This is a genomic window from Sphingobacterium alkalisoli (assembly GCF_005049105.1).
Lineage (GTDB): Bacteria > Bacteroidota > Bacteroidia > Sphingobacteriales > Sphingobacteriaceae > Sphingobacterium > Sphingobacterium alkalisoli.
Genome location: NZ_SUKA01000004.1, coordinates 1 through 57,671, shown reverse-complemented (window position 1 = coordinate 57,671; position 57,671 = coordinate 1). Strand labels below are relative to the sequence as shown.

Genomic DNA, 57,671 nt, shown 5'->3' with positions numbered 1-57,671 from the left:
ATGCAAGGATATGATCTAAGGTTTCGGATAGGTGAAGTGCGACGTCGTTCATTTCCTGATCTTAAATATATTGTTTTACCAAAGCGACTAAATTCAATACCGAGCTGTTCAAGTTGTCGAAAATGAGGGAGGGTATTACACCTAATAGTAGAGCTAAGGCAAGTGTCGGAAATAAGATAAGCTGTTCCCGCTTATTCAGATCGACCAAAGCCGAAGCCCACTCTTCACCTCCTTTTAATCTGGTTTCACCAAAAAACATGCGTTGCAATGTCCACAAAAAATATGCAGCACTTAATAGTATTCCTAATGAACCGGCAATGGCCATCCAACGTGGTATACCTGTCCCTACAGACTCCGAATTAAAGGTTCCGATGATCACAAATGCTTCTCCGATAAAGGCCGAGAAGCCTGGCAATCCCAAGGAAGCAAAAAATGCGATAGCGACGTATCCGGTATATTTAGGCATCAATGAGGTTAAGCCTCTGAAATTATAGATATAACGGTCGTGTACGCGATCATAGATTACGCCGACTAAGAAAAACAATGCGGCAGATAGAAAGCCGTGGCTTATCATTTGAAACATGGCTCCGGAAATACCTTCCGCTGTTAATGAAGCAATGCCGAGCAGTACAAATCCCATGTGTGACACGGATGAATAGGCAATCAGACGTTTTAGGTCTTTTTGGGCTAGTGCATTTAAGGCCCCGTAAATAATGGAGATAATCCCAATAAGTCCGAGCCACCAATTGGCTTCTACTGCTGCATCGGGGAAGATGCTAAGACATATGCGGATGATGCCGTAGCCACCTACTTTTAACAATATACCGGCAAGGATGATCGATACCGGTGTAGGTGCTTCTACGTGCGCATCAGGCAGCCAGGTGTGTAAAGGCACAATGGGTACTTTAATCGCAAAAGCAAAGAACAAGACAATAAACCCGATCATTCTAGCAGAAATACCGAAGACTTCATTGTAGTTATTGATATACCCAAAGAATGAATTTTCAACGTAATTTGCCGGATTCATCATATGTAGCATATTAAACGTATGCGCGCCGGTAAGTGGATTGGTGACAGAGAAATAGAGCCCTACGATGACAAGCAGCATAAATACAGAACCAAAAAGGGTGTAGATAAAGAACTTGATAGCTGCATATTCCCTGCGCGCTCCACCCCAAATTCCGATTAGGAAGTAGAGAGGAAGTAGCATCACTTCGTAGAATACATAAAACAGGAAAAAATCCAATGCACAGAATATGCCCATTACCGCGACATTAAGAATCATCAAAAGCGAGAAATAGCCCTTAAGACTTTTGGTGATATTCCATGACGCTCCGATTGCCATCAGCATAACAAATGCGCTCAGTGCTAGTAAAGGGAGAGAGAATCCGTCAACACCCAAGAAATAGTCAATCTCCAGTTTTCCCAACGTACCCAGATCCATCCGTATCCAGGAGAGGTGTTCGACAAATTGATAACCCGATACAGTATCTACACCGCTAGCGGCTGCATCAAATTGACTATACATATAGCCTGCAAGCGTAAACTGTGCTATGGTAAAACCAAGCGCAATGTATTTGTAGCTATCCCGAAGTGAACTAGGCAATAACAGAATAATTGTTGTTGCGATTAGTGGTAAAAATATGAGTAGAGAGAGTAATCCCATCTTATCGTATGATCAAATAAATTATTCCTATTAAAACTACAGTAAACGCAAAACCTAAATAATTTTGGAGTCTACCATTTTGTATCCAGCGTAGCAAATGTCCGATATAATATATTGTTCCGGCTACGGTGTTGACCAATCCATCTACAATATGCCGATCGATCCAGCTGCTGATGGCGGATAAAGACCGGACTACTTTTGCCGATAAATTCACCAGTCCGTCTACGATATGCAGGTCAAACCAATAGCTGAGCTGTGTTAATTTTAAGGTACTTTCGATAAAGGTCTTCTGGTAAAACTGATTTATATATCCCTGATTTAATGAGGCCTGCACCCACCTGTTATCTGCATTAAGCGGGTAGCGCCCTTTGGCATACCATCGCCAGCCGACCCAGCAGGCAATTAACGAACCGCAAACAAGGAGGATCGGTACAACAATATGTATTGCATGAACCTCAGGGAAAGGGTATACTACGGCCAGGCCCTTTAAGATCCCCGCATCGGCGTAGGACAAGGGATTCCAAGAGAAAACAAAGAATAGTGCGCATATGCCTAAAAATAACATAGGTATAAGCATGCTGCTAGGCGCTTCGTGCAAACGTGTTGGATCAAGATCTTTAACTCGAAATTCGCCGAAGAACGCTTTAAAGATTAGTCGACTGATGTAAAATGCGGTAAGGATACTGACCACGACCAAAAGAATGGGGACGACGAGATATAGCCCCCCGTGATGCAACGCCCATTCCCATGCGGTAATCACGATAGCATCTTTTGATAGGTATCCGGATGTGAGGGGAAAGCCTGCAAGTGCTAATGACGCGACAGCCATCAATATAAAAGTTTTGGGCATATAGTGCCGCAGTCCGCCCATGTTCCGTAAATCTTGGGCGTCAAAGGCTTGGTTTCCGTGCGCCTTTAGGTGTGCCATTTCGTGTATGACAGCTCCAGCGCTAAGAAATAGTAGACATTTGAAGAATGCGTGTGTGGCGAGGTGAAACATCGCTGCGTCCCAAGCACCAATACCCACGCCAACCATCATATATCCCAGTTGGGAAATGGTGGAAAAGGCTAGGATCTTCTTGATATCATATTGCCCGAGGGCAAAAAAGGCAGATGAAATAGCGGTAATGGTTCCGATGATAGCAATGATGAGCAATACCGTTTCATTGAATAATGGAAATACGCTGGCTAATAAAAAAACACCTGCGGCGACCATCGTGGCGGCATGGATTAAAGAGGATACCGATGTAGGGCCTTCCATTGCATCCGGAAGCCACACATGTAGCGGGAATTGAGCGGATTTTGCCATTGCGCCCAAAAAGAAGGCGATGCCCGCAGCGGTCATCCAACCTGTATTTTTGTCTATTCCTTGTAGAAAAATGCCGTCTTTGCCGAATAAATCGACCAGATCTAAGGTGCCGAAGGAGGAAAAGAGAATCGCAATCCCGATGAGGAAGCCTAAATCACCAATGCGATTCACAAGGAATGCTTTTTTATTTGCCTGAACGGCAGCTTCTCGTGTAAACCAAAATCCAATTAATAAGTACGATGCGAACCCCACCAACTCCCAGAAGATATAAAGCATGAAAAGGTTTTTGGAAACGGAAAGCCCCAACATGGCGAAGCAGAAGAGGCTTAGGTACATCCAATAACGATGAATGCCGGAGTCTCCCTTCATATAAGATCTGGAATAGATATGTACTGGGAGGGCGATGATGCAGACGATAAATTGCATCAGCACAGTGAGGTTATTCAATAAGATCCCTATGGTAAATGTTTTATCTCCTATTGTGAACCAATGGTAAGTCGCTGATGCCGGAGGGCTATTCCACACGGCCGAAAACACAAACCCACCGCTTATGAGCGTACTGGTAAGAATGGCGACCAACGATATGATTCCTGAAATTGATTTCTTTCCGAGTATTGCTTGTATGACAAATGCAACAAAGGGCAAGAGAACCACTAGGATGCTCATTGAAATGGGCGATATCGTTAGCAACTCTTTCATTAATCGCGCAGGTCTGTAATATTATTTGGATCGATCGTTTTGTATTTGCGGTATACGCTAAGAATGATAGCTAGACCCACGGCTACAGAAGCTGCAGCAAGGACGATAGCAAATAATGCAAACACCTGGCCGCCGTAATTTACTTTATCGTATCTGCCGAATGCAACCAAGTTAAGCACGGCTGAATTGATCATAAGCTCTATCCCGACCAATATCATAATGGCATTACGCTTGGCCAGCACAGCATACAATCCGATACAAAATATGCAGACACTGACAACGAGGAAATGAGTTAGGGTAATCATCTGTTTTCCTCCTTTCTTGATAAGTGGGCGGCTCCAATAAGTGCCATGAGTAAGAATATGGATACGACTTCAAAGGGTAAAATATACTGTGTCATAAACTTGATACCCAGTTGATTAATATTGTTGTCAGCGGGCTGTATGGTGCTGCCCTGACGGATGTTTTCGGTTATCCAATAGGGGGTATTCTCCTGCCATTCTAAAATTCCGTATACCATAACGGCTAAAAACCCAACAGCGAGTACAAGCGATTGAGCATTTGGCAGAGATAAGAACTTTGCTGAGGTATGCTGCAGATCGGCTAAGAGTTCTTTGTTGGATAGCATAAAGGCAAATATCATGAGGATTAGCACACCACCCACATAGATCAGGATCTGCGTGATCGCAACAAAGTCGGCTAAAGCAAAAAGAAATAGCCCAGCCATCGCAAATAGGACAATGAAGAATAAAAAGAGGGCACGAGCGGTGTTTTTCAAACTCACGACCAAGAGAGCTGAACCAATAGCTAATGCGGCAAAAGCATAAAATATAACTTCTTCCATTTATTTCTTTTTAGCCGCCTCCTTATCAGCTTGGAATTTGGTCCATTCTTCTTTACGCTGCGCAATTTCCTGATCGCTCATTTCTGCAAATCCATAGATTAGATCCGTTAGTTTTGTCGAGCTGCGGTCGTATTGGTCCGTCATGGTAATACATTCGGTTGGACAAACTACGGTGCAGAGGCCACAATACATACACTTCGCCATATCAATATCGAATTGAGCGGCGTATAATCTTTTTACGCTACCATCGGATGTTTTGCCAATGGCTTCGGGCGATTTGACAGCTTCGATAGCAATGCAATCTACCGGACAGGCTTTCGCACATAGATCACAGACGATGCAATCCTCAATTTCTACGTCTAGCTGATAACGCGCTACTTCGGGAATCGGCATGGATTGCTTTGGAAACTGAACAGTAGTTACACCTTGTTGTTTGTCAAAGTAATGCGTATCCCGTATATCCAAAGAAGTGCGCGCCTTGCGGGCACGAAATAAGTGTCTCACGGTTAAAAGTAAGCCCTTTACCGCCGTTGTAAATCCTTGTATAGTTGTTTTTATCACCACGTTATACCATTACTAAGATTCGCCAAATACCCGAAATTGCCATACATAAAAACGCGATTGGTATCATCACCTTCCAGCACAGATTCATTAATTGGTCTGCACGGAAACGGGGTAATGTCCAACGGATCCACATTTGAACCCCCACGATGAAGAGCGATTTGGTTAATGTCCAAAAAATTCCCCAATACAGTCCTGTCGTCCATTCTGCTAGCTTCAACGCACCGATATTAGGGAGAGGTGTGTTCCATCCACCCAAGAATATCACAACACCCAACATGGCTACTAAGAACATCATGGCATATTCCGCAAGAAATACAAAAGCGAAACGTATACCCCCATATTCGGTATGAAAACCGCCAATTAATTCTGACTCAGCTTCGGGGATGTCAAAGGGAGCTCGGTTGCATTCAGCCAAGGATGCGATGAAAAATATGAGATATACGACGATCAGGTGTGGGGCTTGTAAGATGTTCCAAGCGAAAAAACCACCCACTTTTGTCACATTCCATAGGCCGAAAAAATAGATTTGCTCGGTAGCTAATATGCCTTGATTGAATGCGATATCATTCAGGTTGAGTGTCTGTGTAATCATTACTGCGGCAATAAGTGACAGACCGACCGGAATTTCGTAGGAGACCATTTGTGCAATCGCTCGTATCGCACCCAATAGTGAATATTTGTTATTGGAGCCCCATCCGGCCATCAGAATACCTATTGCATCGATAGACACGACCGCCATAATAAAGAACAGACCGGTAGTCGTATCTGCAGGGATGAAACCCGGTGCCCACGGCATCACACTGAATCCAATAAATACAGCGGAAAAGATGATAACGGGCGCCAAAGCAAATAAGACCTTATCCGCAGCTCCCGGGGTGATAAACTCTTTTTGAAGAAGTTTCAGAATATCGGCAATAGTTTGTAATAAACCGTATTTTCCAGTTTCCATGGGCCCTAAACGGTCTTGTACGAAACCAGCAATTTTACGCTCCGCATAGACTGCAAAAAGAGTGAACAGCGCAATAAAGCTAAATATTGCGAGCGGTATGATAATATGGATTAACAGATCAATCAAGATTCTCTTTAGAATAATTCTTAACTAGGTGCAAACATACGGAAAACAACACAAATGATGGCTATTTTTTTATAAAATATAGTAAGTTAGTAGATTTTTTATTTTGAAAGATAGTGCTAAATTGTAGCAGAAAGATTAAACCATCCGTTAATTAAATTGTATATGTTATATAACGATAAAAAATATGAATCAAAATTTTTTAAATGCGACGATCATTCTTGTATTATTAATCACAAGTTGCGGAACACGTAAGGTGCCGACGTCGGTTGATCAACCTACTGATATGTTGGACAAGAAATGGCAACTCATTGAATTAAATGGAAAGCCCGTTGCCGAAAAAATAAACGGAAAAACACCGTCTCTAGAATTTTTTAGTAAGGATACGAGTTACTCCGCTGTTACCGGCTGTAATGGGATAGGTGGGAAGTTTGTGTTTAAACCAAACGGAAAAATTGAATTTTCTGCTGGAATGTCAACAATGATGTTTTGTGAAGATATGTCTGTCGAGCATGGCTTGAAAGATGTATTTGAAAAAGCAGATAATTTCACAATTAATGGAGATTTTTTAAGCCTCAACAAAGCCAAAATGGCTCCATTGGCAAAATTTAAACTAATTGAAACGCAGAATGCGTCGTTAGATGGCACGTGGGAATTGGATTATATGTCTGGAACCCGTATTGCTTTTGATGGTTTATATCCGAATAAGAAGCCTACGATAACATTTGATACTTCCAATAATAAAGTGTCGGGAAATAGTAGCTGTAATAATTATTCAGGTAACATGACGTTAGATGGGAATGTGATTAAGTTTGGGCCGTTGGCATCTACAAAAATGGCTTGTCCAGGTAACGGTGAAAGTTCATTCTTTCAGACCCTCGATAAGGTAAACACCTACAGTGTACAGGAAAATACGCTGACCTTTATTATGGGAGATATTGCTATCATGCGCTTTCAAAAGAAATCGTGAGTTAATAAAGTTGATAAAAAGATAGACGGAAAATAAAAACACGTCATCGCGAGGAAGAATGACGTGGTGATCTTTACGTAAAAGAGGCGGTAATTTTAAAATTACCGCCTCTTTTTGTAAGAATTTATCTTTTGTCAAAGTCTACATAATCACGCGTCGTTTCGCCAACATACACCTGTCTCGGACGACCAATAGGTTCTTTGTTATCGCGCATTTCTTTCCATTGTGCTATCCAACCGGGAAGACGACCTAAAGCAAATAAAACCGTAAACATATCTGAATTGAAACCTAATGCGCGGTAAATAATACCAGAATAGAAATCAACATTAGGATATAGTTTTCTGTCCACGAAATATTGATCTTTTAATGCCGCCTCTTCTAAGCGTTTTGCGATATCTAAAACCGGATCGTTTACACCTAATTTTTCTAAAATATCATCACATGCTTTTTTGATAATTTTAGCGCGTGGGTCAAAGTTTTTGTATACACGGTGACCGAAGCCCATTAAACGGAAAGGATCGTTTTTATCTTTTGCTTTCGCTAAGTATTTGTCTGCATCACCTCCGTCATTCTTAATGTCTTCAAGCATCTCAATTACGGCTTGATTGGCGCCGCCATGAAGAGGACCCCAAAGGGCATTGATACCAGCCGAGATAGATGCATATAAATTGGCATTTGACGAACCTACGATCCGTACAGTAGAAGTGGAACAGTTTTGCTCATGATCTGCATGTAAAATGAGTAATTTATGCATCGCATCGATTACCACGGGATCGAATGTTTTTTCACTATTTACTTCCCCAAAAATCATATTTAGGAAATTCTCTATGTAGCCCAAATTGTTTTTTGGATAGACAACGGGATGTCCTAGTGATTTCTTCTGAATCCAAGATACGATAGTTGGCATCTTTGCCAATAAATTAATGATGGTCTTGTTTTCTTCTTCTTCGGTTTGGTTAGGGTTTAAAGATTCGGGATAGAATGCAGAAAGTGCACCTACTAAACAAGATAATTGTCCCATTGGATGCGATTTCGAAGGGAATCCGGCAAAGAAATTTTTCATGTCTTCATGAATCATCATTTGCGCTCGAATATCTGCCCTGAACTTTTCTAATACTTCTTTTGTTGGAAGTTCGCCGTAAATTAATAAGTAAGCGACTTCTATAAAGGTAGACTTTTCGGCTAATTGTTCGATAGGATAACCGCGGTATCTTAATATTCCTTTTTCACCATCGAGAAAAGTAATAGCGCTCTTGGTAGCTCCGGTGTTTTTGTATCCGGGATCTAAAGTGATAAATCCGGTTTGGTCTCTTAATTTTGAAATGTCAACTGCTTGCTCGTTTTCTGTTCCCAAAACTACAGGGAGATCAAAAGACGTTCCATTCAGTGTAATAGATGCTGTTTCCGACATAAGTATATATGTGTATTATGAACTTGTTGTAAAATAACTATTCTATCCTAACAATCTGGAAGGTAAGCCAGTCCAGATTTAATCTCGCTAACTTAATTAAAATCCATATAATTACCAATTTTTTTCATGCAATCGATGTCATCGTGACTTTTATATGAAATATTTTGGTGACTCGTGATTCGTGTCTGTTGATTGGTGATTATTGATATTTTTATCGTCATCCAGCTTGGCGTATAGCGAAATAGAGGAGTCGGCAGTTCGTTAGGTGTCAAGCTAGGAGGTTTTGGATGAAAAACAAAAAAATGTTAAATATATTTTTTTTGTTTACGAATTATTCGTAGACTTGTGATTAATTAGTAAATTGATAATGAGAATGGAAAAGTTGACTATACAGGAAGAAGAGGCGATGTTGTCGATCTGGCAATTGAATGGTGGATTTGTAAAAGAAATATTAGATAATTTGAAGGGGGAGAAGCCTCCGTACACCACATTGGCTTCAACGATCAAAAATTTAGAAAAAAAGATGTATGTAAAACCGGTGCGATATGCTAATGCGAAACGCTACGAACCGCTTATATCGGAAGAAGAATATAAAGCAAAATTCATGAACAACTTTGTGGGAGATTATTTTAAAAACTCGTACAAAGACATGGTTTCTTTTTTTGTAAAGGAAGAGAAGCTTAGTGGTAAAGAACTGGAAGAGATCATGGATATGATTAAGAATAATAAATCTTAATTGTTATGGAAAATGTACTAACCTATATCGTGCAGGTCAATATACTGCTTAGTATCATATATCTTGGATATAACTTTTTCCTGAAAGGATTGACTTTTTACCTGTTGAATAGAATTTACTTTACCGCGGGGGCAATATATGCATTGATATATCCCTTTCTGGATATCAAAGGGTGGCTGAGGGAAGAAGTTAGTATGCCTGTGATAGATCTGTGGGGTTATATTCCTTACACTATAGTCGAGGAGAAATCTGTTTCGGCATTCACCCTGGAAAACAGCTTGCTTGGAATAATAGGGGCTGGTGTCATATTGTTGTTTTTTAGGTTTGTTTTCCAGATTGCCAGTTTGTTGCGCATCCATTATTTTTCTAACCCTGCCTTGTGGAAAGATTACCTGTATCGCAATGTGGCGTTTCCGATTGTTCCGTTCTCCTTTTTCAATAAGATATACATACATAAAAAGCAGCACCAAGAGCCGGAGCTGTACGATATTTTCAAGCATGAGGATATACATGTGAAAGGCCTTCACACGTTAGACATTCTACTGTTTGAAATGGTATTGATAGGTAGTTGGTATAATCCCTTCGTATGGCTGATGCGCAAAGCTGTACGTCAAAATTTAGAATTCCTGACTGATCAACAGGTGCTAAATAAGGGTGTGGATCGGCAAACCTATCAATATAGCCTGCTCCATGTAAGCAAGCAAGGTGCCGCTGTTGGCATCAGCAGTCAATTTAATTTTAAAACATTAAAAAAGCGCATTATGATGATGAACAAAAAGCGCTCTTCCAAATTGGAATTGAGCAAGTATGCTTTCCTGCTACCGATCGTGATTTTTATAGCAGGAGCATTTACAGTGGATAAGACGGAAGCGAAAATTGAACAGGTGGTGCAGACGGTTAAAAAAACAGATTTGCAGGAAGTTTTTCAATCGGATTCCGTATTATCTATAAAAATGAATGGTGAAGCTGGAGAAGTTCTTAAAGAGGCCTTTGGATCGGACACTGTTGATATTAAGATTGAAGGAAGAGCGGCGGGCGTAAAGATTTCGGCAGATAGCCTAGTTGAGGGAATACCAGAAAACGCATTAATTATTATTGACGGCGAGGAATCAAGTCAAGCCAATCTAAGGAAGCTAGCTGGAGAGCGTATTGAGTCTATCAGCGTTCTTAAAAGCAAAAGTGCTGAATCGGTTTACGGAGCAAAAGGTAAAGGTGGGGTTATAATGGTAACGACCAAAATACCAAAGATTACAGTATCCGATCAACGTACCAAGGAGTTAAAGACCCGTTCCGAGATTGATCAAGCTAAGACTTACTTGTATCTGTACGATAATAGAGAGATTACGAAGGGAGAATTTTTTGCATTGCCGGAGCGTGAAGTGAATAGCCTTTTGTTTATGAATAAGCAGGCAGCTTCGGGTATGTATAAAGTGAAATATCCCGATATAGCAGATATGGATGGGGTAATAAGGGCCGTGTCGGCGGAACAGTACCGTATAAATAAGGCTAAGAAACCACTGTATGTAATTGACGGTAAAGTCCAGAAACAAGGAAATGTTGATCTAAAAAATATTAATCCCAATGATATTGCATCAGTCAATGTGCTAAAGGATGGCTCGGCGACTTCATTGTATGGAGAAACAGCGAAAGACGGGGTGATTGAGATTACGACGAAAGCGGGTAAGACGAAAAGTCTACAAGGGAAAGTTCAGGGAATTGGTAAAGATTCCGCTAAAAATCCTTTACCAAATAAGGATGGTTCAGTGTCGGTCGTAGGTTTCAAGAACGCAGATTCAGTTGCGGTTTCAGTGAAAGAAAAAAAGCCAACAATTGATGTCAAAATCTCTCCTTCGGATTCTGCTAAAATGACAGTTTCTGTACGAACATGGTCAATGCCAGAACTTAAGAATCCGGTGTACGTGGTGGATGGTGAATTTATGGATGCCAGGCAGTTTAAAAAGATCGATACTAAAGATGTGGAATCTATTTATACCTTATTGGCCTCTCAAGCCGAAGGTTGGTTTAAATCTAAATTTGATGCGGATAAATACGATGGCGCAGTGATTATAAAAACCAAATAAGTTAGGTTTTTTATATAGACCACAAACAATAGCCTGAAAAAGCAGTGGATTGTATATGCAAGCTGCTGCTTTTTTTAGTCTAAAATCTAATATCTCAAATCTAAATACTATTTCGTATTCAAATTCGTCATGGTCAGTTCAATGCCGATATTAATAAAGCTGTGACACATCTTTACGGCGTGTTCGATTAAAGCGGGTAGGTCTTTTTGTTCGTCTTTGTCAAATGGTCCTAATACATAGTCAATCTGACGGCCTTTCGGGTAATTGTCTCCAATACCGAAGCGAAGACGCGGATAGACCTGGCCACCACATAAGGCTTCGATGGATTTCAACCCATTGTGTCCTGCGGCGCTACCTTTCGGTTTTATGCGTAGTGAGCCAAAGGGAATGGCCAAATCGTCTACAATCACCAATACATTTTGGATGGGAATTTTTAATTGCTGCATCCAATAATTTACCGCTTTCCCACTCAGATTCATATAGGTGGTGGGTTTAATCACGTATACATTATGTCCCCGTTGTTTGAATTCCGTATAAAATGCCAGTTTAAGTGTTGACCAAGTTGCGCTAGCTTGGCTAGCTAGTTCGTCTGCTACCATAAATCCGATATTGTGACGCGTATCTGCGTATTCCCTACCGATATTACCTAATCCAACGATTAAAAAATTCATAGGCGTAAAAGTAAAAAATAGATATTAGATATGAGAAATTAGAAAAAAGATAAACTAAAAAAGGCATCGACTACTCGATGCCTTTCGGGGTAGCTGAAAAGCTAACTTATTTTTTACCGCCTTTACCTTGGGCTGCCTTAGCTGCTTCTTGTTCTGCTTGACGTAATGCACGAGACATGATTACAGATACAATTGTATCATCACCATTATTCAATACTTTAGCGTTTTCTACTTTTATTTGATCAACGCGTACAGATTTACCAACTTCCAACGATTCCATAGGAACTTCAATTTCTTGAGGCAAGTTATTTGGTAATGCTTTAACGCGAAGTTTACGCAGTTTTTGAACTAGTTTACCCCCCAATTTAACACCGGGAGAAGTACCTGTTAATTTTACTGGGATGTTGATAGAAACTTCTTTGTCATCCGACAACTCTAAAAAGTCAACGTGATTAACTAAGTCAGTCAATGGGTGGAATTGCGCGTCTTGAACGATAGCTCTTGTTTTAGTGCCGTTGATGTCTAAGTCGATGAAGACAACCTCTGGTGTATAAAGAACTGGTTTCAAATCAGCTGCGGATACTGAAAAGTGAGTTTGCTCTTTCCCACCATAAAGAACTGCCGGTACCTGACCTTGGTAACGTAATTCCTTTGCATCTCTTTTCCCTACGTTCTGTCTTGCAGAACCGCTAATAGCAATTGATTTCATTTTTTGAATTTTATTTGAGGTGCAAAGATAATGATAAAAATTAAATAATCAATGTATTGCCGATAAATCGCTTTTTGTTTTATTCAATTGCCTCGATCAACTTATCGAAGTGTCTGGTTATTGTATACAGAACAATTCCTTTGGTAAATCCATTTGCCCCAAGCGTTGAGACCTGCAACTTACAGTTGTTCTTTAGCGCATTCATCGTATACGTTTGAATCCCTTGCTGTATAGGTAAGGTGATGAGCGAGCCAGCTGCAGCAAATTTTCCGCTCATTACGATCAGCTGTGGGTTAAATAGTTGTATCAGATAGGATATCGCTTTCCCTAAATTCTTTCCTAGATTGTAAATCAAATCTATCGCATATTGATCTCCCAAATGTGCTGCTTCGATAATGTCTTGCGGTAATAGGGTTTCGACATTATAATTCGTGCTCAACAAAGTTGGTGTAAATTGAGCAATATCTTCGCGAGCCCGGCTAACCAGCGCGACTCCGGAGGCTACAGTTTCCAAACAACCGCGCTTGCCACAATAACAAAGTTGTCCGTCTTCTACAAATACCATATGGCCTACTTCTCCAGAAAAACCTTCACTGCCCATATAAACCTCACCATTAATAATAATGCCGAGGCCTATCCCCCAATCCATTTGAATAATCAAGACATTTTGGAGGCCTTGTGCTGCGCCATAGTTAAGTTCGCTTAGTGCAGCAGACTTAACGTCATTTAGAAGGAAGATATGTTTGTTAAACACATGTTCAAGATGTGCTTGTAAATTAAATCCCGTACTAGTATAAAATGTTCGGTTTTCTCCTGTGGATGAATTGATCAGTCCGGGCATTAATATACCTATGCTTGTTATTTTATTCCAACTTATGCATTCTTCTTCAATGTAGCGTTGGATAATGTTGGTGAGATCCTCGATGTCGGCGGAGTTCTTTGATAAAGGATTTGGATAGGATCGAGACGAATACACCGTATTGTGATTATTGTCTAACACAATCAGTCGGATCGTGAAGCGTTCGACTTCTACCGACAGGATATTAAAAACCTCATTGCATAGTTGATATAGATTGGGTTTGCGTCCGCCGATAGACTCACCTTTTTCCTTTTGTTCGATTAATCCCTCTAGGGTAAGCTCCGAAATAATTGCATTTAATGTAGGGAAGCTGAGATTGATCTTGGTCGCAATTTCCCCTATAGTTATGGTACGGTTTTCAAAAATTGTTTTTAAGATACGCAATCGCAACGCATTTGATTTTCGTTCTTTTGATGAATAATTCTTGTGTTTTAAATACAATTGATCAATTGGGCTCATAACAATATTAATAAGTAGATCGCGTACGCTACGATTGAGTAGCGGCAATTGATCTGCCTGTCGAAAGTAATGAATTTTAACTGAACGCGAAAAACTTTATTAAATTTTTTAATAAAGTTTTTTGATTTATGAAAAATTACGGTATTTTAGATGATGTTTAGGAATGGATATCTGAATTTGTTCTTTCCAATAACTGATAACGAATGAATTATGATAATGAATAACTGAGCAAAGCGAACTCATTCATGCCATTAAGAGATAAACAATAATGAATAACTGAGCAAAGCGAACTCATTCATGCCATTAAGAGATAAACAATAATGAATAATAATATACATATGAAAGAAAAAAGTACTTCAAGACGCGATTTTCTTAAGAAGTCGCTAATTGGGGCCGCTGCATTTACTATTGTGCCGCGTTTCGTATTAGGTAAAGGTTATTTGGCGCCGAGCGATCACTTGACCAAGGGGATCATCGGAGTTGGATCAATGGGAAGAGGGCATTTTAATTATGCTGGAACCAAAACTGTTGCGATCTGTGATGTAGACAGTAGACACCTGGCAATAGCTCAAAAGACGCTTGGGGGAGGAGTTAAAGAATCCCGCGATTTTCGCGAATTGATTCAAAATTCGGAAGTTGACATTGTTCATATTGCTACTCCTCCACATTGGCATGGACTAATGGCGGTTGAAGCAGCACGCTCGGGAAAAGATATCTGGTGCGAAAAACCCATGACTAGAACTATAGGTGAGGGTAAAAAAGTAAAAGAAGCCGTAGCACAGCATGGTAATATTTTCAGGTTAAATACGTGGTTCAGATTTGATGCCAATTTTTACGGCATGAATGTTCCAGTTAAAAAAATTAAAAAAGTGGTCGACACCGGGATGTTGGGGTGGCCGTTAAAAGTAACAATCAGTAAGCACACCGGTTTTGATTGGAAATTTTATTGGGTAGGGAAGGAAAATCTTCCTGTTGAACAAGTGCCTAATGAATTGGACTACGAAATGTGGTTGGGTCCCGCGCCTTATAAACCGTATAGCACACATCGTGTGCATACAACGTTTCGGGGGTATTGGGATTATGACGGTGGTGGATTAGGAGATATGGGCCAACATTATTTAGATCCGGTCCAGTATTTTCTGGGAAAGGACAACGAGAGTCCAATCAAAATTGAAGTCGATGCTCCACAACAACATTCTGATGCCGTGGGAACCTGGCGCAAGATCGTATATACGTATGCCGATGGCTGTCAAATTATATTAGATGGTGCGGGCACGGAAGAGGGTAAGGCATATATTGAAGGGCCGGATGGTAAGTTATTTAGAGGCTTTGTGTCGGATATTCCAGACTTGGAACGTAAACTGGCACAATATCCCGATCCTAGCCCACAAATGACGGATTTTGTAGAGGCGGTACGCACCCGGCAGAAATTTGCACTGAACGAAGAAAACGGCTATTATTCTTGTACCCTAGTTAATTTGGGATTAGCTGCCCTACGTTTAAATCGCACGCTAAATTTTGATTCGCAAAAGCAGGAGTTTTTAAATGATGAGGCTGCTAATCGATTGATTCACCAACCTATGCGTGGTCCGTGGACCATTTAATCTAACTATTGACATGAAGAAAACATTTAATATTCTATCCGTTTTATTATTATTTCAAGTAGCGGCTTACGCACAGCAACCTGTAGGCCGGACCTCCGATACAAAGATTGCCGATGTATTAGCACAACAGCCCGCAGAAGAACAAGCTAAATTCATTATGGCGATGAAGGAATTGGAAAATTTTTCCGCCGAAGATATCGCCAACTTGTTGACCGGCCTTAAACCGCAGGGAGGAAACAATGCAGCGATAGAATATGCATCCAATTCCTATGCATTCTATAGCATGCAGCCCGGGTTTGAAAACAAAAGAGCTGTTTATGTAAATGGTCTGCTTTTGGCCTTAGACCGGATAGAAAATAAAGATAACAAAGGGTTTGTGCTCGAGTTATTAAAGCAATGTGCTAAAAACGAGGCGATCCAACAAGTTTCTACGTATTTGACCGATGACTATTTAGTGGGAAAGGCGGCTCGTGTGTTAAATGGAATTCGTACTCCAGAAGCTGCTTCTGCGCTGAATACAGCTTTAAATACGACGAAATCTGAAAAGGCTGCTGTAGCAATAGTGGCAGCACTAGGCGATATTAAAGATGTAAATTCCGAAACCAGGATTCTTGAGCTAATCAGGCAATTTGAATCGCCGAATTTTCAACGTAATGCCCTTACGGCATTGAGTAAAATTGGCGGTGTCGCGAGTTACGATACTTTTCTGAGCAATGCTCGTGCAGTTAACTACGAATTTGATAAAACGAATGTCGCGGGACTAACACTGGATTACGCCCATAATTTGGCGAATAAGGATCAAGTATTAGCAGGGAAGTTAGCGTCGACTCTTTATCAGGAGGCAACGAAAGCTCAAGTTTCGACGATACGGGTAGGTGCACTGGCATTGTTGACAAGCTTTAATCCGAAGAAGCAAAAGAAAGAACTTCTGAAATTAGCATCTTCCGACGATGCTATTGTGCGTAATGTCGCGCTCGACCTATTATCACAAAATGCGTCAGCCTCCGATTTGGTAAAATTGGCCTCCTCGTTGAAGAAACTAAATCCAGAGGCGCAAGAAAGTGTGTTGAATTTCCTGGGTACGAAAAACGCCGATAAAGCTATTCCGGTCATCGAGAAAAATCTTGCTGCGATAAAAGATTCAGAAGTGAAAATTGCAGCATACAATACGTTGTCCATCCTATCAAAAGGTGAAAATGCAGCCTTTTTAATAAAGCAGATTCCTGCCGCTAATGAAGCAGAACGAAAGGCCTTACAGACATTATTGTTGACATCGAAAGGAAATGGCACCATGGATGCCGTAAATAGCGCATTGGTATCAAGTGATATTGCGACGCAATTGGTACTATTGGACGTCTTAAAACAACGCGCTAATCTTAATTCATCGAATGCTGTGCTTGCGCTTACAGAAAGTAAGGATGAAGCTGTCCGTTTAGCAGCCTTCAACGCATTGCCAAATGTTGTGAATGACGCAGACTTTGATGCTATCATTAATTTATTGGATAGGGCTTCGGATAAGGAGACTACGGCGGTTCAACAGGCTGCTATAGTTGCCTTAAGGAATAATGCGGAGGCAGAAGCGAAGATTAAACGTCTATCCGCTAATATCTCTCGTTCGGCAGCACCTTCGGCCGCGAAATATTTCCCTATTTTTGCGGGAGTGGGTGGAAGCGAGGCGTTGAAGTCTGTGAAAAATTACCTTAATGAGGGGAATGTTAACAAATCACATGCGATTTCAGCGCTAGCAAATTGGTCTACACCGGCATCTTTAGATGCGCTTACTGCACTGTTACGTACGGAAAAGCATTCTGAAAATTTTAATATTGCGTTTAGAGGTTTCGTAAAACAGTTAAATGGGAGTACTCTTCTGGCTCCTCAAAAAACATTGTTGCTAAGAGAGGCTTTCGAGTCAGCGCAAACTCCAGAACAAAAGAAAAGCGCATTGTCCGCTCTCCAATCTACAGGAACGTATCAGGCATTAATCTTTGCTGGAAAATATCTTTCAGATCCGGTTTTGAAGGACGTAGCTACGAATGTGGTAATGAATATTGCTATGGATAATGACGATTTTGTAGGGAATGATGTACGCGTCTTATTGACCAAAGCGAAGGATAACTTGTCAGGCAGCGAGAGCTCATATTTGAGAGAGGCTATTGTGCGACATTTAGCGGAGATGCCACAGAAAGAGGGTTATGTTTCCATTTTTAATGGAAAGGATCTTACCGGATGGAAGGGATTGGTCGAAAATCCGATCAAAAGAGCACAGATGTCAGCACAAGAGTTGGCTAGAAAGCAAGCTGACGCGGATATGAAAATGCGGGAGAGCTGGTCAGCTATCGATGGAGATTTGGTTTTCAGCGGTCATGGCGATAATATTGCGACTGTGAAGCAATATGCTGATTTTGAAATGTTGGTGGATTGGAAGTTGGATAAAAATGGGAAAGAACCAGATGCAGGAGTGTACTTGAGAGGTACGCCTCAGGTTCAGATTTGGGATATTTCACGTATAAATGTCGGGGCAGACGTCGGATCGGGCGGTTTATACAATAACAAATCCAATTCAAAGCCAATTAAAGTTGCAGATAACCCCCTTGGTGAATGGAATACATTTAAGATTCGGATGATAGGTGAGCAAGTATCGGTGTGGTTGAATGGTGAGCTAGTCGTTGATAATGTAACGCTGGAGAACTATTGGGACCGCAATCAGTCTATCTTCCCGAAAGAGCAGATTGAGTTGCAGGCACATGGTTCTCGGGTATGGTATAGAGACGTGTTTATTAAGGAAATCCCTCGTAAGGAAGTCTATTCGCTAAATGATCAAGAACGCCAAGAGGGGTTTGAAGTGTTGTTTGACGGTACTAACTTAGATAAGTGGACGTCCTCGGCGGCATACGAAATAACAGAGGAGGGATATATACGCTCCAATCCTGTCGCTAAATTTGGGAAAAATATCTATACTAAAGAGGAATATGCTGATTTTGTGTATCGCTTTGAATTTAAATTGACTCCGGGAGCGAACAATGGTGTAGGAATTCGCACCCCTTTGGAGGGAGATGCAGCGTATCAAGGTATGGAAATTCAGATTTTGGATGATGATGCCGATGTATACAAAAAGTTGGCACCTTATCAATATCACGGTTCGGTGTACGGTGTGATTGCTGCGAAACGTGGTGCACTGAAACCCTTAGGCGAATGGAACGAAGAGGAAATTCGTGTGAAAGGGAGTAAGATTACGATAACCCTAAACGGAGTGGTAATCGTCGATGGAGATTTAAGCGAGGCATCTAAAAACGGTACGCTAGATAACAAGGGTCATCCCGGACTTAAGCGTGCATCAGGCCATATCGGCTTCTTAGGGCACGGCACGGAAGTGTTTTTGAGAAATATCAGGGTGAAACGGATATAAAAATATCGATTTCTAAAATAAAGAGGCGGTCTTATACAGATCGCCTCTTTTACTATGTTAGTCTACCTGGAATAAATCTGAGATTGAACTATGCTCATTTATGTTTTTAATAGCGTGGGCAAATAAATCCGCAGTGGATAGTAATTTGATCTTGCTACATTGATTTGTTTTCTCGGGGTTTAATTGAATAGTATCCGTTACGATCATTTCCGTCAGCACAGAGTTTTCGATCGTTTCGTATGCTTTCCCAGATAATACGGCGTGTGTACATACCGCTCTTACGGAGTTGGCACCGTTTTCCATGATTAAAGCTGCGGCTTTTGATAGGGTACCCGCCGTATCACAGATGTCGTCAATAAGGACAACATCCTGACCTGTCACGTCGCCGATAATAGACATGGATTCGATTTCATTGGCACGTTTACGGCGTTTGTCACAGATGATGACCTCTGCATTAAAGAATTTTGCGAATGTTCGTGCTCGGTATGAGCCACCCATGTCTGGAGATGCAATGGTCAAGTTAGGAAGATTGAGAGACTTGATGTAAGGTACAAAAATAATCGCTCCATCTAAGTGATCAACCGGAATGTCAAAGAAGCCTTGAATTTGAGCCGCATGAAGATCCATGGTCATGATGCGATGTGCTCCTGCTGCCGTGATTAAGTTGGCCATTAATTTGGCACCAATCGCCACACGGGGTTTGTCCTTGCGATCTTGTCGCGCGAAGCCAAAATAAGGAACAACAACCGTAATGTAGTGCGCAGAAGCTCTTTTTGCTGCGTCAATCATTAATAGTAATTCAAAAAGATTGTCCGTAGGCTGATTTGTTGATTGAATCAGGAAAACATCGCTACCACGTACAGATTCGTTGTAGAACGGTTGAATTTCGCCGTCACTGAATTTGGATAGCGTTTTGTCGCCGAGCGGTTTTCCGTAGGATTTTGAAATTTTTTCGGCTAATTCCAAGGTACCCGAACCAGCGAATAGTTTAACCGTGTTGAATTGCAAAGGCATGGTATGTCTATTTTATATATGATATGTTGAAAAAGAAATTGTATTCACCGCCAAATCGTTAAAAGGAATATCAGTTCAGCTTGATCTACCTAACTGTTAGTTCTAAACGTTCGGCAAATTTATAGAAATGAATTGAATTATAAAAAATAAGATTGTGCGTATCCAATATACCTAAAAATAAAAAGGAGAATTACTTGCGTAATCCTCCTTTTTTATGTTGCCCGACCTGGATTCGAACCAAGACAAACAGTACCAAAAACTGTCGTACTACCCTTATACTATCGGGCAAGCAACTGTCAACCCGTATTTGATTGTTTTGACGATGCAAATATACACCCGTTTTTTATTTCTCCAAAACTTTTTTGGTTATTTTTTGGATAGAGGCTGATTCTCAATAAAATATTTTTGTTTGTACCTCTGGGGTCTATATTAAATGGTATAGGAACTTGAACGTTTTGTGTTAAAATATTTTAATATTGTTCTTTTCTTACGATGTAATCCTTATTTTCGAGGCGGTATTATTAAGAATAACCGTATTACATATGAATTACAACAAAATAAACAATCTATTAGGTTGGTTATGTGCCATTATTGCGACTTTAACGTACGTTATTACCGCAGAGCGAACTACCAGTTGGTGGGACTGTGGTGAATTTATAGCCTCGGCTTATAAGATGCAGATCGTGCACCAACCCGGTGCTCCGCTTTTTCTTATGATCGAAAATTTGTTTTCGAATTTTGCAATGGGTGACCGCTCACGGATTGCATTTTGGATGAATATTGGTTCTGCTGTTTCCAGTGGTTTAACCATTCTTTTTTTGTTTTGGTCTATTACCGCAGTGGCGCGGAAAGCTTTCGTAGGAAAGGCTTCTTTAACGGAGAAACTTTCGGATACTGCAATTGTACAAGTCATGGGAGCGGGACTGGTAGGCGCACTAGCCTATGCCTTCTCAGATACCTTTTGGTATTCTGCGGTGGAAGCCGAAGTGTACGCCATGTCATCCTTATGTACTGCGGTCGTATTTTGGGCTATTTTAAAATGGGAAGTACGTGCCGATGAGGCGGGGGCAGATAGGTGGCTGATACTTATCGCTTATGTGATGGGTTTATCTATTGGTGTTCACCTCTTGAATTTGCTCGTTATACCAGCGATCGCGTTAGTGATCTATTTTAGGAGAGCCAGCAATGTAACGACAAGTGGAGCCATAAAGGCGCTTTTAATCGGCGTTGTGGTATTGGCGTTAATCTTGTGGGGGGTAATTCAATATCTGATCAAATTTGCCGCCTTTGCGGATCTTTTCTTCGTAAATACACTTGGCTTAGGATTTGGAACGGGTGTCACATTCTTTGCACTTCTGGTTGTGGGAGGGATGGTATACGGTATATGGTATTCGATTAAGAAGATTAAGCCGATTCTTAATATCGCATTAATTTCGTTAGGATTTATTATTTTAGGATATAGTTCGTTTGCGATGATCCTAATTCGTGCAAAAGCAAACCCTACGTTGAATAATAGTGATCCGGATAATGTTTTTACATTCTTGAGTTACCTTAATCGTGAACAGTATGGTGACGAACCGTTGTTCAAGGGACGTTTTTTCGACGCTAAGCCTATTGATATGGTGGAGTCGGGTAGTGTTTATCGTAAGGATGGGGACAAGTACGTTGTAGCTAAAAAGAAAACGGAATATAAATATGATAAGGAGACTGTTTTTCCGCGTATTTATAGTGAGAAGGGCGGCCATCCCGGTTTTTATCGGGAATACTTGGGACTAGCAGAAAACCAGTCTCCAACCTTTGCTGATAATTTAAAATTCTTCTTTGGTTACCAAATTGGACATATGTATGGACGATATTTTATGTGGAATTTCGTTGGTCGGCAAAATGATGTCCAGGGGCACGGTTCCTTAACCGAAGGGAATTGGATTAGTGGTATTAAACCTATTGATAACATGTTAGTAGGTGGACAAAATGCATTACCTACTTCTGAAAAGGAAAATCCTGCTCGTAATACATACTTCTTTTTACCTTTACTTATTGGTCTATTTGGGGCGTTCTGGCATTTTGGTAAGAATCAGCGTGATGCTGGTGTGGTCGGATTACTATTTTTCTTTACCGGATTGGCGATTGTACTGTATTTAAATCAGACACCACTTCAACCTCGTGAACGGGATTACGCTTATGCAGGATCATTCTATGCCTTTTCGATCTGGATCGGTTTAGGTGTATTGGCTATTGCAGATGCATTAAGCAAGAAGATAAATGCGAAGACAGCAGGATATGTAGCGATAGGAATAGGGGTGTTAGCGGCTCCAGTGTTACTGGCGTCACAGAATTGGGATGATCATGATCGTTCAGAAAAATTCTTGGCGCGGGATATGGCGCGAAATTACCTGGAGTCATGCGCGCCCAATGCAATTTTGTTTAGCTATGGTGACAACGATACTTATCCACTATGGTATGTACAAGAAGTGGAAGGCTTCCGTACAGATGTGCGCGTGGTCAACTTAAGTTTGTTGAGTTCAGACTGGTACATGCGCCAAATGATGGAAAAAGTAAATGATGCTGATGCACTGCCCATTGATATTGATCCCGAAAAAGTGAAAGATGGTGTACGTGATGTAATCTATTATCAAGATATGCAAATTCCCGGATACATTAATGTTAAGGATCTGCTGAATGTAATGTTATCTGATAATCCACAGAATAAAGCGCAATTACAAAGTGGAGAGTATGTGAACTTATTGCCCACAAAGAATATGCAACTTGTGGTGGACAAAAATGCGGTAATAGCCAATAAAGTGGTTCCTCAGGAATGGGAAGAATCTATAGTGGATACCTTACAGTGGAGTTATTCTATGAACTATGTAAGTCGTGCCGAGCTTTCCATCATGGCAATTTTAGCAAATAATAATTGGAAGAGACCAATCTACTTCACAACAACTACACCAGAGGAGAATTACATAGGGCTAAATCGCTTTCTCGTTTCGGAGGGGTTTGCCTTGCGGCTGATGCCAATTAATACAGGCTTAAACCAGGATGATCCCAGTTCAATCGTAAACACAGACGCAGTATACGGGCATATTATGAATAAATACCAATGGGGTAATTTGGCAAATTCTTCTTTCTTGGATCCGGATTCCTATCGCTACATCAGTTTATATGTGAGCTCAATATTTGGTGAAACAGCACAGAGCTTAATAGCGCAGAACAAAAAAGAGGAGGCTCGTAAGGTGGTTTTGAAAGCTTATGAAAGTATGCCTAAGAGAACTTTTCAAATGTCTGAGGCAATGAGTTATACTCCGTTGGTAGATGCCATGTATAAAGTGGGGGAATCGGCTAAAGCGAAAGAAATCGTAGCACGCAATCTGAAATATATTGGTGAAAACTTGAAGTATTACATGAACATATCGGAAACGAAAAATAACTTTGAATACCGCAATATCCGTTTTGGATTGGCGAGTATACAACGTTATCAACAGGTCTTGGAAACAAGTGGGGATAAGGAGATGAAAGCGGAAGTGGAGAAACTTTTCAAGGAATATGCCTATTTGTTCCAACAAGAGCAATAAAGCTAGAAAAGGCAGCTTAGTAGAATAAGCTGCCTTTTTTTATGCCAAAAGATATCCTTTTTGTGATTCTATTTTTCGATAAAAAGTGTATTTTTGCTTTATATTCCAGCCATGAATGGTGCATGATTAAATAGTCATGATGCACGGTTTTTGGCCTCAGAAGTGCTTGCGAGGACTTCCTATTTAAACCATGGGGTAGTAAGTAATATTTAATTGTGCTAAGTTCCATTTGACCATGGAGGAAATTAATATACAGATGAAACAATCTATTTTATTAGACGGTCCCAAGTTTCAGATTACAATCAAGCGACTATGCCAGCAATTGATTGAAAATCACGGTGATTTTAGTAATGCGGCTTTAATTGGTATCCAACCACGAGGTACATATTTAGCGTGGCGCCTAGCTAAAGAATTAAAGGAGATGATCGGGAAGGAGGTTAGTACTGGTATTTTAGACATCACATTCTATAGAGATGACTTCCGAATGAAAGGTAGTTCTCCTTTGTTAGCCAATAGTACACAGATCGATTTTATTGTAGAAGGTAAGGATGTTATTTTTGTAGATGACGTATTATGGACTGGGCGTACGATTCGTTCGGCGATGGATGCAGTGCAAGCGTTCGGCCGTTCTGGGAAAATTGAATTACTTGTATTGGTAGATCGTCGTTTTTCACGACAGATTCCCATTCAACCCGACTATATCGGTATTCAGGTCGACTCCATTGACTCTCAAAAAGTTATTGTCAGCTGGGCAGAGGTGGATCAAGAAGATAGTATAGTGCTTATTACAGAAAAGAAATAGAGCTTTAAACAGATAAATTTTTCTGATACGATGTCAACAACAACAGAACAGTTAAGTACCCGCCACCTATTGGGCATTAAAGACCTAACTGAAAAAGATATTCAGCTTATTTTGGATACAGCTGAAAATTTTAAAGATGTCTTAAATCGTCCCATTAAGAAGGTGCCTTCGTTAAGAGATATTACCATTGCGAATGTTTTTTTCGAGAATTCAACCCGTACACGGCTGTCCTTCGAGTTAGCGGAGAAGAGACTTTCGGCAGATACCATCAATTTTGCAGCTTCATCCTCATCTGTTAGTAAGGGGGAAACACTGATCGATACGGTCAATAATATTTTGGCAATGAAAGTTGATATGATCGTCATGCGTCATCCATATGCTGGAGCCGGGGTGTTTTTAAGCAGACATGTTGATGCGCAGATTGTGAATGCGGGTGATGGTGCACACGAACATCCTACGCAGGCATTGTTAGACTCGTTTTCCATCCGTGAGCGTTATGGAGATGTCGCTGGACGGAAAGTGGCTATTATTGGAGATATTTTGCATTCTAGGGTAGCACTGTCTAATATACTTTGCCTTCAAAAGCAGGGGGCAGAGGTGATGGTGTGTGGACCAACAACATTGATTCCTAAGTATATTACGTCCTTAGGGGTGAAAGTGGAGCATGACTTGATGAAAGCTTTGAACTGGTGTGATGTTGCGAATATGCTTCGTATCCAGTTAGAACGTCAGGATATCGGGTATTTCCCATCACTTCGTGAATACACCATGCTCTATGGGGTCAATAAGGAAATCTTAGATTCTTTGAATAAAGAGATAACTATTATGCATCCGGGGCCTATCAACAGAGGAGTCGAAATAACATCGGATGTTGCCGATAGTAAGCATGCTATTATCTTAGATCAAGTCGAAAATGGAGTAGCCGTACGTATGGCCGTCTTGTACCTCCTGGCAGGTAAGAGAGGTTAGTTTTTCTGAAAAGGATAGCTCCTGGCGGATATGTACCCCCCCCCATGATTGACTTTATATAATCTGTAGAAGTTCAGCGGATCGGAGGTTTTTATCGGAACTCATACAATTTTTGTTAAATCTTCGTTAAATACTGTAGTTGTTAACAGATGTTAGCAACTTTTGAGGAAAACTTGTTTTCGAAGGATTATTTTCGTATTCTGAAGCGAAGTCTTTTGCGGAAACTTACCTCTGTTATAATATTGACAGGTTTAATAGTAAGTTTTTTAAGAATTTATAAAATACATTACACACCACTATGTACAACAAAATTTACGGTTTAGGTGTCGCCTTAAGTTTATTATCAGCTCCTGTTTTTGCGCAGCAAACGGCATGGCAAGATGTTAACAAGGCATATAAATCCGGTCTTGAATTATTTGAAAGAGGAAAGTATAGTTCGGCTGCTAAGCAGTTCGATCAAGTTGATGCATTACGTACTAAATCTACGTTGCAATTGGATGAAACAGAGGAACTGACACTAATCAAAGAGAATGTTCGTTTTTATCAAGCTATATGTGCGCTAGAATTGGGTGAAGCGGATGCTGAGGCGCAATTTCTAAAATATATTAAGGATTTTCCGGCTAGTGCGAATTCTAAGGCGGCTTATTTTCAGATCGGACGGTCCTATTATGCAAAGAAAGATTATGCAAAGGCGATAGAATGGTTTTTGAAAATTGACTCCAAAAATTTAGCCGGCGCAGAGAATACCGAGTACCGTTTTAAATTGGGATATGCACAATTTATGACAGATGACTATACATCGGCTAAACCTGTCTTTGAGAGACTTAAAGATGAAAAAAGTCAATACCAAGAAGCATCTATATACTATTATGCTTATCTGTCGTACTTGGACGCGGAGTATAAAACGGCTTTAAATGAATTTGAACGGTTAAATGGTTCTAAAACTTACGAAACAAGTTATCCGTACTATATTACGGCGCTTTATTTTTTGGATAAGCGTTATGATGATGTGTTAACTTACGCCTTACCGATCTTGCAGACTACTAAGCAAGAAAATGAAACTGAAATGTTCCGTATTATTGGTGCGACATATTTTATAAAGGGTGATTTACAACAATCAAAATCATACTATGATAAATTTCAAGCACAGGATCAAGGAAAAACGCAAAACAACCAAGATAGCTATCAGATTGGGTACATCGCCTACAAATTAGGTGACTACGAAAAAGCAATCATCGAGCTTGAAAAAATGAATGAATCCGATGCGTATTATCAATCCGCAATGATCACACTTGGTGACGCATTTTTAAAAACGAATAATAAACAAAGTGCGCGTAACGCCTTCTTTAGAGCTTCTAAACTCGAGTTCGATCCGCAACTTAAAGAAGAGGGGTTGTTCAATTATGCGAAGCTCTCTTACGAATTGGATTTTCATCAGGTCGCGCTTGATGCGACACAGGAATACTTAGATACTTATCCCAATTCTGCGCGTACTGAAGAAGCCAAAACATTATTGGCGGAGGTGCTGCTAAGTACAAAAAGCTATCGTGCGGCAGTAGATGTATTGGAGTCTATCGATCGTACAACTAGGGAATCCAAAGCTGCGTATCAAAAGGTGACCTATTACCGTGGGTTGGAATACTATAATGAGCGTGCCTTCGAGAATGCAATTTCAATGTTCATGCGTTCAGAGGCTAACCGTTACGACCAAGAAATTTATGCGTTAGCAATTTACTGGAAGGCAGAGGCAATGTATGAGGTGCGTAAGTACCGGGAATCGGTGGCCAACTTCAATAAATTCCTCCAATTGCCTGATGCAAGGAACACAGATGTGTACAGCTACGCCAACTATGCGCTTGCCTATGCGGCTTTCCGAAATGATAACTATACGACGGCCGCCAACTATTTTGAACGTTTTATGGCATCAGGTGGAAAAGACGGTATTGAACTAAATACGCGCAATGATGCCATTGCACGTTTAGCTGATTCATATTTTGGTGCCAAAAATTACGGTAAGGCCATGAACTATTATGATCGTTTGATTAGTTCAAAAGCACAAAGTCAAGATTATGCCTTATTTCAACGTGGGATTATTCTGGGACTGCAAGGAAATAATCAAGGGAAGATAGCGACGTTGAATTCAGTAATCGAAAAATTCCCGAAATCAAACTACGCTGATGACGTCGCGTTTGAAGTGCCTTATACCTATTTCTTGATGGGCCAACATAATGAGGCAATTACAGGACTTCAATCCATGGTAGAGAAGTACCCGCGTAGTTCTTATGTTCCACGTGCTTTGGTGACAATTGGCCTAGTGCAGTATAATCAGGATAATAATGAAGCTGCTTTGGCTACTTTCCAGCGTGTAGTAAACCAGTATGCTACGACTGATGAGGCAAAACAAGCTATTCGTTCGATTGAAAATATTTATCTTGACAATAATGATGCGACAGGTTATATCCGATATGCAACAAGCACGAATATAGGAGACCTAAGCACAGCAGAACAGGATGCGCATACATTTGGTATAGCACGGAATTTATTTGATAGAGGCAGTTGGCAAGGGGCTTTAGAAGCTGTAAATGCATATTTTGACAAGTTTCCAAAACCTATTCAGGAGAAATATGCACGCTTTATCCGTGCAGAAAGTAATGCCGCATTAGGAAAAGATAAGGAAGCGCTCCACGACTATAATATTATTATGAACGACTGGACGAGCGCATACACAGAACGCACGCTCGTGAGTGTATCTAAATTGCACTTGCGTAATAAAGCATATAATGAGGCCGTGCAGGTGTTGAAGAAACTGGAGTTGACTTCGGAATACAAAGAGAATTACGGCTTTGCAATCCAAAATCTATTAGTAAGTTACTTCAATATTGGTGATTATATAGAGACGCTAAATTATGCTAATCTTGTTAAAAACTACGAGAAGTCTTCGCAAGAAAATATTGGTTTAGCTCATCTTTACGCGGCAAAGGCATATTTGGCAACGAACAAAACAGCTGATGCAACTAAGGAGTTGAATTTGGCGGCATTGAAAAGTAAAACAATCACAGGAGCTGAGGCTCGTTATTTAGTCGCCAAACAACAGTTAGAGGCTAAACAATTTGACAAAGCCATTGAATCTGCTTTTGATATTTCGAATACATTCTCTTCCTACGATTATTGGGTTGGTAGAGGGTTTATATTGATGTCGGATGCGTACAAAGGGAAAGGCGACAACTTTCAGGCAAAAGCAACTTTGGAGAGTATCATCGAAAATTATGAAAATCAAGACGATGGTGTGATCAAAGATGCGAAAGATCGTTTGCAACAACTTAAATAATAAGAAATAGGAAATAATGATGAAACCGAGTCCGCTACTGTCGGACGAGCTCTCATCAGCTATAAAGAAAAATAATTAGATGAAACCGAGTCCGCTGCTGTCGGACGAGCTCTCATCAGCCATAAAGAAAAATAATTAGATGAAATTGCATAAAACAAGATTTAAGAGTTATGCCATAGTAGCGTTATTGGTGGGTTTTGGTTCACAAGGTGTGGCACAGGAAGATCCCGATAAGCCAGTTACTATAGATTCTTTTGACGTCGTACGTGATTACAAGCCTATTCTTGCAGATGCGGTAAAGATTCGTCGTAGCCCGGATATGACCAACAAACGTAGTTACATGCCCAAGTTATCTTATGGCAATGTGGTTGATAAAAAATTGGACATCAATACGGGCTTGAAACAGTTGGATGTGCAGGAAATGCCGTTTACGAGAATAGAGGACATTACAAGCAATTATGTGAAACTAGGAATCGGTAATTTTAGCACGATACTTGGTGAAGCCTATATAGCCGTAGAGGATTATGAAAATATTCGTTTTGGAGGGTTTGTAAAACATCTCAATCAAAAAGGGAGTTTGGACGATCAAAAGTTTTCGAGACAGGAAGTAGGTGTTTTTGGTAGAAGAGTACTTCCGGCGTTTACCGTGGATGGTCTTGTCGGATATAATAGGTACGGTACACGATTCTACGGTGTGCCAGAAGCAATGAATGGAGAAACACTGAATCCCGCACGTGAGGCACAGCGTTTTAATGATATCTATTTCACAGGTGAACTGACCAGCAATTTTGACCCCCTGAATGAAGACGCACTCTCGTATTCGGCCAAAGTTGATGCCTACACCTATAAGGATAAGTTCGATGCCAAAGAAAATTCCGTAGCGCTTTCCGCTTATTTGAACAAGCGTGTACGAGCCTTTAATATCGGTGCTAATGTGGCCGTGGATGTCAACTCTATTGGAGGAACGGCTAATACGGTAAATGACGGTAAGATCAATAATTCATTAGCAAACATCAATCCCTATATCAGCTTCAAAGGAGATAACTATGCGGTTACGCTAGGAGCGAATTTGGTGTCTGAGTTTGGTGATAGCAGCAGGTTTAATATTTTTCCATCGGCAGAGGTCGATTTCTCTTTGGTGCCTACTTACATTCATATATTTGGTGGTATCAGCGGAGGAGTACAACGTGCCTCTTACAAGTCTTTTACCCAGCAAAATCCTTATTTAGGTCCTGAGCAGGACTACAGAAACGTGGTGGAACGCTTGAGTTTCTTTGGAGGAATCAAAGGAAATGCTGGAGCTACCTTTGGATATAAGGCTAAAGTAATGTACAAGACTTTGGAAGGGCTGCCTTTATTTGTGAATAACCTGGATAACCCTTTTCAGTTTGATTTGATTTATGATGGCAATGAAGACAATACTGTCAAATACATTGGCTTGGAAGGAGAAATCAATATCCGCCTTTCAGAATTGATTAACTTAGGTGGAAAGCTGAACATTGATCAATATACTACGGCTACTGAAGAGGAAGCATGGTTTACACCAAAGATGCGATTGGCTGCCAATGCTCGATTCAACATTTCGGAGAAATTATATATCGATGCAGAAGCTTTATTCCACGGGACATCTTACGCTAAACAATATGATTACGACAGCCAAACCTCTGGACCGATCGGTACGTACCGCAAGGAGAGTATACCGGCATTTTTTGATCTAAGCGCAGGTGCCGAGTATAAAGCGCTGAAAAATTTGGGCGTCTTTGTAAAAGCCAACAATATCTTTAACAATGAATACCAACGGTACTTATATTATCCTAGATTGGGATTTGGTGTGATCGGTGGACTTAATTTTTCATTTTAACGAAATAAGGTTATAACTTTGCAAGTCAATAACGGGAGTACATGAATTTAGGTAAACTTATACATACATTATTAAAGCGTCAGACAGAAGTATATGTCAAAGGTCTAGGGGTATTCAAAAGAATATATACTCCGGCAACTTTCGATGCTAAAAAAAATGTATTCTTGCCACCTATTACCTTTATTGAGTTTGATTCAAGATCTGCTGAAGGTTATGATTTTGTCTCATACGTACAGCAGATGAAGCAAAACGACCGTTTAGAGGCTGAGCAAGAGGTAGATGTAGCTATACGTAGCATCGTTGAGCAACTAAACCAAAAAGGTCAGGCTAAGTTAGATGATTTAGGCTATTTAGTTAGTTACGGTGACAGCTATGTCTTCAAGGCTATTGATCTTAGTGGATTTAATTATGAATCCATGGAGGATAAATTTTATTTGCCTGCCGACGAAGAACCCAAACCAATCATTGAAGAATTTTCGAGAGAGGAGATTGTAATTACCAATCCGCCTGTAGAAGAAAGCAAGGATACGGAGGGACAGCTCACAGCACCGGAGGAACCGGCGGCGAATTTGATTCCCGTGAGTACGAAGATGGAAGAACTACCTCCCGAAGATGAAGAGGTACAGATGAAATCGAATAAGGCAATGTGGTACGGGCTGGTAGCTATGTTGGCTATTTTGATTCTTGGCGGAATATATTATTATAGCGTCCGGGATATGAACAAAAAAGCATCTCCTACCGTAGTGCTTCAACCAGTGGATGTGGTAACTCCCGAAATATTGATCGATACAAATCAGGTAATGGTTGAGCAAGATACGTTGACGCCAAATGACTCGGATAGTTTAGACATGTTGATGGAATCGGAGGAACCACCATCTACACCTAAACATATGTATCAAATTGTGATAGGTTCGCACCGTACGTTAGCACAGGCTTATCAACAGGCCGAAGCTTTTCATAAAGATGGGCATAAACGTGTAAAGGTGGTATCTCCCAATCTTGCCCACAATCGTAAGAAAGTGGTGTGGGATACATATGAGACAAAACAGGAGATGGATTCGGCATTAAATTATGTTCAAAAACATATTATTGCAGATGCCTGGCCTGATAAAATTAGATAGAATAAAAAACCATTACAATAAATTTTATAGATTACTATGTCATTATTACAAGACAATCTAACAGTAGACACGTTGAGCCAAGTTCAACAACAGTCAGTACAATTAGCCACACAAGAAGAGAATTTGAATTTGATTCAGCTCATGATGAAGGGCGGTTGGATCATGATTCCTATTTTGTTACTTTTCTTTCTCGGATTAGTAATCTTTATTGAACGGTATATTACGATCAGGAATGCCTCGCGATCGGATGGGGGATTGATGGCGCAGGTAAAAAGTAATGTGTTGTCGGGCAAGCTAGATGCCGCTATCGCTGTATGTCGCTCAAGTAATTCTGCGCTATCACGTATGTTACAAAAAGGGTTAACACGCGTGGGACGTCCGATTAAAGATATCGAAGGCGCTATAGAAAACGTTGGTAAGTTAGAAGTGTCCAAATTGGAAAAAAATATTAATATCCTGGGTATTATTGCTGGTATTGCTCCGATGTTAGGTTTCGTAGGAACTATCTTCGGTGTTATTCAAATTTTCCGCGAGGTTGAAATTGCAGGAGGTATCGATATCGGTACGGTTTCAGGTGGACTTTATGTGAAGATGATCGCTTCAGCTTCTGGATTGACTATAGGTATTTTAGCCTATATAGGCTACCACATTTTGAATATGATGGTTGAACGTCTAATCTTACGTATGGAGACAGAGGCGGTAGAGTTTATTGATTTATTGGACGAACCGGGAGTATAGTATGAATATACGAAATAGACGAAATAGACCTGTTGCAGAGGTACATACAGCAGCGTTGAATGATATCATGTTTTTCTTGATGTTATTTTTTCTCTTGGCTTCTGCTGTTGCTAATCCACAGGTGGTAAAGTTGTTATTACCTCGATCAAGTGCGGGAGAACAGTCTGTTGCGAAGAAAACTGTTACGGTCTCCGTGACCAGTGATTTAGCTTATCATGTTGATAAGCAGGTAGTTCCCTATGAGGCGCTAGAAGGGGCATTACAATCACGTATGAATACAGGCGAAGAAGTAACTATTATGTTATATGCCGACAGTACAGTACCTATTCAAAATGTGATTTCGGTAATGGATATCGCAAATAGACTGAAAATAAAATTGGTGCTGGCTACGGAGCCTAAAAAAGACTAGTAATATGATGACCTTTGTTAAACTTATTTGTGAATCATAGGTCATACTCAAAAGTAGAAGTGTATGTATTATCATCTTAAAGAAGAAAATAATATGCCAAGGGCGTTAGGCTATTCGTCCCTCGTAATGGTTATACTAATCGCTATAGGCTTCTTTATTGTCTTTGGTCAAAGCGACTTGCCTGAATATGGCACGGGAGGTATTATTGTTAACTATGGTACAGCAGAGGAAGGAATGGGGGACGATTATATGGCAGTTGAGGAACCGTCACTTGATGAAAATGCTAACAATGTGAGACCCGATAAAATAGATCCAGCAGAAACACCTATTCCAACACCTACACAGCAGACAGCAGACAAAGTTGTGGCTACGCAAGATATGGATGATGCTCCAGCTGTTACCAAGGCTGAAAAACCACTGAAAACAACTGCTGTTGAAACAACGACCGAAAAGAAAAATAGCACACCAACGGTAAATACAAATGCCTTATATAAAGGTAAAAAAAATAACGCAACTGGATCGGGAGATGGTACCGGATCTACACCAGGTAATCAGGGCTCCGAATTGGGTGATCCATTAGCTAGTAATTACGGTGAGGGCGGATCTGGTTTTGGGGATGCGATGATTTCACTCGCAAACAGGCGTTTTACAGTCGCTCCTAAAATTGACGACAATGGTCAACAACGCGGTAGGGTTGCTGTTGAATTTAAGGTGGACAAAAATGGTGTAATTACTTATGCGCGTTCAGGTGCAAAAGGTACCACAATAAGTGACGGTACACTATGGTCAAAGTGTGAAAGAGCGGTTAGAGGTGCTCGTCTTAACCAAATTGCAAATGCACCAGATAGCCAGACAGGGGTCATTATTTTCAATTTTAGATTGAGATAGAGGCGAAATACTCCTGAGAGTTCGTAAATTACGCAAAGAGATATTCTACATTTCTACTAAAAATCAAGCAACATAGATATGCACTCTTATACGGAAGTCATTGCGTGCTTATATAGTCGCTTGCCTGTGTTTACACGTGATGGCGCCTCAGCCTATAAAAAAGATTTGGATCGCACATTGGAATTATGTGCCGCGATAGATAATCCCCAGCATAAATTTAAAACGATTCATGTAGGAGGAACAAATGGAAAGGGCTCATCTTCCCATATGCTGGCAGCTATTTTATCTTCTGCGGGCTATAAAACCGGGTTATATACTTCTCCGCATTTAATCGATTTCCGCGAACGCGTGCGTATTGACGGTAAAATGATTGCTGAACAGTTTATCGTTGACTATGTAAATAAACACAAAGATCTAATAGAACAAGTAAATCCTTCTTTTTTCGAGGCAACTGTGGCTCTGGCTTTTGACTATTTTGCAAGAGAACGTGTTGACATTGCCATTATCGAAGTGGGACTGGGAGGCCGTTTGGATAGCACAAATATTATCACGCCAGAGGTTGCTTTAATTACTAATATTGGTCTGGATCACATGGATCTGCTTGGTGGTACAATTCAAGAAATTGCAAATGAGAAGGCTGGTATAATCAAAGCAAACACGCCTATTGTTATCTCCGAATTTGATCCGATTGTCGCTCCCATATTTGAAGCGAAAGCGCAAGAGCTTCAGGCTCCGCTATTATTTGCAGATCAGATATATGATGTAGTAAGAATATCCAAAGAGATTGATAGTCAGTTAATACAGGTTAAGGGGCCTTCTATAAACAATAGGCTGAAACTAGATTTGAGCGGTTCGTATCAGCTAAAAAATATTATTGGCGTATTGGCAGTTGTAGATCAAGTCCGTAAAGCTGGATTTGAGATATCCGCAAAAGCGCTTGAGCGGGGATTGGCTAACGTACAGCAGCTAACAGGATTTCAAGGTCGTTGGCAAACTATATCTACGAATCCGTTAATCATCTGTGATACCGGTCATAATGAGGATGGCATAAAAGAAGTTGTTAAAAACCTGCTGGACGTTTCCTATAGAAAATTGCATATTGTTATTGGGGCAATGAAAGACAAGGATCTAGACCATATGCTGCCATTCTTGCCCAAAGATGCTACCTATTATTTTTCTAAACCAGACATGCCTCGAGCGATGGCTTCTCAAGAGTTACGAGAAAAGGCAACGATTTACGGATTGTCTGGTCAGTCGTTCGATTCCGTTTTCCATGCATTGAAAGCTTCGAAGGATGCCTTTCAAGAGGGTGATCTCATATTTGTAGGTGGTAGTAATTTTGTCGTGGCCGAGGTGTTGCAGTCGTTAATTTAATGCAAGCTGTAAAGTGCTTTTGAAATTTATCAAATTCCCCTTATTACTCTCATATATAAAATCCGTTAGACTTTTGCTGTCGAAATTAAAATCACCTACTATGGCAAGTTGTAGTTTATACGTTGCGAATTTTTGAAGAATTTCTCCTGCTAATTTGGTTTTCAGATCAAAAAAACTAGGGTTTATATTTTTTTGATACACAATCAATTTGTCAAAACCTTGATAATATACATCCCCCATTAAGTCCGTTGCATCTTCTAGGGTTGTAAATATTTCTTTCGAAATGATGAGTTCTGCTATATTTTTGTTAGCTATTCGGTGTGCTATTAGTTGCATGTGTTGTGTTTTTTCTAATCATTTATTGTTAATTCTCCCCGGATATCCTTTTGCATATAGTAGGCTACTTCTTGTTGATTAGCGAGCTCCCCCTGTAAATACATCAGCTTCGTTACTGCTGCTTCAAAAGTCATGTCATATCCGTTCAGTACGCCTATAGCTTTAAGTCCTTGGGAAGTTTCATACCGACCTAATTCAACGGAACCAACTTTACATTGCGAGATATCGACAATATTTTTGCCTTGCCGAATGCAGTCTTCTAATAGATTTAAAAACCAAGTGTCAGTCATCGTATTGCCGGAACCAAAAGTCTCCATTACAATTCCTCTTACGTCTGAACTTAGAACGGCTTCAACAGTGATTCTGCTAATTCCTGGGAACAATTTAAGTACGGCTACACGATTGTCAAGTTGGGTGTGTAAAACAAATGATTTTCCACTATTGTCTAACAATGCATCATCGTTATATTTCAGATGAATACCAGCTTCTACAAGCACTGGGTAATTTGGAGAACGAAAAGCCTCAAATTTTGCGGAATTATACTTGAAGGAGCGATTACCTCGAAACAGTTTATTGTCAAATAAAATGCAGACTTCTTGGATTATGGATCGTCCCTCCCTCTTTGCAGAAGCGATTTCTAAAGCAGTCATCAAGTTTTCCCGTGCATCTGTCCGAATCTCACCGATAGGTAATTGCGATCCGGAAAATATCACAGGTTTTTGTAAGCCCTCAAGCATAAAACTTAATACTGATGCTGAAAAGGCCATCGTATCTGAGCCATGCAATATGACAAATCCATCGTAGGCGTCATAATTGTCTTTGATTAGCTGGGCCATTTCCAACCAAACTGAAGGATTCATATTCGAAGAATCGATAATAGGCGTAAAAGAATGTACGGTCAGCTTGTAGTTGAGTCGGCTTAAGTCGGGTAGATTATTTGCGATAAGCTCAAAGTCGAATGGAACAAAAGTGCCGGTTTCCGGATCTTGGACCATTCCAATGGTTCCTCCGGTATATATGATAAATATGTTATTCATTTTTTTACACTTAATAAGTGAAACTGCCATGCATTTTATGGATTCCGTTTGATTTGGCGCATTCATGATATCAAATTCCAAAAACGGTTACTGAATTTCTAGTCGTAATTTCCGCCAATTCAGCCATATTTATTTGATGGAGATCAGCCACTTTTTCGGCTATATAATGCAAATAAGAACTTTCATTTTCTTTGCCTCGGAACGGACTGGGCGCAAGATAGGGAGCATCTGTTTCCAAAACGATATGTTCAAGCTCGATTTCTTTTACGACATGATCCAATCCTGCTTTCTTGTACGTAACCACGCCTCCGATGCCTAATTTAAAGCCTAGGGCGATAGCACGATGAGCCTGTTCCAAAGTCCCAGTGAAACAGTGAAAAACTCCGAATAGCTTATCGTCCTTTAATTCACCTAGTAGTTCGAATATTTCCTCAAATGCTTCCCTACAGTGGATATCGATTGGAAGTCCAAGTTCCTTTGCCCAATTTACTTGGGTACGAAAAGCATCTTTCTGTATATCTAGGGTGCTCTTATCCCAGTAAAGATCTAATCCGATCTCGCCTATAGCATATATCTGGTGGTTGCTGATCGCCTTCTCGATGATCTTTAGCTCAGCCTTATAATTAGTCTTGACGCTGCACGGATGTAGTCCTAACATAGGAAAGCAATTTTCTGGATAAGCCATGACTGTGTCAAATACGGGCTGAATGGATTGACTGTCTACATTGGGAAGAAAAAGCCGGGTGACGTTTTTAGCAAAGCAATGCTTTAATTGTGCATCCAAACTTTCCGAGTTTGCATGATAGTAAATATGGGTATGGGTATCGGTAAGTTGGTAATTAGGTGTCATTATGATGTATTTGCGCTGTTCAAAAATAGTGTTTTGTGTTATAATGACCTAATTCCATACAAAAAAAGCGATTCCATTAATGGAATCGCTTTTTTATTTAAAATTTGTTAAGATAAAGTCGTTTTATCTGCTTTTTTTAATCTTAGTTTGCAGGCTGACCAGGTGTCGGTTGAGGTAGTGACGGTGGTGTCGCGGCTCCTGTACCTTTTATTACATCGACTAATTCAATGTCGAATACCAATGGCGCATAAGGAGGAATTTTACCTTGGCCGCCACGTTCACCATAGCCCAATGATGAAGGAATGATTAATGTAGCTTTACTACCTTTGTTTAATAACTGAAGACCTTCCGTCCAACCTTGAATAACCGGGTCATTTCCGATACTGAAACGAATAGGTTCGTACGGACGCATAGGGTTGAATTGATTCTCTTTCTTCGCTAGCTCAGGATCGCTTGTGTCAAAGATAGTTCCATTTGTCAATTTACCTGTGTAATTAACGACTACGGTGTCACCTAATGCAGGTTTTTCACCTTTACCTTCTTCGTTAACAATATATTGTAAACCAGAAGCTGTTTTCTTAGGTTCTAATTTGTTTGAGGAAACGTAAGCAGTGATTTTACCTTCTTCTCCTTTTTTCAAACCTTCAATTTCAGTTTCGAAGTACTTATTTACTTGGGCGTAAATAGCTGAATCTGTTAATTGTCCTTTTTTAAAGTGCTTTCTAACTTTCACGGTGAAGGTAACAAATTTATCAGCGAACTCCGGTTTTGGTTGACCCGTTTTTGCTGCCATTGTATCTAAGTTAAGACGGAAGATAGCACTATCGCCCTCGCCCAACATTTTAAACATGGAGTTGTAATCTCCGGCGTATAACCCGGGGATCGAATCAGGAGCAATATTTACGATTTGAGGTAATCCCATATCGTAAGTGCTATTTAATAGTGAGTCATTTCTGTCAGATGTGACGGTCATGTCTACCGACAATAGATCGCCGGAAGCCGCTTTCTCTGCGCCTTCGTCATCAACAATTTTGTACTCAAGACCACCATCACCCTTCTTGAAGTTTTGGCATGAAGCAGCAGTTAATAATACCGCCGCGGATAGAAATAGAATTGATTTCTTCATTTTATTTAATACTACTTATTTACGTTATTAATAGTTCTTTGTATTCTGGTAAAATAGATTTAAATGTATTTACTACGGTCGCTAAAGCGGCGGTAGAACTTCCGCCAGAGGCATTCAGGTGTCCACCACCATTGAAATATTTCTTACATATTTCATTGCAAGGAATGTCTCCAATCGATCGCAAAGATAGTTTAATTAATTCGGTTCTGTCAACAATTAGTGCCGCAAGTCGAACACCTTTTACAGAGAGTGCGTAATTGACCAAACCTTCCGTATCTCCTGTGCTTATTTCGAATTGTGCCAAATCATCTTTGCTAATGGAAAATAATGCAGTATTGTATTCAGGAATTACTTCAAGACAATTTAAAAGGCAGTATCCCAAAAACTTCAGTCGCCTCTCGGTGGAGCTATTGTAGATATGTTCATGAATTTCCCAATTACGGGCACCGGCTTCTATTAAACTAGCGATAATATGGTGGACTGCTGATGTAGTGGAGCGGAAACGAAAAGAGCCTGTATCGGTCATGATGCCAGCATATAGGCAAGTAGCAATAGAGGCATCGATAAATTCTTTTCCTTCTAAGATATCAGCAATGAAGGTGTAAATTAATTGTGCTGTGGCAGCGGCATTCGAATCCCAATAAGTCAACTGAGCAAAATCCTCGGGATCCAAGTGATGATCTATCATCCATTTTTGTGCAGAAGCTTCGCGTATATGTTTTTCTAGAATATTCGTACGGGAGAGGGCACTGTAATCCAGACAAAAAATGATATCAGCCTCGCTTAATAGCTGCTTAGCTTTTTCTGGATTTTCCGGATAAGATATAATTAGCTCCCGCCCCGGTAACCAATCTAGAAAAGTAGGGAAATCCGATGAAACGACTACATTTACCTCATGGTTTTTTGTTTTTAACCAGTGGTAAAGACCTAAAGATGAGCCTAAAGCATCACCGTCGGGTTTATGATGAGTAGTGATTACAATTTTTCTAGGTTCGGTCAGTAATTTTAAATTCTCTTCTCCTTGTAGCATATTATTATTATGGGTACAAACGTACTAATAAATAATGTTCTTGTAAAATTATTTTTGATGTCGAAAAGCATAAAGTTTGTGGTCTCTTCGCATGCACAATAGAAACGTGTCACTATTGTAGTTTATTTTTCCATAGTAGAATAAAGGTTGTCCTTCTACCGGGAATCCATTGACTATCGATCCATCCGCATTAAGCAGATAGATGAGGTTGGTTGATTTAGATGCAATACCTATCAGAGCCAGTCCGGTAGCAGATCCGAAATATTGAGGTCTGTCTGAAATATCTTTTGTAAAATTATATTCGAAAAGCAGTTTTGAAGTGTCATTTATCGCGTATACGTGTATTCGGCTGCCATCGACAACAACCATTTCAGGAGCATTTGAGGAGGCGACATTTACGAAGTCTGCATAAAACTTAGCATTCCACTTGTCAGGTCGTGTGATGACAGGGGCTTTGGCGAGCGAAAACTTGTAGATGTTACTTGCAGTATCTGTAGCTAGAATGCTGAATTCTGTATTGCCTTCATCTAATGTTCCAATTGGGTTTCTAAAAACGACATTTCCTGGAGCGTCGATATGCTTGGTAATGCGACCTTGTTTGTCGAATAAGTAAATTCGTCCATAAGTGGTTCCTATTGCAAAATATTCGCCAACCACTTGTATTGAGCCGTTTATTTCGCCTGCAATGCTTTCGTCTTGAAAAAGATCAAGACGAGATCCTTCCATGTTGTATGTGTATATTTTTTTCTTCGTCGGAACCATAATTAATGATTGACCATTTACCGACGCAATGGTAGGAGTAGCAATCGGTTCTTCTGGTACGCCCGTAGAGAATCCTTTCATCGGTTTTCCAGAAGTATCAAAACGATACAGTCTATTTCGGTCTGTTACTAAGATAATGGATCGGTCAGCTATTTGAAGTAGGTCACCTACTACTCGTCCAGAAAATACAGACGACCATATCTTCGCGCCTGAAGGGGCGATCGCGTGCAGCGTATGATCTAACTCCTGAAGTAAAATGAATTGACTGGTGTCAGAATGTTCGAAGATGTAAGGTCTTGTAATTGCCCTATTTTCTAATGGATAAATCCATTCAGAAGTAGCTCCGAGAGCAGTTTTACTTTTATAGATCCCATATATGCGAGATAGAAAATTCCCGTTGTTACCGGATAGCTGAACTGACCAAGAGTAGAAGTCTTGGTAACCAAAATTGTCGCGATTCCTAAAGTTTTGCTGATAGTGCTGTGGTAGTGAGTTTAGTATTTTTGAATTTGCATTTTTGGTATGAACAAAAAGGGTAATATTAGCTTCATTTCCTTGTAGCTTTTCAAAACTTTTAAAACCTAAGGTTCCTGTTAGCAGGTTTTTGTTTTTCCAATCTTTTTGATATTCGCGAAGTGTGGTACTGCTGTTCGCTACAACGAGTACATTGGCTACTTGTGTTACATAAGGGCGTGGAAAGATTTTAAAAGCATCGCCATAGAAAGTATATAATAGATTTGAGTGCTTAAACCTATAGATTGAATCTCCTGTATCTTCAAATAACTCAGATTTAAGGTGGTTCCAAGATTGCGGGTCTTCCAGGCTTATGTAGCCCATATTAGTTTGGTTCGGCTGTTCGATCAATGCAAATTCCAAACCTAGTGCTTTCTGCAATTTATAAATGACAGTAGTATCTTGTTGAGATGTTAGTTGTTTGTATATTCTGTCGTTCTCCTTACGGAATTTAAGTAAGTTACTAATATCGTCGGTAAATTGTCTTCGGTCACTGATACTGTATTCCATGTACACAGCCGTTGAAGAGGGGAAAAAATTGTGGAGATATTGTGTCTTTTTACGTTGGTGGCGGAATAAAGCAATGTAATTTCCCTGAGTATTTTCGACTTCGCTTTCACCAGTCAACATTAAGGCGTCTTGTTTGAAATTAATATTCCACGCAGATTGTCCTTTCAGTTCTTCAAACTGTTTTATAAAGGAACCGGAACTTGTACGTTGGAAGTGTTCTAAGGCGGTGGGAAGTTGTTGGTGCGGGAAAAAGATACTTAATGGTGTGTTTCGGGAGCTATTTTTAATGAAATAATCGACCTGTTGCTCCGAAAGGTGCTTTGTTTCTTTGCTGACGATAGCCGCTAACAGCGGTTTAGCGTAGGAAGCAAAGAGTATGTTTTCATAGTAAATAACATACAAGGTAGAGTCAACATGGCCATTGTTGAAAGAGTATATTTGTTGATTTAGGGTGTCTTGTACTTGCACCTCATATTCTTTTTCCATTTGCTGGATGATTACAGGTAGTTCATCAGCTGCTATTTTTTCCGTATTTGGAATGGTAAATAGTGCTTCAACGGATTTTTTACGGTACGGATGAAACGAAATGTAAATTTCCGCATCCAATACGTACGGCTTTAAGGCATCATTGCGTAGTAGTTTTTTCTTGAACTCCGCCAGTCTTTCTGCTTCGCTAAAGCCGAGAATCGCATCAAACACCTCAAAATCTTTAAAGATATTGTCGGTTATTTCATCATTGCGAATGGATAAAACCAATAGCGTATTTTCGGGTAAGTACTGTAAAGGTTTGGTCGCCTCTTTGTGGTCCTTATTAAGGTCACCGAAGTAATAAATAGAAGCGCCAATTACAGCTATAAACAAAATAGCTGTTACGATAATCGTATTCCTCATAATACAAACCTACTTAATTATGATGCGAAAATAAAACCCGAACAAATAAAAAAGCGAAAATAGCTGTGCTTTTAAAGGATATTTTTTACATTTATAAGCAATATCTCAATTAAGTTGAACTTTTAGAAATTAGATGAATAAGCAGATTATATTGACGGCCTCTTTTTTGGGGTTGATCGCTGTTATATTGGGTGCGTTTGGTGCACACGGTTTAGAAGGGAAAATAAGCGAATACCATCTTGAAACCTGGAAGACCGCTAATCAATATCATTTTTATCATACTTTGGCGTTATTATTTTTGTCTACATTTTCAAGGGCTAAAAGTCCTTCGATACGTGTTTCGTACATCGCTTTTACAGCTGGAATCTTACTTTTTTCCGGTTCGCTATATGTGTTGAGTATACGATCTCTATTCGATATAGAGATCGCGTCTTGGCTTGGTCCGGTTACTCCTATAGGTGGGCTTTTTTTTATGACGGGGTGGATCGGGCTGTTTGTAGCAGCAATACGACATCGCGCTTAAGCCAAATATAATATATTTAACCTCGATAATTCTATTGTCGAAGTTTTTTACTACCCTGTGTTTTGAACGAAGGATTAATTTGTCGGTTTGCTTCTTTATAGAGAAAATAAATCTGACTCGCGCCGACGAAAGAGGTGGTAAAAAATGATTTAGAACATCCTTTCTTTATTACACTACCATCATTAGGAGAGATTATAATTGCATAAAAAGCCAATTACGAATAGTGTTTTTACGAATAGGCATTGGTGAATGCGAAGCATTTTATCTAAGTTTGTTTTATGTCCAATTCAGAGTTGTTCGATCAAAAGCGTAAAACGTTTTTTGTAGAAGTTATTCTCCCTTTAGCGATTGCAAAAACATATACATATCGTGTGCCGTATGATTTGAATGATTGTGTGAAAATAGGGGTTCGTGTAATTGTACAATTTGGGAAGAATAAAATTTATTCCGCTATTGTGCGATCTTTCTCTACAGAAGCACCTGTTAAATATGAAGCAAAATACATCCTGGATGTTGTGGATGAGGAACCTATTGTGGACGGGGCACAATTGCAACTGTGGGAGTGGATGGCAGAATATTACATGTGCCACCTTGGAGAAGTTATGCAAGCAGCCCTTCCGGCAGCGCTGAAGATGGCTTCAGAAACAAAAATTGTTTTAGCCGAAAATCCTAATCTCGATAGATCAGATGTTTCTGACAAAGCCTATTTGATATTGGAAGCTTTAGATATAGCTGGTGAATTAAGAGTTAGTGACGTGGTCAAGATATTGGGGCAGAAATCCGTATTCCCCTTGTTAAAATCATTATTCGAAAAAGGGTACGTTTTGATTTCGGAAGAAATTAAGGAACGATATAAACCCAAAACAAAAGCTTTTTTGCGTTTAGCATCGGAATATAGCGATGCCGAGGGAAAACGAATGGTATTAGATAGCCTCAATCGCGCACCTAAGCAACAAGATGCTTTTCTTGCCTTTATGCAATTGTCCAAAACGAAGGAAGATATCACGCGTCAGGATGTTATGGAAACTTCTGGCTGTGGAGCAGGTGCGGTATCCGCATTGATCGATAAAGGAGTTTTTGACATTAAAGAGAAGCTCGTTAGCCGATTCAATGATTCAGATATTTTGCTTACAAAAGATTTTACCTTTAGTGAAAGCCAACAAAAAGCGTATGACGATATTGAAGCTCAATTTGAAAACAAAGAAGTTGTGCTGTTACATGGGGTAACAGCTTCTGGAAAAACGCAAATTTACATTCGACTAATAGAGGCAGCGTTGGCGGACGGTAAAAATGTATTGTATCTGCTGCCAGAAATTGCACTTACGGCACAAATCACTGCTCGGCTCAAATTGCACTTTGGCAACCAACTGGGTGTGTATCATTCTAAATTTAATGACAATGAACGTGCAGAAGTTTGGCATAAGGTTATCAAAGATGAATATAAGGTTATAATTGGGGCACGTTCTTCCGTGTTTTTACCATTTAAAGAACTCGGTCTTATCATTGTTGACGAAGAACATGAAAACTCGTACAAGCAATATGATCCAGCCCCTCGTTACCATGCAAGGGATACGGCTATCTATTTGGCCCATATCCACCATTCAAGAGTTTTATTGGGTTCGGCAACACCTTCTATTGAAAGTTACTACAATGCCAAGGCAAGTAAATATGGTTTTGTAGGATTATTGGAGCGTTTTGGAGCTGCACAATTACCAGATATTCAGATTATAAATATTCCAGAAGAAAGTCGAAAAGAACAGATGCATTCCTATTTTAGTGCAGATCTTCTAAGAAATATAGCGGAGGCAGTAAGTAAAAAGGAACAGATCATATTATTTCAGAATCGTCGCGGACATACTCCGTTTGTACAATGTAGTACGTGTGGGTACGTCGCCAAATGTGTCAATTGTGATGTTAGTTTGACCTATCATAAAACATCACATTTATTGCATTGTCATTATTGCGGGCATTCTGAATCGCCGATTAATGTATGTCCGGCTTGTGGTATGCCACATATGGAGAGCAAAGGGTTTGGTACCGAAAGGGTGGAAGAAGAATTAGAGATCTTGATGCCGGAACTTCGAATAAGCCGCCTAGACCTGGATTCAACAAAGGGTAAATACGGATTTGACAAGATAATAGGTGCGTTTGACGATCATGAATTTGATGTATTGATTGGCACACAGATGGTGGCCAAAGGGCTGGATTTCGGACGTGTGAGCCTAATTGGAATTATCAACGCGGATACAATTATTAATTTCCCTGATTTTAGGGCGTATGAGCGGGCTTTTTCATTGTTTTCTCAGGTGGCGGGACGCGCTGGGAGAAGGCAATCGCTGGGTAAAGTAATCATCCAGACCTATACGCCGCAGCATCGGGTAATTGAACAGGTAGTGAATCATGACTACGACGGTATGTTTTTGAAGGAAATTACTGAGCGTAAAAATTTTCTATACCCTCCATTTTGTAGACTGATAAGAATGGATATCAAGCATACGGACCAACAACAGGTTTTAGACTCTGCTACGAGAATGGCCACTGCGCTTCGTTCTCATCTAGGGCATAGGGTTCTTGGACCGGAGCCACCACTGGTATCGCGTGTGCGAAATCACTATATCCAAACGATTACTTTAAAGATAGAGCGTGTGAATATCAGTATTCATAAAGTGAAAGATCTTATCCGACAGACGATTATGCTGTTTGAGCTGGATAAGCACAATACGGGGATTCGTATCCAAATAGATGTAGATCCATATTAAGCATTTTAAAAGACCGATCTGCCCTGCTATGTGTTGGTCGGTATTTGAATAAAAGCATTATTGATGCCTTCGATGTCGGATTATTAAGGGGATAGTTTCCATACCTTATCAGCGGAAGGAAGGTACTCTGGCAATGCCGCGGAGCCATACCAATTAAATAATTCGTAAGCAAGGAGATTTTCCTGAATGGCAGGGTCGGTTAGCAATATCTCATTTGCTTCCGCCATAGAGTCTACATTTAGAATAAAAATCCCTCGAAAAGTTCTTTCGTTTTGTTCCAAAGGCCCTGCAACAATTAGCTTACCTTGTTCTACGAGGTTATTGATGTTATCAAGATGCCCTCTAAAAGTGTTATTTATAAATTCTTTATCGTTTGTCTGATTGCTTCCTGTTTTTAGCACAACAAGAATATACTTTTTCATTCCATAGTTGTCTGCTCCTAACTTTTCGGCGAGTGTATAATTGTAATTTGGGTTGGTATTATTGGAATCTAAAGTCGTGTTTCTTGTATTCTCTTTCAATAAGGTGTAAGAATAAATTTTTTGTCCCCCATCTGAAATTTGCACCAAGACCTCAGAATCGGTAAGTTTTTTATATATAATTTTTTTGGGGAAGTCATGAGCTTGGTTTTCAAACACTAGAGCGGTATCAGAAAGAGTTTGTTTAAAGTTGACCGTTTTGCCCGAATTTTGACCTTTTACAGCCACAGAATACACGATTTCCTTCTCTTTTCTTTGATGGATAGTGGCATATTCCGTAACCGTTATACTGCCATTCTTTAGCATATAAGAAAATCCCTTAAAGGTACGTGAATTCAATCTATCCCAATGTTCATAATGGTTCTTATCCTTCCTCTTCCAGGTGCCTTCAAGAAAATCCGGAAATATCGTCTGCGATATACTTCGTTGGGTAAGAAGAACGGTTAAAAATACGAGCAAGTACTTCATAATTTTTCGTGTGTGGTGAGTGATACTAAGATATTTATTTTTATCAGTTATCAGCGCATTACTTTAGAAATTTTGAAAGGTTTTTTTACGGCTTTATGAGCAGCGTCTTTGGCAATGTTAGCCTGTAGCTCACTGACATTTTTTGGTTTATAGCGATTCTTGCGAACATCAAGACGAAATAACTTTTCATACCAAACACAAGCGGCAGTAAAGCGCCCGTAAGCTAGATCTAAATGATAGCCGTCGCGAGTAAAATGGTCGCCGATAGAACTTGTGCGCGCGTTTTGAATAGCCGTGCCAGCTGGGGCAACAAAGGCGAATTGTTTGGATTTATGAATTCTTTTTGTTGCCACTACGATATCGTTATACATTGTCATCTGATTCTTATTGTAATTTTTAAATCCTTCGTGTTTCGAATCTTGCTGATAGGCCCAGGTCTGATGGTATACAATTTTAGTATCTGGAGAAACAACCCCTTTTACATAATCTAATAATTGAGGAAGACTCTTCATGATGATGTCGTATTGGCCCGAATAGGGACTGGCCTGCTGCAGGCTGATATAGTCCCAATTCTCATCTTTGAGGGCGTTGGATATACTAATCCCTTTGCGCGTTGTTTTTGTGCCATCCAAGTCGATTTTTCTATAGCTATAATTTGCTTTATCTTCATTGATATTTTTTGTATGAAGTTCCAAAGATGCACCCCCGATATACATGTTTCCAATCACAATTTTTTTATCAGCTGTGGCAGCAAGTTCGTAAAGGTAGTTTTCTAATGCATCTTCTGAAAAACTATTCCCGATAGCTAGAATTTTTAAAATATCATCATCTTCAGGAGTTGCTTTTTGTCCGAAAACGACCGGAAGGTGTAATGTGGTAATTAAAAGGAATAAAAGAATATTTTTCATAGGTATAAAGTTGTTCTTCGTTTGTTTCATTTTTATATATCGATGCTTAATTAATGCATATTTCTCCGGGGCTTGTGGGAGTAGCGTGGTAGCGCCGAAACTTACAAGAGCCGCATTTGGTGCAACGCTTCACGGATCGCATTTACGCGGGCGGTAGCAAATTGTTCCATGTTATTGACATCTTTCGGAACGACGTTAAGAGCAAAATAATAAATACGCTCCCCTCTTTGGTAGAAACCAACGAACCACCCGTTGTTGTCTTTTTCGTTATATGACCAGCCTGTTTTTCCGCTTAGTGTATATTCGGGTGTTTTTTCGATTTCGAAAAGCTTCAGCATTTTGTCACGAGTCGAGTTTAGGATGGGTAACTTTTTTGTGTAAAAACGTTGCAGAAAATCAATTTGCTCCATTTGGGTTATTTTGGAGTTACCCCTCAACCAAAAGTTGTCAATAGTTTCTTCTCTTACATCCATAGTAGGATAGCGCAATTTATTGAGATAATTTTCCATGTTTTCTACACCAATTTTACGGGCAATCTCTTGAAAGCACGGTACACAAGAAGCTTGAAAAGCTTCCCGAAATGTGAGATCTTTTTCCCAGCTTTCAAACGCCCTCTTTTTTCCATCCCATTTTATTATCGCACTGTCGTTGCTGATGGTAGATGTTTCCATTGCAACAATGGCATTTGGTATTTTGAAAGTGGATGCAGGAAGAAAACCTGTATTAGCCCAATGAAAATCATTTGAATAGTAAATTTTCTTTTGGGGGTCATAGATTAAAATAGACCCATTTACATCCTGAGCTTCTAATATTTTATCAAATGTCGTTTTATAGCTCTCATCAAGCTTGCTGCCACTTTTGGGACTATCGCATCCAACTATAACTTTTGTAAGAACGACGAGAACGAGTAGTCTTTTTCTATATTTCATTCGTATTTAATGATAAGTAATATGTTGTTACTAAGCTGTACTAAAGAGCTCGCGTAGGTAATTTGTTTACTTTACAATTAGTCGCTTTAGGGTTATGATATGTTGGTGCCAACAGGTTTGTAAATAATGAAGCTCTCGTTATTATTTCTCAGTTTGATTGCAAAAGTCATGATAGTTTAAATTTAAGGAGGTAAGATAGTAAAATCTTTGGAAAAGCACACTTATATGGATAGTCTGAATTTTCGAATCCACGAATCTACTGAGCTAAAACATTTTGCATTTAATTAAGAAAATATGCCTCAACAATGGTATTTTTGAGGAACAATGGCATACAAATTTGTAGATAACTACCGAGAAAAAGGCGCACGCAAGCAACTTGTCAAACATCTGGAGAAAAGAGGAATCGAAGATAAAAATGTGTTGCGCGCGATCGCCAAGGTGCCTCGTCATTTTTTCTTTGATGAAACCTTTTGGAATCAGGCATATAGAGATATTGCTTTCCCAATCGGGGATGGACAAACGATTTCACAACCTTATACAGTAGCCTATCAATCAGAGCTATTGCATGTAAAACAGGGGGATAAGATTTTAGAAATTGGGACTGGATCTGGTTATCAGTCTTGCATATTGTTGGAATTAGGAGCTGATTTATATACAATTGAACGCCAAGAAGCCTTATACAACCGTACTATACAAGTTTTGCCTTATATCGGTTATAAACCCAATTTCTTTTTGGGTGATGGGTCTAAAGGGATTCCCGAATATGCTCCTTATGATAAAATTATAGTAACTGCAGGAGCTCCTTTCGTTCCGGATGCGATGCTTAAGCAATTGAAATTGGGAGGTCTTTTAGTTATTCCTGTGGGGGATGAAAATTCTCAAAAGATGATTACAATTTTACGTGTTGGTGAAAATGATTTTGAGCGTATTGTTTTGGATACGTTTCGATTTGTACCATTGGTAGGTGACAAGGCTTGGTAAAATCTTAATTGAGATATTATATTATGTTCTTTTGCTATCTTTAGGGCAGAAATGAAAGAATTTTACAAAAGTAATATATCCGCCGCTGAAGCAGAACTGGTGGCCATTGAAAAAAAAGTTAATGTCAACAGTTTACTTCGATTGGCGGTAATACTAACCGGTGGAACAATCCTATTTAAAGTATTTCAATTCAATAACGTTCTTTTGTTGTTTGTAACGGTGGTTGTTATTGTTTTTCTCTTTTCTTATCTGATCTTGAGACAGAGTAAGTTAGAGAAGAAAAGAGAAGAAAAAAAGGCTTTTCTTCGTGTGAATAGAAATGAAATAGATCTTTTAGATGACCAAAAGAATATATATAGCAATGGAGAACAGTTCGAAGATGGAAAACACCCTTATATTTCGGATTTAGATATTTTTGGTCCGCATTCTTTGTTTGAAAAAGTAAATCGATCTGCTACTCCAGATGGAGTGGAACGTTTAGCTTCTTGGTTTTTGACGAGTGCAACTAAGGACATCATACGGAGGCGACAAAGTGCGAGCGCTGAAATTGCGGAAAAGAAAGAATGGGCACAAGACCTACAAGCCAAGTTACTTTTCAACCTCGGACAAAAAACGAATATCAAAACATTTGTAACAAAATATCTCGGCGACGAGTCTTTAAATTTTGGGTCATCTTTTATGAAGGTTTATGTGACGATAGCGCCGGTACTATTTTTAATAGGGGTACTTTTTTCGGTTTTTGTCTATTCTATTTGGGGATACCTTGCGATTGTGGGGCTGGTTCATCTTTGCTGGTCTATGGTTTTAGGAAGTAAAGTAGGTCATTTTTCGAGTAAGATTGATAAAATTGGAACTATTTTGGTTGCTTACTCGGATGCGATCCGGCTTATTGAAGATGAGAGATTTTCAACGGATCTAAATATTTGCCTTCAACAGGAACTAAAAGCAGATAATGCCGAAAAGAAACTCTCGCAGGCTTTTCGCGAATTGGGTACTTTGGTAGATAAACTAGATGCAAGAAACAATATTTTAGTAGGTGCAATTCTCAATATAATCTTTCTGTGGGACTTTCGCCAAGTCTTAGCCATTGTAAAATGGAAAGAAAGTTATCAAGGAGATATTGTTCATGCGTTTGATGTAGTTGCCAACTTCGAAGCTTTGGTAGGCTTGTCAACACTAAAAAGAAATGAATCTGAATGGACTAATCCTGTAATTTTAGATAATTACCTTGAAGAGGGTATACAAGCTGAGGGTATTAATCATCCGTTAATTCCGGATGATCAGGCTGTGGCAAATAACTACAGTGCAAGGACGCATCGCGTAGCTTTGGTAACGGGATCTAACATGGCCGGTAAAAGTACTTTTTTACGTACGGTAGGGATTAATGCCGTATTAGCATATGCTGGAGCAGTTGTCTGTGCAAAGGAGTTGAAATTGCCGATTTACAGGTTAGTTACTTATATGCGTATCAAAGATAGTTTGAATGAAAGCACCTCTACGTTTAAAGCAGAGCTGGACAGAATGAAGTTTATTCTGGGTATAGTGGAAGTCGCCGACGACAGCTTCTTTTTGATCGATGAAATGTTACGGGGTACAAATTCAGTAGACAAGTATTTGGGATCTCGTGCTATTATCAAGAAATTGATTGCGATGAATGGTAGGGGGATGGTGGCGACACACGATTTGCAGCTGGCGTCTTTAGCAGATGAATATCCTTCAATTCTTGAAAATTATCATTTTGACATCCAAATAAAGGATGGAGAAATGTTATTTGACTATAAACTTAAAGATGGACAGTGTACGGTGTTTAATGCTTCTTTACTTCTGAAAGGTATTGGGATTGACGTGGATAAATCCAACTTTACTTAAAATTGGTAATTCAATGACATTAGAAGAGAGAATTGATCAGTCCGAGACCCGTGTTTGTACAACCGTATTTCCTTTTTTAACTAATCACCACGATACTTTATTCGGTGGTAAAGCAATGGCAATCATGGATGAAGTTTCTTTTATGGCGGGCACGAGATTTTGCAGAAAGACGTTGGTAACAGTGTCTTCAGATAAGATTAATTTCGAAAGAGCTATACCTTCGGGTAGTATTATCGAGGCCATTGCTCGCGTGTATAGCATTGGACGAACAAGCCTAAAAGTAAGTGTAGAAATTTATTTGGAAAAAATGTATGAAGATGGGCGGGAATTAGCAATCCAAGGCATGTTTACTTTTGTGGCATTGAATCAAAATAAAGAACCTACCCCAGTTTTAGAAGGACTTAATATTGATAGATAGTACAACAACAACACCTACTAAGCTTGACTGGTACCGCATTGTTATCGCTTCATCACACGGTCGAGTTCACGCTTACTGTCCCGATCTTTAATTGTCTCCCGTTTGTCAAAGTCTTTTTTACCTTGTGCAACAGCAATCTCTACTTTTGCGAAGCCCCTCTCACTGATAAATATCCGTAGCGGAACAATAGTATACCCTTTCTCTTCTCCCTTTTCTTTTATTTTCTTTAACTCTTTTTTGTTCAGTAGCAATTGACGATCCCGTTTTGACTCATGATTATAAAAGGAACCAAAAGAATATTCCGCAATGTGCATGTTACGTATATACAATCCGTCTTCAAAAAAAGCGCAAAAACTATCATTTATGTTTGCCTTCCCTTCACGGATAGATTTTATTTCGGTACCTAATAATCTAATCCCAGCTACATATTTGTCTAACAGATGATATTCAAATGATGCTCTTTTATTCTTAATATTGATTTGTGAAGATATAGCCATATTTGTTGCAAATGACAGCAAATGTAATAAAATTAGGAATTTATTCACTTTTAATTCATTATTCTATTGGAGTTATGTTAACAATAATTTAATTTTATGATATTTATATGGTTTTTCGGCTATGCGAAATATCTTGAAGTTTTGTATGTTTGCACCGATTTTTATAATGTACAAGATGTACATGTTTTAGTTTAAATTGTTGACCGTTAGCGGATTGGTGTAGTATTAACGTATTTTGAAAGCTAAAATTGTATATGTTGTTTTGTTTTTTTTAATTTTGACATTTGATAAGGTTTGGTCAAAAAGTAAAAAAGAGTAGCTTTTCAGTATTATCACAACAAAAAGAAACACCTATAGCATGAGCAAGGGAAAGTTAAGTGAAAGAACATCAAAGTTTCTAAATGGGGAACTAGAGCGTATTAAGTCGAATGATTTATATGCTTACTTCAGACCTATTCAATCTAAGCAGGATACTGAGGTGCTGATTGATGGAAAACGGGTGTTGATGTTCGGGTCAAATTCTTATTTAGGATTGACTACAGATAAAAGAATCATCCAAGCCTCACAGGATGCGCTCGCGAAATATGGTACGGGGTGTGCGGGTTCTCGTTTCTTAAATGGAACGTTAGATATTCATGTTGAGCTCGAGGAGCGATTGGCAGATTTTGTTGGAAAAGAAGCTGCAATACTTTTTAGCACTGGATTTCAGTCCAATTTAGGGCCTCTTTCTTGTCTTACAGGTAGAAATGACTATATTTTACTGGATGAACGGGATCATGCTTCTCTGATAGACGGTAGCCGTTTGTCGTTTTCTAAAGTTATAAAGTACGCGCATAATGATATGGAAGATTTGCGTGCTAAGATTTCTCGATTGCCTGAAGATAGCTTGAAGTTTATTGCTACTGATGGCATTTTTAGTATGGAGGGGGATATTGTAAAGCTTCCTGAATTGGTGAAGATCGCGGAAGAGTTTGACGCAGCTCTCTTATGTGATGATGCACATAGCTTGGGTGTGATAGGAGAAAAGGGGGCAGGTACGGGTAGTCATTTCGGACTGACAGATAAGGTTGATTTGATAATGGGTACTTTTAGTAAGTCTTTGGCTTCTTTGGGAGGTTTTGTGGCTGCAGATAAAGATACGATAGAGTATTTGAAACACTCTGCTCGCTCATTGATGTTTAGTGCGAGTATGACGCCTGCTTCTGTTGCATCTACTTTAAAGGCGTTAGAGATTATTCAGACAGAACCGGAGCACATCGAGAGATTGTGGGCAAATACGAATTACGCCAAGAAACTTCTGTTGGAGAATGGATTTGACTTAGGGGCTACGGAAAGTCCCATCTTGCCTGTTTTTGTACGAAATAATGATAAAACATATTATGTTACTAAGATGCTGCAGGACGATGGTATTTTTGTAAATCCTGTTGTTGCTCCAGCAGTACCTGCAGAAGAGTCTTTGATACGCTTTTCTTTGATGGCTACACATACGTTTGATCAGATCGATGAGGCTGTTGATAAGATGGCTAAAGTATTTAAAACATTAGAAGTTGAAACGTTTATTAGCTAATCGTAATGATAGAGATTATCCCAGTCGAAACAAAAAAACAACGTGCGGAATTTATAGATTTTCCGCATGATTTGTATAAGGGGGATCCTAATTACGTCCCTGAGTTGTTTGTTGGGCAAGACGATTTGCTTAACCCAGACAAGCATCCTTTCTATAAACATTCTTCGGCACAATTGTTCCTTGCTTATACAGATAATAAAATTGTAGGCAGGATCGGCGCATTTTGGAATGTAAATCACAATGAATTTAATCAAGTAAATGAAGGCCAGTTTGGTTTTTTTGATAGTGTGAACGACCAAATGGTTGCGAACGCTTTATTTGAAGCTGCCGTTTTCTGGATAAAAGGAAAGGGAGGAAATAATGTGGTTGGGCCAGTCAATCAATCTACAAATGAAACCTGTGGTCTTTTGATTGAAGGGTATGAATTTCCCCCAGTAGCGATGATGCCGTATAACTATCCATATTACACGGATCTAATTGCAAATTTCGGATTCGATAAGAAAGTTGACTTAAGAGCTTACGATATACCAACAGATCAGGCGAGTTTGCGTTCCGTACAGTTAATGGAGCGCTTGGAAGAGCGTTTAAGTAGATCCGGTATTAGGTTGCGCCTTATTAACTTAAAAGATTTTAAGAATGAAGCCGCAAAGATAAAATCGGTTTATAATAAGGCCTGGGATAAAAATCTTGGTTTTGTACCCATGACGGATGAAGAATTTGCTTATGTGGCGAAGGATTTGAAAATGATAGTAGACCCGCGTTTTTGTATTATTGCAGAAAAGGATAATATGATTGTTGGTTTTGCGGTGGGGATTCCAAATATTAATGAAATATTAATAAATATAAAAAGAGGAAGATTATTCCCAACAGGAATTTTCAAACTTCTATTTGGTAAAAAGAAAATAAAGTCTTTGCGGGTGATGATGCTGGGGGTACTGGAAGATTACAGAAAAATGGGAATAGAAGCCTGTTTATATGGCAGAATTATTAAAAATGCCGGTCTTTACGGGATAGAAAGAGGAGAGTGCTCGTGGATGCTGGAGCATAATTACATGATGAATCATGCTATTGAACAAATCAACGGAAGATTATATAAGCAGTATCGCCTCTATGAAAAAGCGATATGAGAAAAAGAATCTTAATTACGGGGGCTAGCGGTTTTGTTGGTTCTCATCTAGTCGAAGCGGCAAAAAATCTCAATTTCGAAGTGCACGCTGCAGTTCGGCGGTCGAGTAATATCACGGAAATTGAATCTTTTGTGGATCAATTTGTGTTTCCTGATTTTTCTTCTGTTAGCGAATTGAAGAAGCTATTCGAAAAATGTCAATATCATTATATTATTCACGCTGCTGCATTGACTAAAGCAAAAGAGGAAAAGATGTTGCTGGACGTTAATGTGGGGTATACACAGCATATTCTTGAAGCTGCCTTCGCCGCAGATATGCCATTGGAAAGACTGGTGTACGTGAGCAGTCTTGCCGCAGTTGGGCCTATTGCTTATGCTAGCGATAAACTTATTGATGAATCAACACCTTACAGCCCTGTAACGGTATATGGCCGCAGTAAGTTTACTTCGGAACAGATGATTAAAGCGGATTTTTCGGATAGACCCCTGTCTGTATTTCGTCCGACTGCTGTGTATGGCCCTCGCGAAAAGGATTTATTTATTCTTTTTGAAACGATGAATAAGGGATTAGATCCCTATATTGGAAGAAAGCCACAGAAGCTAAGCTTTATTTATGTGAAAGATTTAGTGAATGTGTTGTTAAAAGGATGTGTGGTGCCTCAGAAAGGGCTACAGTTTTATAATATTACCGATGGCAATATCTATTCTAAATATGAAATGGCCGATATTTTCAAGGAGACACTACGGAGGAAGCTGCTTCGTGTTCATATCCCCTTTAGTATAGTTAAAAAAGTTGCACAAATATCCGAAACCATTTATAAGAACTCGAAGAGAACGCCTGTTATTTATCCCGAAAGGTTGAACGAGTTGACCGCCGAAAATTGGGGCTGTGATATATCGAAGGCTAAAAATAAGTTAGGGTTCAACCCTAAATATAACCTTAGACAAGGGTTAGGAGAAAGTCTTGTTTGGTACAAAGAAAATAATTGGTTGTAAAGTATTTATAGAATGAGCAGTCAAAAGATTAATAAGAAGCTTTTTGAAGATAGAAAGCGCACGAATATATTGAGCAATCCCGAGCAAAAATTTATTTCATATTTGGTGCCGCGTATTCCCAATTGGTTGTCTTCAGATGGATTAACGGCGATCGGGTTTTTAGGGTCACTTATGATTTTAGCAAGTTTTCTTCTGGCAGAAAACGTTCATTTAAATTACTTGTTGTTAGGTATCGTTGGCTTTTTTGTGCAGTGGTTTGGTGATTCATTGGATGGCAGGATCGCGTTTTATAGAAATAAATCACGGAAATGGTACGGTTTTGCATTGGATATTATTATGGACTGGGTAAGTACTGTCTTCATTGGTTTAGGTTATGTATTTTATGCGCCTGGAGACTTTAAATATTCTGGGTTTGCTTTGGTTGCATTGTATGGCTGGGCCATGATTATTTCTCAATTGCGTTATAAAATTACAGATAAATACACTATAGACGCCGGGCTTTTGGGACCCACCGAGATCAGAGTCGTGATTTCTATCGTCCTGCTTCTTGAAATGATCATTCCAGGTTCGATTAATTATTCGGTGATTTTGATTTGTATTGCTTTACTTTTTATAAATTTTAGCGACACCAAAAAGCTTCTGGACTTGGGTGATATTAGAGATGCCAGTGAGAAGCAGAATAAATTGAACAATCAATAGGAAATGTTCCCTAAAGTAAAAGAATTTCTTAAAGCCCAGGTATCTGCCTTTGTTGGTGGATTGGTTGATTATGGGATTATGCTCTTTTGTAAAGAGATTCTCGATTTTACCATCAGTACTTCTATTGTGATTTCAGGAGGAATAGGAGCAATAGTCAATTTTACCATTAACCGTTTTTGGACCTTTAAAAAGGAGGAAGTTCCAGTTGTGAATCAATTATGGAAATTCATACTAGTCGTCGTCGGAAGTATAATGTTAAAATCCCAAGGAACTCCCTTATTATCTTCATTAACAGGTATTGATTATAGAATAACACGATTAATTGTAGAGGTTATTGTTTCACTAGGTTTCAATTTTACGTTGCAAAAATATTGGGTTTTCAAAAAAAACGCTCCTTAGCAACTTGAAATTACACGCTTTTTGCAAAGTGTTCCGTTCTACCTTGGGAAAGCTCCCGCATTTTCTAGTTTTCTTCGGACTATCTTCGCCCTTTCTTTGGACGTTGTTCGCCCGTTTCGGCCCCGTGAGGTTACGCCTGTCTTACCCCTGTCTTAGTGCTGCCTTACCTTTTCCTAGATAGCCCTAAGATAACACTAAGATAACACTAAGGCAAAGCCAATATATCGGTCGAAGATGGTTGGGTATTGGTCAGGGGAAAGGCGGGGGAAGGTGTACACCGGCTGCCTGATTTCCGTGCATGAAAGCGGCTCGGGAGCATGCAGCCGGGTGCTGCCACCGGGCGTGCGTGAATTTATCGTTCAAACTTCCAGCAGGTTACGCTCGGTGGATAAAAAACTTTGTTCGAAAGCTTGGAAGTAATGTTGTAAAGTTCCTATCTTTGCACCACTCCGCAAGGGAGGAACGGCCGGACCTCAGGGCCCGGCACCTGAAAAGAGAAGGGTTTAACAATGTTTAAACGCGGAAATCGGAGAGGGGCCGAAAAAATAAATTTTTTTTATTTTGGAAGTTCAGAAAAGATTTCTACCTTTGCAGTCCCGTCGGAAACGAAGGGGGATTTTAAAAGGATAAAAAGGGCCGAAAGGCTTTGAAATAGCAGCAGAAGCGCGAAGCGGATGCGAAGGAAGTTCTTTAAGGAAATGATCATGTAACGTAACGAGTAGCTGAAGTTTTTGACGAAAGTTAAGAACGATAAGTTAGCAATAACTGACCAGCCAGGTCAGTCCGGAATAGATATAAAAACAAGACAATTCTGTTTATATTATAAATAGTCTTGGTCTTACACTTCATTTTACTATGGAGA

The 57,671-nt window shown here is 39.7% G+C and carries 47 protein-coding genes and 1 tRNA gene (1 of these 48 running past the window's edge); 25 read left to right on the top strand and 23 right to left on the bottom strand.

Going from position 1 to position 57,671, the window contains the following annotated elements:
- The 7 genes from FAZ19_RS13475 to nuoH form a co-directional block, all read right to left on the bottom strand.
- Positions 1–52: the beginning of an NADH-quinone oxidoreductase subunit N gene (locus FAZ19_RS13475; RefSeq protein WP_136821276.1), read on the bottom strand. Its footprint begins 1,439 nt before the window's first position; 52 of the gene's 1,491 nt are visible here — the first part of the coding sequence; the start codon lies at positions 50–52; its stop codon lies beyond the left edge, outside the window.
- A 9-nt stretch (positions 53–61) separates the two neighbouring features.
- The gene (locus tag FAZ19_RS13470; RefSeq protein WP_136821275.1) at positions 62–1,666 is read right to left on the bottom strand and encodes a complex I subunit 4 family protein; all 1,605 of its coding nucleotides are present in this window, start codon (positions 1,664–1,666) and stop codon (positions 62–64) included.
- A 1-nt stretch (position 1,667) separates the two neighbouring features.
- On the bottom strand, positions 1,668–3,674 hold the full coding sequence (locus FAZ19_RS13465) for an NADH-quinone oxidoreductase subunit 5 family protein (RefSeq protein ID WP_136821274.1): 2,007 nt from the start codon (positions 3,672–3,674) through the stop codon (positions 1,668–1,670).
- The gene (gene nuoK / locus FAZ19_RS13460; protein WP_136821273.1) at positions 3,674–3,979 is read right to left on the bottom strand and encodes an NADH-quinone oxidoreductase subunit NuoK; all 306 of its coding nucleotides are present in this window, start codon (positions 3,977–3,979) and stop codon (positions 3,674–3,676) included. The genes FAZ19_RS13465 and nuoK overlap by 1 nt, the downstream gene beginning before the upstream one ends.
- Positions 3,976–4,518 carry an NADH-quinone oxidoreductase subunit J family protein gene (locus tag FAZ19_RS13455; RefSeq protein ID WP_136821272.1) on the bottom strand — a complete coding sequence of 181 codons (543 nt, stop codon included), beginning with the start codon at positions 4,516–4,518 and terminating at the stop codon, positions 3,976–3,978. The genes nuoK and FAZ19_RS13455 overlap by 4 nt, the downstream gene beginning before the upstream one ends.
- Positions 4,519–5,022, bottom strand: coding sequence for a 4Fe-4S binding protein (locus tag FAZ19_RS13450; protein ID WP_229707608.1), 504 nt, complete (start codon positions 5,020–5,022; stop codon positions 4,519–4,521).
- A gap of 61 nt (positions 5,023–5,083) precedes the next feature.
- A complete protein-coding gene (gene nuoH, locus FAZ19_RS13445; protein WP_136821270.1) occupies positions 5,084–6,157 on the bottom strand; it encodes an NADH-quinone oxidoreductase subunit NuoH in 1,074 nt (357 codons plus the stop codon).
- Positions 6,158–6,341: 184 nt separating this feature from the next.
- Here nuoH and FAZ19_RS13440 point away from each other — a divergent pair, with 184 nt between their 5' ends.
- The gene (locus FAZ19_RS13440; protein WP_136821269.1) at positions 6,342–7,124 is read left to right on the top strand and encodes an META domain-containing protein; all 783 of its coding nucleotides are present in this window, start codon (positions 6,342–6,344) and stop codon (positions 7,122–7,124) included.
- Positions 7,125–7,248: 124 nt separating this feature from the next.
- Here FAZ19_RS13440 and FAZ19_RS13435 read toward each other — a convergent pair whose 3' ends face one another.
- Complete coding sequence (locus FAZ19_RS13435; RefSeq protein ID WP_136821268.1) at positions 7,249–8,535, bottom strand: citrate synthase; 1,287 nt, start codon at positions 8,533–8,535, stop codon at positions 7,249–7,251.
- Positions 8,536–8,908: 373 nt separating this feature from the next.
- Here FAZ19_RS13435 and FAZ19_RS13430 point away from each other — a divergent pair, with 373 nt between their 5' ends.
- Both FAZ19_RS13430 and FAZ19_RS13425 read left to right on the top strand, forming a co-directional pair.
- On the top strand, positions 8,909–9,271 hold the full coding sequence (locus FAZ19_RS13430) for a BlaI/MecI/CopY family transcriptional regulator (protein WP_136821267.1): 363 nt from the start codon (positions 8,909–8,911) through the stop codon (positions 9,269–9,271).
- A gap of 5 nt (positions 9,272–9,276) precedes the next feature.
- Positions 9,277–11,352 carry a M56 family metallopeptidase gene (locus tag FAZ19_RS13425; RefSeq protein ID WP_136821266.1) on the top strand — a complete coding sequence of 692 codons (2,076 nt, stop codon included), beginning with the start codon at positions 9,277–9,279 and terminating at the stop codon, positions 11,350–11,352.
- Between the two features lie 107 nt (positions 11,353–11,459).
- On the opposite strand, the gene pth is transcribed toward FAZ19_RS13425, so the two are convergent.
- From pth to FAZ19_RS13410, 3 genes are all read right to left on the bottom strand, one after another.
- Positions 11,460–12,023: an aminoacyl-tRNA hydrolase gene (gene pth / locus FAZ19_RS13420; RefSeq protein WP_136821265.1), complete on the bottom strand. Its 564-nt coding sequence runs from the start codon at positions 12,021–12,023 to the stop codon at positions 11,460–11,462.
- Between the two features lie 106 nt (positions 12,024–12,129).
- Positions 12,130–12,732, bottom strand: coding sequence for a 50S ribosomal protein L25/general stress protein Ctc (locus FAZ19_RS13415; RefSeq protein WP_136821264.1), 603 nt, complete (start codon positions 12,730–12,732; stop codon positions 12,130–12,132).
- A gap of 79 nt (positions 12,733–12,811) precedes the next feature.
- Complete coding sequence (locus FAZ19_RS13410) at positions 12,812–14,050, bottom strand: ROK family transcriptional regulator (protein ID WP_136821263.1); 1,239 nt, start codon at positions 14,048–14,050, stop codon at positions 12,812–12,814.
- Positions 14,051–14,388: 338 nt separating this feature from the next.
- Between FAZ19_RS13410 and FAZ19_RS13405 the strand changes: the two genes are divergently transcribed.
- A complete protein-coding gene (locus FAZ19_RS13405) occupies positions 14,389–15,654 on the top strand; it encodes a Gfo/Idh/MocA family oxidoreductase (RefSeq protein ID WP_136821262.1) in 1,266 nt (421 codons plus the stop codon).
- 13 nt (positions 15,655–15,667) lie between these two features.
- A complete protein-coding gene (locus FAZ19_RS13400) occupies positions 15,668–19,060 on the top strand; it encodes a DUF1080 domain-containing protein (protein WP_136821261.1) in 3,393 nt (1,130 codons plus the stop codon).
- 57 nt (positions 19,061–19,117) lie between these two features.
- Here FAZ19_RS13400 and FAZ19_RS13395 read toward each other — a convergent pair whose 3' ends face one another.
- Both FAZ19_RS13395 and FAZ19_RS13390 read right to left on the bottom strand, forming a co-directional pair.
- Positions 19,118–20,074, bottom strand: coding sequence for a ribose-phosphate pyrophosphokinase (locus FAZ19_RS13395; RefSeq protein ID WP_136821260.1), 957 nt, complete (start codon positions 20,072–20,074; stop codon positions 19,118–19,120).
- 217 nt (positions 20,075–20,291) lie between these two features.
- Positions 20,292–20,362 (bottom strand) — tRNA-Gln (locus FAZ19_RS13390).
- Positions 20,363–20,616: 254 nt separating this feature from the next.
- Here FAZ19_RS13390 and FAZ19_RS13385 point away from each other — a divergent pair.
- The 10 genes from FAZ19_RS13385 to FAZ19_RS13340 all read left to right on the top strand — a co-directional run bounded on the left by FAZ19_RS13385 (position 20,617) and on the right by FAZ19_RS13340 (position 35,136).
- Positions 20,617–23,646 carry a glycosyltransferase family 117 protein gene (locus tag FAZ19_RS13385; protein ID WP_136821259.1) on the top strand — a complete coding sequence of 1,010 codons (3,030 nt, stop codon included), beginning with the start codon at positions 20,617–20,619 and terminating at the stop codon, positions 23,644–23,646.
- A 256-nt stretch (positions 23,647–23,902) separates the two neighbouring features.
- Positions 23,903–24,448 carry a bifunctional pyr operon transcriptional regulator/uracil phosphoribosyltransferase PyrR gene (gene pyrR / locus FAZ19_RS13380; RefSeq protein WP_136821258.1) on the top strand — a complete coding sequence of 182 codons (546 nt, stop codon included), beginning with the start codon at positions 23,903–23,905 and terminating at the stop codon, positions 24,446–24,448.
- A gap of 30 nt (positions 24,449–24,478) precedes the next feature.
- A complete protein-coding gene (locus FAZ19_RS13375; protein ID WP_136821257.1) occupies positions 24,479–25,417 on the top strand; it encodes an aspartate carbamoyltransferase catalytic subunit in 939 nt (312 codons plus the stop codon).
- Positions 25,418–25,715: 298 nt separating this feature from the next.
- Positions 25,716–28,745 carry a tetratricopeptide repeat protein gene (locus FAZ19_RS13370; protein ID WP_136821256.1) on the top strand — a complete coding sequence of 1,010 codons (3,030 nt, stop codon included), beginning with the start codon at positions 25,716–25,718 and terminating at the stop codon, positions 28,743–28,745.
- 139 nt (positions 28,746–28,884) lie between these two features.
- On the top strand, positions 28,885–30,606 hold the full coding sequence (locus tag FAZ19_RS13365; protein ID WP_136821255.1) for a TonB-dependent receptor: 1,722 nt from the start codon (positions 28,885–28,887) through the stop codon (positions 30,604–30,606).
- Between the two features lie 41 nt (positions 30,607–30,647).
- The gene (locus tag FAZ19_RS13360; protein WP_136821254.1) at positions 30,648–31,727 is read left to right on the top strand and encodes an HU domain-containing protein; all 1,080 of its coding nucleotides are present in this window, start codon (positions 30,648–30,650) and stop codon (positions 31,725–31,727) included.
- Positions 31,728–31,763: 36 nt separating this feature from the next.
- A complete protein-coding gene (locus FAZ19_RS13355; RefSeq protein ID WP_136821253.1) occupies positions 31,764–32,465 on the top strand; it encodes a MotA/TolQ/ExbB proton channel family protein in 702 nt (233 codons plus the stop codon).
- Between the two features lies 1 nt (position 32,466).
- Complete coding sequence (locus FAZ19_RS13350) at positions 32,467–32,874, top strand: ExbD/TolR family protein (RefSeq protein ID WP_136821252.1); 408 nt, start codon at positions 32,467–32,469, stop codon at positions 32,872–32,874.
- A gap of 63 nt (positions 32,875–32,937) precedes the next feature.
- A complete protein-coding gene (locus FAZ19_RS13345; RefSeq protein ID WP_136821251.1) occupies positions 32,938–33,762 on the top strand; it encodes an energy transducer TonB in 825 nt (274 codons plus the stop codon).
- Positions 33,763–33,840: 78 nt separating this feature from the next.
- Positions 33,841–35,136 carry a bifunctional folylpolyglutamate synthase/dihydrofolate synthase gene (locus tag FAZ19_RS13340; protein ID WP_136821250.1) on the top strand — a complete coding sequence of 432 codons (1,296 nt, stop codon included), beginning with the start codon at positions 33,841–33,843 and terminating at the stop codon, positions 35,134–35,136.
- Here FAZ19_RS13340 and FAZ19_RS13335 read toward each other — a convergent pair.
- The 6 genes from FAZ19_RS13335 to FAZ19_RS13310 all read right to left on the bottom strand — a co-directional run bounded on the left by FAZ19_RS13335 (position 35,128) and on the right by FAZ19_RS13310 (position 42,191).
- The gene (locus FAZ19_RS13335; RefSeq protein ID WP_136821249.1) at positions 35,128–35,472 is read right to left on the bottom strand and encodes a DUF4180 domain-containing protein; all 345 of its coding nucleotides are present in this window, start codon (positions 35,470–35,472) and stop codon (positions 35,128–35,130) included. The two genes, FAZ19_RS13340 and FAZ19_RS13335, sit on opposite strands and share 9 nt — an antisense overlap.
- Positions 35,473–35,486: 14 nt before the next feature.
- Positions 35,487–36,509, bottom strand: coding sequence for an asparaginase (locus FAZ19_RS13330; RefSeq protein WP_136821248.1), 1,023 nt, complete (start codon positions 36,507–36,509; stop codon positions 35,487–35,489).
- Between the two features lie 70 nt (positions 36,510–36,579).
- Positions 36,580–37,359: a TatD family hydrolase gene (locus tag FAZ19_RS13325; protein WP_136821247.1), complete on the bottom strand. Its 780-nt coding sequence runs from the start codon at positions 37,357–37,359 to the stop codon at positions 36,580–36,582.
- Positions 37,360–37,501: 142 nt separating this feature from the next.
- Entirely contained in the window at positions 37,502–38,485 is a 984-nt protein-coding gene (locus FAZ19_RS13320) for an FKBP-type peptidyl-prolyl cis-trans isomerase (protein ID WP_136821246.1), read from the bottom strand.
- 19 nt (positions 38,486–38,504) lie between these two features.
- Positions 38,505–39,515 (bottom strand): DHH family phosphoesterase, encoded by a 1,011-nt coding sequence (locus FAZ19_RS13315; protein WP_136821245.1) that lies wholly within the window; start codon positions 39,513–39,515, stop codon positions 38,505–38,507.
- Positions 39,516–39,563: 48 nt separating this feature from the next.
- Positions 39,564–42,191: a PQQ-binding-like beta-propeller repeat protein gene (locus tag FAZ19_RS13310; RefSeq protein ID WP_136821244.1), complete on the bottom strand. Its 2,628-nt coding sequence runs from the start codon at positions 42,189–42,191 to the stop codon at positions 39,564–39,566.
- A gap of 133 nt (positions 42,192–42,324) precedes the next feature.
- Between FAZ19_RS13310 and FAZ19_RS13305 the strand changes: the two genes are divergently transcribed.
- Together FAZ19_RS13305 and priA are read left to right on the top strand one after the other, a co-directional pair.
- Positions 42,325–42,714 (top strand): DUF423 domain-containing protein, encoded by a 390-nt coding sequence (locus FAZ19_RS13305; protein ID WP_136821243.1) that lies wholly within the window; start codon positions 42,325–42,327, stop codon positions 42,712–42,714.
- Between the two features lie 278 nt (positions 42,715–42,992).
- Entirely contained in the window at positions 42,993–45,473 is a 2,481-nt protein-coding gene (gene priA, locus FAZ19_RS13300) for a replication restart helicase PriA (protein WP_136821242.1), read from the top strand.
- Between the two features lie 83 nt (positions 45,474–45,556).
- On the opposite strand, the gene FAZ19_RS13295 is transcribed toward priA, so the two are convergent.
- The 3 genes from FAZ19_RS13295 to blaOXA form a co-directional block, all read right to left on the bottom strand.
- The gene (locus FAZ19_RS13295; RefSeq protein WP_136821241.1) at positions 45,557–46,420 is read right to left on the bottom strand and encodes a DUF6265 family protein; all 864 of its coding nucleotides are present in this window, start codon (positions 46,418–46,420) and stop codon (positions 45,557–45,559) included.
- Between the two features lie 50 nt (positions 46,421–46,470).
- Positions 46,471–47,328 (bottom strand): DUF4886 domain-containing protein, encoded by an 858-nt coding sequence (locus FAZ19_RS13290; protein ID WP_136821240.1) that lies wholly within the window; start codon positions 47,326–47,328, stop codon positions 46,471–46,473.
- Between the two features lie 101 nt (positions 47,329–47,429).
- Positions 47,430–48,257 (bottom strand): class D beta-lactamase, encoded by an 828-nt coding sequence (gene blaOXA, locus FAZ19_RS13285; RefSeq protein WP_136821239.1) that lies wholly within the window; start codon positions 48,255–48,257, stop codon positions 47,430–47,432.
- A gap of 324 nt (positions 48,258–48,581) precedes the next feature.
- On the opposite strand from blaOXA, the gene FAZ19_RS13280 reads away from it, so the two are divergent.
- From FAZ19_RS13280 to FAZ19_RS13270, 3 genes are read left to right on the top strand one after another with little or no spacing between them, the layout of a single operon-like run.
- Positions 48,582–49,238, top strand: a complete 657-nt coding sequence (locus FAZ19_RS13280; protein WP_136821238.1) for a protein-L-isoaspartate(D-aspartate) O-methyltransferase — start codon at positions 48,582–48,584, stop codon at positions 49,236–49,238.
- Between the two features lie 51 nt (positions 49,239–49,289).
- Entirely contained in the window at positions 49,290–51,107 is a 1,818-nt protein-coding gene (locus FAZ19_RS13275; RefSeq protein WP_136821237.1) for a MutS-related protein, read from the top strand.
- A gap of 13 nt (positions 51,108–51,120) precedes the next feature.
- Positions 51,121–51,525 carry an acyl-CoA thioesterase gene (locus FAZ19_RS13270; RefSeq protein WP_136821236.1) on the top strand — a complete coding sequence of 135 codons (405 nt, stop codon included), beginning with the start codon at positions 51,121–51,123 and terminating at the stop codon, positions 51,523–51,525.
- Between the two features lie 41 nt (positions 51,526–51,566).
- Here FAZ19_RS13270 and smpB read toward each other — a convergent pair whose 3' ends face one another.
- Positions 51,567–52,022, bottom strand: a complete 456-nt coding sequence (smpB, locus tag FAZ19_RS13265) for an SsrA-binding protein SmpB (RefSeq protein WP_136821235.1) — start codon at positions 52,020–52,022, stop codon at positions 51,567–51,569.
- Positions 52,023–52,380: 358 nt separating this feature from the next.
- Here smpB and spt point away from each other — a divergent pair, with 358 nt between their 5' ends.
- Genes spt through FAZ19_RS13240 form a run of 5 tightly spaced genes read left to right on the top strand, consistent with a single transcriptional unit; the run spans position 52,381 to position 56,809 of the window.
- Positions 52,381–53,589, top strand: coding sequence for a serine palmitoyltransferase (gene spt, locus FAZ19_RS13260; protein WP_136821234.1), 1,209 nt, complete (start codon positions 52,381–52,383; stop codon positions 53,587–53,589).
- Between the two features lie 5 nt (positions 53,590–53,594).
- Positions 53,595–54,716 carry a GNAT family N-acetyltransferase gene (locus FAZ19_RS13255; RefSeq protein ID WP_136821233.1) on the top strand — a complete coding sequence of 374 codons (1,122 nt, stop codon included), beginning with the start codon at positions 53,595–53,597 and terminating at the stop codon, positions 54,714–54,716.
- Positions 54,713–55,711 (top strand): NAD-dependent epimerase/dehydratase family protein, encoded by a 999-nt coding sequence (locus FAZ19_RS13250; protein WP_136821232.1) that lies wholly within the window; start codon positions 54,713–54,715, stop codon positions 55,709–55,711. The genes FAZ19_RS13255 and FAZ19_RS13250 overlap by 4 nt, the downstream gene beginning before the upstream one ends.
- A 12-nt stretch (positions 55,712–55,723) precedes the next feature.
- On the top strand, positions 55,724–56,410 hold the full coding sequence (locus FAZ19_RS13245) for a CDP-alcohol phosphatidyltransferase family protein (RefSeq protein ID WP_136821231.1): 687 nt from the start codon (positions 55,724–55,726) through the stop codon (positions 56,408–56,410).
- Positions 56,411–56,413: 3 nt separating this feature from the next.
- A complete protein-coding gene (locus FAZ19_RS13240) occupies positions 56,414–56,809 on the top strand; it encodes a GtrA family protein (RefSeq protein ID WP_136821230.1) in 396 nt (131 codons plus the stop codon).
- The last annotated feature ends 862 nt before the right edge of the window (positions 56,810–57,671 follow it).

Excerpts from the sequence above, each read along its gene's own strand:
- FAZ19_RS13455 (WP_136821272.1), bottom strand. The coding sequence starts at position 4,518 with ATGGAAGAAGTTATATTTTATGCTTTTGCCGCATTAGCTATTGGTTCA.
- FAZ19_RS13320 (WP_136821246.1), bottom strand. The coding sequence starts at position 38,485 with ATGAAGAAATCAATTCTATTTCTATCCGCGGCGGTATTATTAACTGCT.
- FAZ19_RS13415 (WP_136821264.1), bottom strand. The coding sequence starts at position 12,732 with ATGAAATCAATTGCTATTAGCGGTTCTGCAAGACAGAACGTAGGGAAA.
- FAZ19_RS13305 (WP_136821243.1), top strand. The coding sequence starts at position 42,325 with ATGAATAAGCAGATTATATTGACGGCCTCTTTTTTGGGGTTGATCGCT.
- pyrR (WP_136821258.1), top strand. The coding sequence starts at position 23,903 with ATGAAACAATCTATTTTATTAGACGGTCCCAAGTTTCAGATTACAATC.
- FAZ19_RS13465 (WP_136821274.1), bottom strand. The coding sequence starts at position 3,674 with ATGAAAGAGTTGCTAACGATATCGCCCATTTCAATGAGCATCCTAGTG.
- FAZ19_RS13330 (WP_136821248.1), bottom strand. The coding sequence starts at position 36,509 with ATGAATAACATATTTATCATATATACCGGAGGAACCATTGGAATGGTC.
- FAZ19_RS13385 (WP_136821259.1), top strand. The coding sequence starts at position 20,617 with ATGAATTACAACAAAATAAACAATCTATTAGGTTGGTTATGTGCCATT.
- FAZ19_RS13335 (WP_136821249.1), bottom strand. The coding sequence starts at position 35,472 with ATGCAACTAATAGCACACCGAATAGCTAACAAAAATATAGCAGAACTC.
- nuoK (WP_136821273.1), bottom strand. The coding sequence starts at position 3,979 with ATGATTACCCTAACTCATTTCCTCGTTGTCAGTGTCTGCATATTTTGT.
- FAZ19_RS13240 (WP_136821230.1), top strand. The coding sequence starts at position 56,414 with ATGTTCCCTAAAGTAAAAGAATTTCTTAAAGCCCAGGTATCTGCCTTT.
- pth (WP_136821265.1), bottom strand. The coding sequence starts at position 12,023 with ATGAATTTTTTAATCGTTGGATTAGGTAATATCGGTAGGGAATACGCA.
- FAZ19_RS13250 (WP_136821232.1), top strand. The coding sequence starts at position 54,713 with ATGAGAAAAAGAATCTTAATTACGGGGGCTAGCGGTTTTGTTGGTTCT.
- FAZ19_RS13290 (WP_136821240.1), bottom strand. The coding sequence starts at position 47,328 with ATGAAAAATATTCTTTTATTCCTTTTAATTACCACATTACACCTTCCG.
- smpB (WP_136821235.1), bottom strand. The coding sequence starts at position 52,022 with ATGGCTATATCTTCACAAATCAATATTAAGAATAAAAGAGCATCATTT.
- FAZ19_RS13470 (WP_136821275.1), bottom strand. The coding sequence starts at position 1,666 with ATGGGATTACTCTCTCTACTCATATTTTTACCACTAATCGCAACAACA.
- FAZ19_RS13405 (WP_136821262.1), top strand. The coding sequence starts at position 14,389 with ATGAAAGAAAAAAGTACTTCAAGACGCGATTTTCTTAAGAAGTCGCTA.
- FAZ19_RS13245 (WP_136821231.1), top strand. The coding sequence starts at position 55,724 with ATGAGCAGTCAAAAGATTAATAAGAAGCTTTTTGAAGATAGAAAGCGC.
- FAZ19_RS13360 (WP_136821254.1), top strand. The coding sequence starts at position 30,648 with ATGAATTTAGGTAAACTTATACATACATTATTAAAGCGTCAGACAGAA.
- FAZ19_RS13435 (WP_136821268.1), bottom strand. The coding sequence starts at position 8,535 with ATGTCGGAAACAGCATCTATTACACTGAATGGAACGTCTTTTGATCTC.
- FAZ19_RS13355 (WP_136821253.1), top strand. The coding sequence starts at position 31,764 with ATGTCATTATTACAAGACAATCTAACAGTAGACACGTTGAGCCAAGTT.
- FAZ19_RS13400 (WP_136821261.1), top strand. The coding sequence starts at position 15,668 with ATGAAGAAAACATTTAATATTCTATCCGTTTTATTATTATTTCAAGTA.
- spt (WP_136821234.1), top strand. The coding sequence starts at position 52,381 with ATGAGCAAGGGAAAGTTAAGTGAAAGAACATCAAAGTTTCTAAATGGG.
- FAZ19_RS13255 (WP_136821233.1), top strand. The coding sequence starts at position 53,595 with ATGATAGAGATTATCCCAGTCGAAACAAAAAAACAACGTGCGGAATTT.
- FAZ19_RS13295 (WP_136821241.1), bottom strand. The coding sequence starts at position 46,420 with ATGAAGTACTTGCTCGTATTTTTAACCGTTCTTCTTACCCAACGAAGT.
- FAZ19_RS13430 (WP_136821267.1), top strand. The coding sequence starts at position 8,909 with ATGGAAAAGTTGACTATACAGGAAGAAGAGGCGATGTTGTCGATCTGG.
- FAZ19_RS13440 (WP_136821269.1), top strand. The coding sequence starts at position 6,342 with ATGAATCAAAATTTTTTAAATGCGACGATCATTCTTGTATTATTAATC.
- FAZ19_RS13310 (WP_136821244.1), bottom strand. The coding sequence starts at position 42,191 with ATGAGGAATACGATTATCGTAACAGCTATTTTGTTTATAGCTGTAATT.
- FAZ19_RS13340 (WP_136821250.1), top strand. The coding sequence starts at position 33,841 with ATGCACTCTTATACGGAAGTCATTGCGTGCTTATATAGTCGCTTGCCT.
- FAZ19_RS13270 (WP_136821236.1), top strand. The coding sequence starts at position 51,121 with ATGACATTAGAAGAGAGAATTGATCAGTCCGAGACCCGTGTTTGTACA.
- FAZ19_RS13375 (WP_136821257.1), top strand. The coding sequence starts at position 24,479 with ATGTCAACAACAACAGAACAGTTAAGTACCCGCCACCTATTGGGCATT.
- FAZ19_RS13325 (WP_136821247.1), bottom strand. The coding sequence starts at position 37,359 with ATGACACCTAATTACCAACTTACCGATACCCATACCCATATTTACTAT.
- FAZ19_RS13315 (WP_136821245.1), bottom strand. The coding sequence starts at position 39,515 with ATGCTACAAGGAGAAGAGAATTTAAAATTACTGACCGAACCTAGAAAA.
- FAZ19_RS13275 (WP_136821237.1), top strand. The coding sequence starts at position 49,290 with ATGAAAGAATTTTACAAAAGTAATATATCCGCCGCTGAAGCAGAACTG.
- FAZ19_RS13370 (WP_136821256.1), top strand. The coding sequence starts at position 25,716 with ATGTACAACAAAATTTACGGTTTAGGTGTCGCCTTAAGTTTATTATCA.
- FAZ19_RS13350 (WP_136821252.1), top strand. The coding sequence starts at position 32,467 with ATGAATATACGAAATAGACGAAATAGACCTGTTGCAGAGGTACATACA.
- FAZ19_RS13395 (WP_136821260.1), bottom strand. The coding sequence starts at position 20,074 with ATGCCTTTGCAATTCAACACGGTTAAACTATTCGCTGGTTCGGGTACC.
- FAZ19_RS13365 (WP_136821255.1), top strand. The coding sequence starts at position 28,885 with ATGAAATTGCATAAAACAAGATTTAAGAGTTATGCCATAGTAGCGTTA.
- FAZ19_RS13410 (WP_136821263.1), bottom strand. The coding sequence starts at position 14,050 with ATGAGCCCAATTGATCAATTGTATTTAAAACACAAGAATTATTCATCA.
- blaOXA (WP_136821239.1), bottom strand. The coding sequence starts at position 48,257 with ATGAAATATAGAAAAAGACTACTCGTTCTCGTCGTTCTTACAAAAGTT.
- FAZ19_RS13280 (WP_136821238.1), top strand. The coding sequence starts at position 48,582 with ATGGCATACAAATTTGTAGATAACTACCGAGAAAAAGGCGCACGCAAG.
- priA (WP_136821242.1), top strand. The coding sequence starts at position 42,993 with ATGTCCAATTCAGAGTTGTTCGATCAAAAGCGTAAAACGTTTTTTGTA.
- FAZ19_RS13425 (WP_136821266.1), top strand. The coding sequence starts at position 9,277 with ATGGAAAATGTACTAACCTATATCGTGCAGGTCAATATACTGCTTAGT.
- FAZ19_RS13345 (WP_136821251.1), top strand. The coding sequence starts at position 32,938 with ATGTATTATCATCTTAAAGAAGAAAATAATATGCCAAGGGCGTTAGGC.